Raw genomic sequence first — 56,108 nt, 5'->3', positions numbered from 1 at the left:
GTGTCTCTACGGCCAACTCATCAAGTAACTTGTCGGGCAGGTAATTTAATAACTTCTTTACCCGGATACCTTTTGTGTCCATAGCAGTAACTAATTGATAACTATAGAATATACGGCAGGTTTCGGACAACAATGTTTTTAAAACCTACCGGGTTTACCTGCAAACCTAAACTCCACTTTGCAAATCCAACGGCTCCTGCAAATCCCTTTGCTGATTCGGATTTGCAATCCGGATCCTTTGAGTTGCGGATTTGTAATCCGCCTGCGAAGGCAGAACGCAAAGCAGCAGAAGTTTCCAAAAGTCGGATTACAAATCCGACGGCTCCTGTAATCCGGATTGTAAATCCGGATTAGCTAAAAACTTTTCCACAAGATCCTTTCAGGATGACAACATGGTGTTTTTACTGTATCAAACCTAAACTCCATCCCCATGCGTGACAAAATAAAAGGCAGGCGGTTGTTTTTTATCAGTTTCCTGTTCTTCATGTTACTGAACTTTCCGGTGGTTTCCATCTTCAACAAAGGTGGCTACATGGGAGGTGTGCCTGTGCTGTATGTGTATATCATGCTGGTTTGGCTGACAGGCATCGGGGTTATAGGGGTTTTTGTGGAGCGGCAACAACCGGATAAACTAAACAAAGACTGAAGCTATGCACTACGGGCTGATCATTGGTTTATGCTTTTTGTACCTGGCCTTGCTGTTTGCCCTGGCATCGTGGGCAGAACGGCGTTCCGCTGCCGGAAGAAGCCTGGTGAGTAACCCCTATGTGTATGCCTTGTCGATGGCAGTGTACTGCACCGCCTGGACCTACTATGGCAGCGTGGGCAGAGCTGCTACGAGTGGACTAGAATACCTGGCTATTTACATCGGCCCTACGCTGGTGGCGCCGCTTTGGTGGGTGGTGCTGCGAAAGATAATCCGCATCTGTAAGGTGCAGCGCATCACAACTATTGCCGATTTTATTTCTTCGCGCTACGGCAAAAGCATCAGCCTGGGCAGTGTAGTCACGCTGATCTGTGTGCTGGGCATCGTGCCCTATATTTCCATCCAGCTCAAAGCCATCACCGATAGCCTCTCCATCCTGACAGCTGACAGCAGCAGTGCATGGGCCGGTGCTGCACCTGGTTTCCCGGACCTGGCTTTCTTTATTGCCCTTGGCCTGGCCGCTTTCACGATTGTATATGGTACCCGGCATGTTGAAGCAACCGAACGGCACGAAGGAATGGTGACCGCCATTGCCTTTGAGGCGGTCCTGAAACTGGTCATCTTCCTGACGGCGGGGGTGTTTGTGACTTACTTTGTTTTTAACGGTTTTGGCGACATTATGCAGCAGGCGCAACAGTTACCGGATTACCAGCAGCTGATGACCTTCGATACCGGAAACAGCTTTTCGCAGTGGTTCTGGCTGGTGCTGCTCTCGATGCTGGCCATCCTGTTCCTGCCGCGCCAGTTCCAGGTGGCCGTGGTCGAGAACGTAAACGAGCAGCACCTGAACAAGGCCATGTGGCTCTTCCCGCTGTACCTGTTCGTGATCAATATTTTTGTGCTGCCTGTTGCGCTTGGCGGTAACCTGCTGTTCGGCGGCCAGGCCGTAGACGCGGATATGTTTGTGCTGGCCATCCCGCTGAGCCAGGGACAGGAGCTGCTTTCGCTGCTGGTGTTCCTGGGGGGCTATGCGGCTGCTACGAGTATGGTTATTGTTTCTACCATCGCCCTGAGTGTGATGATCAGCAACAACCTGATGATGCCGGTTTTAGTTAACAGCAGCTCCCTCCAGAGCCACTTCCACCGCTACAGCACGGGCATCCTGTTGTACAGCAGGCGACTGAGTATCCTGATGGTACTGTTGCTGGCTTACCTGTATTACCACTTTGTGGGAGAACATTACTCGCTGGTAGAGGTGGGGCTGGTGTCGTTTGTGGCGGTGGCGCAGTTTGCTCCGGCTATCATCGGCGGCATTTTCTGGAAAGAAGGCACCCGGAACGGAGCGCTGGCCGGTATTGTGGTTGGTTTCCTGCTCTGGTTCTACACGCTGGTGGTGCCCTCCATGGTCGGCGCAGATCTGCTTCCTGCTACCATCCTGACGGAGGGGCCGTGGGGCGTGGCGCTGCTGAAGCCGTTTGAATTGTTGGGCCTTACCGGAATGGACTACATCTCCCACGCCATGTTCTGGACCATGTTCCTGAATACGGGGCTGTATGTGGGCATCTCTTTGCTGGGCAGGCAATCGGTGCGGGAACACCGGCAGGCCGAGGTATTTGTCGATATCTTTAAACACTCCACTGTTTTTGAATCGTCTGTTGAATGGAAAGGCACTGCCTGGGTGCCCGACATCCGGTCGTTGCTGGTTACCTTTTTAGGTGAAAAAAGGACCGCAGATGCCCTGGCAGCTTACTACAAGCAGTACCCGGAGCAGACGGATGAGTGGGGAAGCGCCGACCCGAAACTGGTGATCTATGCCGAAAATTTGCTGGCTGGGGTTATCGGGGCATCCGCTGCGCACCTGGTGGTGGCGTCTGTTGCAAAAGAAGAAGAAATACGGATGGAGGAGGTGCTGGGTATCCTGAAAGAGTCGCAGCAGTTGATTTCTTCCAATCATGAACTCTACCGCACGTCCCTGGAGCTGAAGCAGACTACAGCAGAACTGCAACAGGCCAACCAGCGGTTGCAGCAACTGGATAAGCTGAAAGACGAGTTTCTGTCTACGGTGACCCATGAACTGCGCACGCCCCTTACTTCGATCCGGGCCTTGTCGGAGATCCTGTACGATAACCCTGACCTGGCGCGGGAAGACCAGGAGCAATTCCTGCATACGATCGTGAAGGAATCGGAGCGGCTGACGCGCCTGATCACACAGGTGCTGGACCTGGAACGTTTCGAGTCGGGCAGAATTGAACTGAACCTGGAGGAAGTACAGCTGCAGGAGGTGATTGCCGAAGCCTGTGAAAACCTGAAGCCGCTCGTCCGTGAGAAGCAGGTAGAACTGTTGCTGGAACTGGAGCCAAGTCTGCCCCCGCTGCTCGCCGACCGCGACCGGCTGATGCAGGTGATGGTAAACCTGGTCTCGAATGCCATCAAGTTCTGCCAACCGGGAAGCGGGAAAATCACCGTCTCCTGTTTCAATTTTGAATACGATATCAAAGTTTCAGTATCCGATAACGGCAGTGGCATTGCGCCGGAGCACCAGGAACAGATTTTCGATAAATTTTACCAGGCCCGCCACCAGGCACTCCGAAAACCGGAGGGCAGCGGACTGGGACTGGCTATTAGCCGCAAAATTGTGGAGTCGCACCAGGGGCATATCTGGGTAGAAAGCGAGCCGGGCAAAGGCGCACGCTTCTCCTTCATTCTCCCGGTACAGGTAAGTGCGCCAACGGTAGACGCTACAGTTAATGTTTAAAAGATGGAAAAGCAGGGAAAACTGAAAATACTGGTAGTAGACGACGAACCCAACATCCTGATGCCGCTCGAGTTCCTGATGCGCAAGCAGGGCTATAACGTCCTGATAGCGCGTAACGGCAACGAAGCCATCGAGAGTGTGGATAAAGAGCTGCCCCAGGTGGTAGTGCTGGACGTCATGATGCCCGACGTAGACGGCTACGAAGTTTGCCGCCACCTGCGCCGCAAACAAGAAATGGCGGACACAAAGGTCATTTTCATCAGTGCCAAAGCCCAGGATGCCGACATAAAAGCGGGCTACGCCGCAGGCGCCGATCTCTATATTCCGAAGCCCTTTTCAACGCGGTTTTTGATGGAGAAGATTAAAGCCCTGGCGGTGGGGGAGAAGGTAGTAACTAATAATTAGTCAGTGTTTTAGGTAAGTATGGAATATGTTGAGATAAGAAAGAAACTGGTCGATAAATGGGGAGCAGAAGGTCTTTGGATACCTTTAAATGGAGAAAAGGCATCGGAGACAGTTGATTATTTTGAATATGATAATTTTCAATCTGTATTTGGAATTACAAAACTCAGCAAAATGGTAGAAGAACTTCAACCTGATGTTATTTATGAAATTAGTGAAGTAGGTGAAGATAGAATAATTGCAGCTTCTGAAATTGATGAATATGGTGGAATTGAAATGTTTTATACTGACTCTGAAGCAAATTGGTTGATTTATCTATCACATGAAAATACTATAACGATTGCAGGAGCAAGCCTTCTGAATGCTATAAAAAGCAATAGGAGTAACTGGAGTGATTATAACAAACCGTGGGAAAGATAAAGTTGTTTGTCACCTTCGCTGAATTGAATTTGAAAAAAATATACTCGGTGTAATCGACTGAATATAAGGTTTCTGATACCTTTCTCCTGTCATCCTGAAAGGATCTTGTGGGCGAGTACAAGAAACAATAGCTATGAAAACCAAATTTTTGAAAATTTTGAATCACAACTAATATAGATGCCTGAACTTACGTTTGTGCAGCTCGCCCACAAGATCCTTTCAGGATGACAGGAGAAAGGAGATTGTCCTGTGTTTGTCACCTGTAATCAACCCCTGAGGTGGTTCTTGCCCTTGTTGGTGTTCTCTCCAACAAGCGAGGCTATAGGAGGCGATGTAAAGCTTGCGGTGAGAACACACAGCAAGGGCAAGCGGAGGTAGTTTATAGCAGATTACAAACTATCCGATATTGTAACTAAAACCAAACCGAAACATAACCTAAAACAGCAATAATACAGATCATGTCAACCACGCAGATTAAAACTTTTGAAGAGTACCAGGAAGCATACAAACGCAGTGTAGAAGACCCGGAAGGTTTCTGGGCCGATATAGCCGAAACTTTTACCTGGCGCAAGAAATGGGACAAGGTGCTGGAATGGAATTTTGAGGAGCCGGATGTAAAGTGGTTCAAAGGCGGAAAGATGAACATCACCGAAAACTGCCTGGACCGCCACCTGAAAACCCGCGGCAACAAACTCGCCCTGATCTGGGAATCGAACGACCCGAAAGAGCGGTTTGTGCGCTTCACCTATAAGGAACTGCACGAGCGCGTGTGTCAGTTTGCGAACGTGCTTAAAAACAACGGCGCCAAAAAAGGCGACCGTATCTGTATCTACATGCCCATGATTCCGGAACTGGCCATTGCCGTGCTGGCGTGTGCCCGTATTGGCGCGGTGCACTCAGTGGTGTTTGGTGGTTTCTCTGCCGCTGCCATGGCCGATCGCATCAACGATGCCCAGTGCAGCATGGTACTCACAGCAGATGGCCTGAACCGCGGTGCTAAGCAGATTCCGGTAAAACGGGTGGTAAACGAGGCGCTGCAAACCTGTCCGTCTGTAGAACGGGTAATTGTGGTGGAGCGTCTGGGTTGGGCCGTGCAGATGGTAGAAGGCCGCGACGTGTGGTACCACGACGAGGTGAAGAAGGTCGGCAAAGACTGTCCTGCAGAGGAGATGGACGCAGAAGACATGCTGTTCATTCTCTATACCTCCGGCTCCACCGGTAAACCGAAAGGGGTGGTGCACACCTGCGGCGGCTACATGGTGTATGCCCAGTACAGCTTCTGCAATGTGTTCCAGATAGAAGAAAGCGATATTTACTGGTGTACCGCCGACATCGGCTGGATTACCGGGCATACCTACCTGCTCTACGGACCGCTGCTCTCGGGCACGACAACCGTTATGTTCGAAGGTATTCCAACCTACCCCGATCCGGGCCGCTTCTGGCAGGTAGTGGATAAGTTTGGCGTATCGGTATTTTACACCGCGCCTACCGCTATTCGGTCGCTCATGGCTGCCGGCGAGGACCACGTGCTCTCGTACAGCCTCGACTCGGTGCGGGTGCTGGGGTCGGTAGGGGAGCCTATTAACGAGGAAGCCTGGTACTGGTACCACCTGCACGTCGGCAAAGACCGCTGCCCGGTAGTAGATACCTGGTGGCAAACTGAAACAGGCGGTATTATGATTTCGACCATGGCCAACGTCACGCCCATGAAGCCAAGCCACGCCGGCCTGCCGCTGCCAGGGGTGCAACCCATCCTTATCGACAGCGATGGCAACGAGCTAACCGAAAATGAAGTGGAAGGTTACCTGTGTATGAAGTTCCCGTGGCCCGGCATGATCCGTACCACCTACGGCGACCACGAACGCTGCCGCCTGAGCTACTTCTCTACTTATAAAGGCCTCTACTTTACCGGCGACGGCGCCAAGCGCGATAAAGATGGCCTGTACCGCATCATTGGCCGTGTGGATGATGTTATCAACGTGTCCGGTCACCGTTTTGGAACAGCCGAAATTGAGGAAGCCATCAACCACAACAAAGATGTGATAGAATCGGCGGTAGTAGGCTACCCGCACGATGTGAAAGGGCAGGGTATTTACGCCTTCGTTATCTGCAACGAAATACCTGAAAATGCCGACCACCTGCGTGCCGAAATCGTGGAAACCGTGGTAAGCAAAATCGGTAAAATCGCCAAGCCCGACAAAATCCAGGTGGTATCAGGGCTGCCGAAGACGCGCTCCGGCAAAATCATGCGCCGCATCCTGCGCAAGGTAGCAGAAGGCGACACCTCCAACCTCGGCGACACCAGCACGCTACTCGATCCGGATGTTGTGACAGAGATTGTAGAAGGAGCTTTATAAGCAGACGTACTATAACAGAAGGTCCTGCAGCAGTTGTTGCAGGACTTTTTTATGGCTCCTCTATCTTTTCAGGCGGTTTCGACTGCCATGGAAACTTCCCTTCCAGTTCCACCTGCAGCGAGAGGCTCAGGAAAGTACGTATCAGCACAATAAGTCCGAGCGTAACCACCCGGTCCATGGTAGGCTCTGTCACTACGGTGGCGATGATGTCGGCTGCGACCAGGATCTCGAGGCCCAGCAGGATCGCTTTTCCCAGTTCCAGCCGCAGGAGCTTGTAGGCCTGCCGCTTATCTTTTCGGACTAAATAGAGAAATCTTATTAAACTGATGCCGGCACCCAGCGCTATGATCATGACACCAACGCCTTCTATGATGCGGGCTACATATTCAATATAGTACGTGATGTCCTCCATGTGCTGTGCCTGTATTTTCTACTGCGTAAAACGGGCTTCGTCCGGTTGCAGTTGCAGAAGTTTATACAACTGTTCATTCAGCCAGGAGCGTTGACTTCCTCCTGTTTTCTCTGTTTTCTGATCAATAGGGGAATATTTGAGGCAAATTCAGCTTTGTAACGCTACAAACTGGTCAGTTCCTGCAGCAGCTTTTGCAAAGCCAGATTCAAACCTGTAACTTCAACGTTCAAACAGGACGACATGCAAGCTTCCAACACCATACAGGAACGTGTTCACGAGTTTTTACAGCAGTACCCGCCCTTCAACCTGGTAAAAGAGGACGAGCTCAGGACCATTGCCCGGCAGGTGCGGGTGATGTACCTGGAGCCGGAACAGGTGCTCTTTAAACAGGACGAGGCAGCGCATGACTATTTTTATGTCGTGCGGCAGGGGTCGGTGCGGATGGAGATCGTGGATGAGAAAGGAATGCAGCTGCTGGATGTTTGCGACGAAGGAGACGTGTTTGGCGTGCGGGCGCTTATAACCCGGAAAAATTATTCGTCTACGGCCATTGCCAGCGAAGAGACGCTGCTGTATGCCATCCCGAGCAGTTCGTTTGCGCCTGTGCTGCAGGACAACCAGGAAGTGTCGCTGTACTTTGCCGCCGGGTTTGCGGCTGGTGCTTCTGCCCTGCGGCGCACCATGAGCCACACCCACAAAGCCCGGGTCTGGCTGCGGCGGGAGCGGAACAAAGCGCCGCTGCGCCTGGAGGAACTGGTGAAAATTGCGGCCGGAAACAACCTGCTGGCCTGCCAGCCCGACACGCCCATCCGCCTGGCGGCCAAATTAATGACCGAGCACGATTCCAGCTTTATCCTGGTGTGGGATGGGCAGGAGCGGCCTGTGGGCATTGTAACCGACACCGATATGCGCAAGAAAGTGGTGGCCGGAACAGTCACGCCGCAGGATGTGGTGTCGGAGATCATGTCGGCGCCGGTGATCACCATTGCCCCGGAACCTGCCATGGCCGATACCCTGATCAAGATGATCCGGAACCGGGTGAAGCATATTTGCGTGACCGACGATGGAAGCCTGCATTCCAAAGCCCTGGCCGTGCTCACAGAACACGACCTGCTGCTGGCCCAGGGAAACAGTCCGGCCATTATGGTGTCGGAGATACGGCAGACAAAGCATATCGGGATTTTGCCCCAGATACGGCAGCGTGCCGAGGAGCTGCTGCTGAAGTACCTCGAACAGGAAGTGAAAATTTCGTTTATAGCAGGGGTTATTACTGAAATAAACGATGCCATTATCGTGCGGGCCATCCAACATGCCGAAGAGCAGCTGGGCAAGCCGCCTTTGCGCTACTGCTGGCTCTCGATGGGGAGCGAAGGCCGGGAGGAACAGCTGCTCCGCACCGACCAGGACAGCATGCTCGTGTTCGAAGATGCAGCAGCGGGTGTGGTGACAGCAGCAAAGAACTATTTTCTGCAGCTGGCCGCCCTGGTGCACGAGGTGCTGGAAAGCTGCGGCTTCAGCAAGTGCCCCGCCAACATGATGGCCGGTAACCCGGAGTGGTGCCAGCCGCTGTCCGTCTGGAAGCAGTACTACCACAGCTGGATTTATGCGCCTACCGATCAGTCGCTGCTCAATGCCTCCATCTTTTTCGATTACCGGCCCGTGTACGGCGACTTCGGGCTGAGCAGCCAGCTAACCGATAACATTTACGAAAGCATCTCGAAAGAACGGATTTTCCTGCCTTTCCTGGCCAAAAACGCCCTGCGCAACCCGACGCCGCTGAGTTTTTTCCGGAATTTTATCCTGGAGCGAGGCGGCGAACACAAAGACCAGTTCGATATAAAACTGCGCGCCATGACCCCGCTGGTGGATGCCGCCCGGGTACTCACCCTGCAAAATAAAGTGGTGGGCGAGAACAACACGATCAAACGTTTCCTGAAACTGGCAGAGCTGGAGCCGCAGAATGAGTCCATCTACAAAGAAGCCGCCGTGGCTTACGAAATCATGATGCGCATACGGGCACTGAATGGTCTCCGCAACCACGATTCGGGGCGCTACATTAAACCGGAGCAGCTCAGCAAACTGGAGCGGCAAACGTTGCGCAATACATTTGTTACGATAACCGATATCCAGGAATTGTTGGAGGTTCGGTTTCAGTTAAGCTATATCCGATGATCAGGTGGTTAAAGAAATTAAGGGAAAAGCAGGAGACGGGGCCTTTTCCGGAGTTCTGGCAACGCTACCAGCAGGCCGGAAAGCTTTCTGTACCTGCCACCACTCCCTTGGCTGCTGCAGATTTTGTGGTGTTCGATACCGAAACTACCGGCTTCGATAAAAAGAACGACCGGGTCATTTCCATCGGGGCTGTGCGGGTGCACCAGGGGCAGGTGCTGGTGTCGGAGAGTTTTGAGTGCCTGCTGCGGCAGGAGGTAGCCCCCGGAAACAAGAGCGCCGAAATTCACGGCATCCTGCCTTCGCAGATACGCCTGGGCATGAAAGAAGAGGATGCGTTAGCCTATTTCCTGGATTTTATAGGCAATGCTGTGTTGGTTGGCCACTACATTGGTTTTGATATCGGTATGCTGAAGCAGATGCTCAAACGGAACCATTTGCCCCCCAAACTGCACAACCAGATGATTGACACGGCCCAGCTGGCTATCCGCCTGGAGCACCCCCTCAAATCACCGGATTCGTACCGCCGCAGCGACTTCAGCCTCGATGCCCTCTCCAAACGCTATCGCTTGCCCCGCGAAGACCGCCACACTGCCTCCGGCGATGCCTTTGCCACCGCTTTGCTGCTGCTCAAGTTGCTCGCACAGGCAAAACAGCGCAACATGACCACGCTGGGCGATCTGCTGTAGCAGCCACCATAGCCTCTGCTGCTAGAAACACCGGTAAACTTTGGCCTGCACCATGCCTTTGTAAAAAGAGTTGCTGAAAACCTCCTGCAAACAAAGTTGTTCAAACTGTCGCCGGTAATCGGGCAAGGCACGGGCCTGCACACCGCTGAGGGTTCCGAAGAACAGGTACATGCTTTTGATAAGAAGGCGCTGCCAGAAGGGTGGGGCAGGGGCAACAGGCCAGAAGTCGGCGAAGAGCCAGCAGCCGTTGGGCTGCAGGCTGGCGAGCAGTTTTGCCATCAGTTGCTGCAGGCGGAGGGGCGGAAACAGGTCCAGCAGGAAAGGCGTGATGATCACGTCGAAACGTTCGGCAGGCAGCAAGGCCGCTTCGGTGCCTGTTCTGAAGGTAGCGGTGACCTGGTGCGGGAAGGGGAGATGATTGAACCGCTGCTTTGCTTTGTAAATCATGTTAGGCGCGGCATCCAGGTAGAGCACCTGTAGCTTCTTGCCCGACCGGCACAACTGTTCCAGCAGCCAGCCGCTGCCGCCCCCGATCAGCAGCACCTTGCTGTGCTCCTGCACAAACGGCAGCAGCGCCAGTTGCGCCTCCTGCAACGAATTGCCATACACGAGGGTGGCGAGCCAGTCATAAAAGGAAGAAACACGGTCGAAGCCGCTGTCGGGGAGCTTGTTCAAAACAGAGTTGGCCAGTTAAGCCGGCAAGGTAACAGGAGTTTGGGCAAAAGAAAATAGTAGCAGGCCAGATAGGTTGCCGGTCAATGCCATCAGTTAAAGATTGATTGTCATTTCGACCGCAGGGAGAAATCTGAAATATTGTTACAGCCACGAGATAACCCAGATTTCTCCCTGCGGTCGAAATGACAATTCACTATAATTTTTCTTAAGTTGACAGTATTGGATTACCGGTCGTAGTGGTTGTCCATGATGCCGTTCAGCTTTTCATAAATATAATCGGTGAGTTGTTTCCGGATGCTCAGGCTGTTGCCTTTAAAAACTTCGCGGAACTCCTCTGCTTTGCCGTCATACAGGATAGAGACGAACATTGTACCCACCGGCTTTTCTTCGTGCTCCGACCCTCCGGAACCGGCCAAACCGGTCGAAGCGACACAGATATCCGCATTCAACGCTTTTTTCAGGCCCATCACCATCTCGTTCGTCACCTGCTGCGATTCGGCTGTGTACAGGTCCAGCGTTTCCTGCTTCACCCCCAGCAGTTTCTTTTTTGCCTCAGGATGGTACACCACCAGGCTTCCGAGCAGCACATCGCTGCTGCCCGTGGCTTTTACTAACTCCGATGCCAGCATGCCGGCAGTACAACTCTCAGCAAAGGCCAGGGTCAGGCCCTTGTCTTTCATCTTCATCAACAATTCGGTCAGCTCAGACTGGTTCATACACAATACATAATTAATATCAGTGCTACTCATACTGGAGAAAGGGACTATAGGTTTTGCCCCAGCGGGAAGTCGCGCAGCACGCTGTAGACCGGGTGCGGTGCCACCAGTTCCGACTTCCACAACCCGACCGTAGCTACCGTAAACGTAATTTCTTCGGGCGGTTGGATGGTGGGCAGGGAAGCCGGTACGGGTTTGCCTTTCCTGAAACGGGCCACAGTTATATGCGGAATGGCTTTTTTTTGCTGCTGTGGCTGTGGTGACAGGTGCAGTGTAAGATCCCGGACCAGCTGCTCAAACGGGTGGCTTTCTTGAAACCGGGCCCACACCAGCCGGGGCTTCCGTGGCCTTGGCCCCGGCTCCAGGCACTGCAGGGTGAGCTGGAAAGGCGCGTGCGGCAGAACGGCCTGTTGTATTTTTTCTTCCAGTTCCGGCAGCGCTTCCAGCGGGGTGCCTCCGATAAAGAAAAGCGTGAGGTGCAGGTTCTGCGCTGGCACCAGCCGGACCGACGTATCCTGGTACTGTGCGGATTCCCGGGCCAGGTATTCGGTAAGGGCAGGTGGCAACGCGGCGGCAACAAACAGGCGTAATGTGTCTTTCATTTTTTTAATTTCGTAATGCTTTTTATCCGATCTTTAGTACGAATTTGTATCCTAAAAGAAGAACATGAAACGGATTCACCTGGTTGAGTTTGAAGATCTGGACTGGTTCCCGGACTGGTTACGCCAGTGCATGACCCGTTTGCTCGTGGTCATGCACAAAATTCTAGGAACCAGCAACGAACTGGCCGAACTGCTGGTTAAAGTACTGCCGCATGCAGAGCGCCCGGCCATTATCGATCTGTGCTCGGGGAGCGGGGGACCAATGTTCGAGGTGTTCCGGATTTTAAAAGACAAGTACCAATTTACCAACCTGACTTTAATGCTTACCGACCTGTATCCGGACAAGGAAACAGCGAAACGCGTAAACAGTGGTCTAAATCCAGGCATCACTTATTTAGCCAAGCCCGTAGATGCGACTAACATTGATCCGGGCTTAACGGGCGTCCGGACCATGGTGTGCAGTATGCATCATATGAAGCCGGAGGTAGCCCGCGCGATATTAAAAGATGCCCTGGTTAACCGGCAACCCATCTGTGTGTTCGAAATCAGTGATAACAGCTACCCGGTGTGGCTGTGGTGGGTGGCGCTGCCATTTAATTTTGTCACGGCTTTGTTTCTGACGCCCCTGGCCCGTCCGCTCACCTGGCGGCAACTCGTGTTTACGTACCTGGTACCGGTAATTCCGTTGTTTTTTGCCTGGGATGGAGCCGTGTCGAACGCCCGCACCTACACCCTGGACGATATGGATGAGTTATTGAAAGGATTAACTGCCGAAGATTACCACTGGGAAAAAGGAAGAATAGAAGGAAGATCAAAAAAACTTTATTTGCTTGGGCTTCCACTGCGTAAAGATGAATACCGGCAGGCGCAGGATTCGTAGTAGGAACGGAAACAGAACAACAAAACCGTTTGAGTACCTGTAAAAACTACGGCTGCTTTTACACAAGCCTGCAGGCTGCCGTATAAGTTAGAAACCGGTTAAAACGCAACACCTGCATATGATTCAACGCATTTATAAAAAAATGGCCGCAGAAGCAGCGCTGTTTACGGTAGAGCTGCTGTTTGTATGGACTTTGTTTTTAGGCTGCATCATAATATTTCTGTATTTGAGCAGCGAAGTACGTGCAGGCGCTCCCCTTAGTGTAGATTCCGATGCCTTTGCCTTTGCTTCCAGTGTTTCTGCCGACTGGGTTACATCGCTGATAGAAGCCATTACGTTCCTGGGGTCCCGCTATTTTCTTACAACCGCCGGAATTGCGCTTATTGTCTATTTCCTATTTATTAAAAGGCACCGCTGGTATTCCCTTAAAGTGCCGGTAGTTGCGCTTGGTAGTATCAGCCTGAACCTGGTGCTCAAAAACTTTTTTGACCGGCCCCGTCCGGGCTTGCAGCACCTGGTAGAGGCCTCCGGGCTGAGCTTCCCGAGCGGGCATTCTATGGTGGCGGCATCGTTTTACGGGCTTCTTATTTTCCTGGCATGGAAGCATGTGCGGCCCAAAGGCTTGCGTTATTCGCTGGTCGTACTTCTGAGTATTACCATTATTCTGATCGGGTTTAGCCGGATTTACCTGCACGTACATTATTTTACCGATGTGCTGGCAGGCTTCGCTGCGGGCTTTTTATGGGTAATTATCGGGATATGGAGCCTGCAGAAGCTGGAACGTTTCACGCGGAAAGAAATAAATCCGGTCGTGATGGAAGAACCGCCAAAATCTTCCTGAAAATTTTTTTCAGGAGGTGTTGCAAATAAAAATATCGTTAGTATATTTGCACTCCCAATCACAAGAACGGGGCAACACTTTAAGACTGTGTTTTCGCGCACGTGGCGAAACTGGTAGACGTGCAGGTCTCAGAAGCCTGTGCCGCAAGGTGTGGGAGTTCGAATCTCCCCGTGCGCACTCTTAAATGTTTAAAAGGCCGGCTACATGCCGGCCTTTTTTGTTTCCGGCCCCTGTTTAACTTCTCCAGCCAACCGCTTTGCATGCCAACTTCCGGGTAAACTGCTTTTTCGGCACCGCGTAAAACTTTTTATCCCGAAACCGGATTTGCCGCCATGAAGAAGCAGTTTACCAAAACCTTGTTGCGTTTGCTTGCGCTCCTTTCGCTGGAGGTGGTCGTGGTGGGGCTCTTGTTGCTGGGCTGTATGGTTTTGTTTGCCTACATGGCGCGCGAAGTTTTTCTGCAGCAGGACAACAGGCTCGATGCGGCTGTATTTCGTTTTGCGCAGCGGCACACCTCGCCGCCCATGACGAGCCTGATGCGTTTCTTTTCCTTTTTTGCTTCTGCCAACTACCTGGTGGTGGTGCCTACCTTGCTCGTGCTGGTGTTCGCCTGGTTTAAGCACCTGCGCTGGTACAGCATCAAAGTCATGATTATTGCCTTTACAAGCACCATGCTGAACCAGTTGATGAAAAATACCTTCGAAAGGCCCCGCCCCGAAACAGCCATGCTGGAACTGACCGGGTTAAGTTTCCCGAGCGGGCACGCCATGATTGGCGGTTCGTTCTACGGGCTGCTTATTTATATGATATGGCAAACCGTGCCGCACCCCATCCGGCGATGGGTGTACTCTATCCTGTTGAGCCTGCTGTTGCTGCTGATCGGGTACAGCCGCATTTACCTGAACGTGCATTACACAACCGACGTGCTGGCGGGGTATGCCATGGGCATTATCTGGCTGATCGTTTCCCTTTTCCTGCTTCATAAACTGGAGGTGGCCTACAATAACAGGTTCGGCCAAAAAGACATTGGAGTAATTGAAAAACCGTCCTGAACTGTTCCTGGTGCCGGGCTCAGGGGGTAAGGCTATGGTGGCAGTGGCTGCAATGTAAAATAACAGAAATCACCTCGCCCCCGGTTTAAAAAATCTGCTGCAGCAGCCACCACAGCCTCTGCTCCTGGTGCAGGAGCTATAACACAACTCTTCTGTCTGTTTTTTTTGATTTTGCCAGAAAAATAAGGGTGATAAAATAGAAATACAGATGTTGGCAGGGGAGAGGTGTGTTTTGTGGGAGGGCTATTGAATAAAAACTGCTTTTATGGGTATGTTGCCCCTGCTGCTGTTAGTTGGGAGACGCGTATCGGGCAGTTCCGGTACAGGAGGTTGGCGGCAGAAAAAATTGCGTTTGAGTATATAACATTTTACGAATGCTGCAGGAAAGCCCGAAGAGGAGCAGGGGCGAAGTTGAGGAAAAAGGTGGTTAAAAAGCGGGAAGATGAAGGCGGAAATTTATTCAAGCTGATTATTAATATTTGTTATTCCCGGGGCAGGAAAACAGGTAGCAGGCAGGCGGTGATAATTTAGAATAATTTTAAATAAAATGGCCTTAAATCAATTTAATTGACATTTTATCAAAATGGTGGCTTATGTACGGGTTTTAATATGATGTTAGCCAAAAATAAAGTATTTAAATTTGATTAATGGAATTCTCATAGTAGTTTTGTGCCCATTAATGATTTTCATCATATTCTAAACATACAAGTGACATTGGCTATGATTAGCTGTATACTTAAAGCAACTCAAAAATCTCTTATTGCCTTTCTTTTTGCTGTTACTGCTTCGTTCGGAGCATGGGCTCAGGCGAGCGATCAGGAAACCCCTGATGCGCATGGTGTAACACCTGGCGCAACCCAGGGTGCCACAGCTTCCAGTAAAAGCGGTCTTCCGGTAGATGATCCAGCTATTGTAAGTGCGGGTGAAACATTATTTAAGAACAACTGCGCCAGCTGCCACTCTGCCGGTTCAAACAAACTGGTTGGTCCAGGTTTGGAAGGCGTAACGCAGCGCAGAAGTCAGCCATGGTTACTTAAGTGGATTAAAAACTCCCAGGCCCTTATCCAGGCCGGTGATCCGGAAGCAGTTGCGATTTATGAGGAGTTTAAAAAACAGGCCATGCCTTCTTTTGCTTTCTCAGACGATGAAATTGTTTCCATTCTGGCATTCATCGAGTCCGGTCAGGGGGTTGCGCAGGCACCGGTTGGCCCGACAGATGGAGGCGAGCGTGGTGAGGGTGAAATCGGCACAGATGCTGTTGGTGCTATAGGTCCGTACTTGGATATTATCCTTGTGGTGCTGATCGTGGTGCTGATTGTGCTGGTGGTGACGATGTTGCTGATCACGTCGCTTCTGAAGAACTACCTGAACAAGAACAAGGAGCTGGATGAGTACGATTACGAAGTAGTAAACCAACGCTTCGATTTCTCTAAAATCTACAGATCCAAAGCAGTACGTACGCTGGTAACGCTCATTTTTGTGGTGGTGTTACTTGACCTAAGCCTGGATTATGCGATGGGGGTAGGTATTCAGGAGGGATACCAGCCAAAGCAGCCGATTGCTTTCTCGCACAAACTGCACGCCGGCGATCACCAGATCAACTGTAACTACTGCCACACAACCGTTTATAAAAGCAGAAGCGCCAGCATTCCTTCGGCCAACATCTGTATGAACTGCCACAGCCAGATCAAGACAGAATCTGCTGAAATCCAGAAAATCTATAAAGCTGTTGAGCGTAACAGGCCAATTGAGTGGGTTCGTATCCATAACCTGCCTGATCTTGCTTATTTCAACCACTCGCAGCACACCCAGGTGGGCGGCATAGAGTGCCAGACATGCCATGGTCCTATTCAGGAAATGGAAGTTGTTGCCCAGTATGCTCCTCTAACCATGGGCTGGTGTATCGATTGTCACCGCGAAACTCCTCTGAACACAAAAGGCAACGGTTACTATGATAACCTGGTGAAGCTGCACGAAGCATCTTCTGATGGTGCCTTTACTGTGACGTCTAACGGTGGTGCCGAGTGTTCCAAGTGCCACTACTAATCAGGTTCATTATATTACAAATTAGCATTCGAGTTTTCTAGATATATTTATGCAAGACAGAATTAAGTACTGGAAAGGAATTGAGGAGTTAGAAAACACTCCGGAGTTCGCAAAGCATGCTCATAATGAGTTTCCAGAATTCCTGCCAATCAATGAGGCAAAGGGCGAAAGTCCTTCTTCTACAGTAACCGCTCCACGAAGAGATTTCTTAAAGCTTCTTGGTTTCGGTTTGGCAGCTGCCACATTGGCTTCCTGCGAAGCGCCTGTAAGAAAGGCAATCCCATACCTGAACAAGCCTGTTGATGTTGAGCCGGGTGTTGCCAATTGGTATGCTTCTACCTACTTCTCGCATGGCGATTACAACAGTATTTTGGTTAAGACGCGCGAAGGCCGTCCGATCAAAATCGAGCCAAATCCTACTTCTTCTGTTACCCCGCTAGGAACCAGCCCAAGAGCACAGGCTTCCGTACTGAACCTGTACGACAACAACAGGCTGCGTGCGCCTTTTATCAAAGGGAAAGAATCTGACTGGGCCAAGCTGGACCGCGAAGTAATGTCAAAGCTGAGCAGTGTGAATGGCAAGGTGGTACTTGTGTCTTCTACCGTTATCAGCCCGTCTACCAAGCAATTGATTGATGAGTTTGGTGTTAAAACCGGAAATTTCGAGCACGTAGTTTACGATGCGAATTCCGTATCGGCACTGCTTGGTGCTAACGGCGGTGTAATCCCGGGCTACGACTTCAGCAAAGCTAACATAATTGTCAGCATTGGCGCCGACTTCCTGGGTTCCTGGATTGCTCCGACACCATTTTCAAAACAATATATCCAGAACAGAAAAGTTTCTGCCGATAAAAAAGACATGTCTCGTCACTACCAGTTCGAGACAATCCTTTCCCTGACAGGAGCTAACGCGGATGTGCGCGTGCCAATTAAGCCGTCGCAGGAACTGGCGCTGGTACAGGCGCTGAGCAACAGCCTGGGCGGAGGCGGTAGCGCCCCTGCCGGCATCGACAGCAAAGCCTTTGCAGCTGCCGTAAAAGATCTGAACGCCAACAGAGGCAAAGCCCTGGTTGTTTCCGGTTCTAACGATCCGGCTGTTCAGACACTGGTTGCTTCTATCAACCGTACCCTTGGTGCTGAAGGTACTACCATCGATACTGCTGCTCCTTATTTTGTGAAGCAGGGGAACGATGCACAGATGCTGCGTTTTATCGACGAAATGAATGCCGGATCTATCGGTGCTGTATTCTTCTACAAAGCAAACCCTGCCTACGATCATCCACTGGCCGACAAAGTAGTAAGTGGCCTTAAAAAAGTTGGTCTGACAGTTTCGTTCGCTGAAATAATGGACGAAACAGCATCATTGGTAGAATATGTAGCTCCGGATAACAACTACCTGGAATCCTGGAACGACTTCGAGCCGAAGAAAGGCTTCCTGAGCATCGCACAGCCTGCGATCTCCCCGATCTTTACTACCCGCCAGATGCAGGACAGCCTGCTGACCTGGAATGGTAGCTCCGATACCTTCTACGATTATATCAGAAACAACTGGCGTAAAGTTGCCACCGGCGATTTCAATACCTTCTGGGAGAAATCAGTACACGATGGCGTGCTTGAGTCGGGCGCTACCATGCTGCGCCTGAATCCGGCCGCTGCAACCGCCGCAGCTGCTACAACTTCTGCCAGACCTGCTGCTAGCGGTATCGAAGCAGTAGTGTATGAGAAAATACAGATGGGACCCGGCTATGATGCCAACAATCCATGGCTGCAGGAAATGGGTGACCCGATCACGAAAGCGACCTGGGGAAATTATATTACCATTTCCCGTTCCGATGCAGAAGCAGGCAGCATTGTGCAGGGTGACGTGCTCCGACTGACAACTACAGGTGGCAAGACCATCGAAGCTCCTGCGCTTATCCAGCCTGGCCAGGCTGTTGGTACTGTTGGTATTGCCATGGGTTATGGCCGTACCTTAGACACAATGCCTGTTGCGAAGGGTCTGGGCGCCAATGCCTTCCCGGTAGCAACGGTTGCCAACAACAGCGTTTTCTTCAACGGCCCGGTTAAGCAGCTGGAGAAAACAGGCGCTACATCAGAAATTGCCCAGATGCAGACGCACCACACGATCATGGATCGTCTGGTTGTACAGGAAAATACACTGGCAAAATATGTTGAGAACCCGAAAGAGGTAACGGAATACATTCGTCTGACAACACATGCCGGAAAAGTAAAACCATCGACTATCTCTCTTTGGGATGATTATGAGTACAAGAACCACCATTGGGGTATGGTTGTCGACCTTAACTCCTGTATTGGTTGCGGTGCCTGTACCCTTAGCTGCCATATCGAAAATAACGTACCTGTAGTGGGTAAAGCTGAAGTACTGAACCGTCGTGAAATGCACTGGATGCGCATCGACAGGTACTACAGCGCAAGAGAGCACAAAGAAGGAGAGTACGATGTGATGGAGCACCCGGCAGATAACCCGACGGTTATTTTCCAGCCGATGATGTGCCAGCACTGTAACCATGCGCCATGCGAAACAGTGTGCCCGGTTGCCGCTACCATGCACAGCTCGGAAGGTATCAACCAGATGGCTTATAACCGTTGCGTTGGTACGCGCTACTGTGCAAACAATTGCCCTTATAAAGTACGCCGCTTCAACTGGTTTGCATATGCAAACAACGACAAGTTCGACTATAACATGAACAACGACCTGGGCAAAATGGTATTGAACCCGGATGTAGTAGTTCGTGCAAGAGGTGTGATGGAAAAATGCTCCTTCTGCGTGCAGCGGGTGCAGTTAGGTAAACTGGAGGCAAAACGCGAAAACAGAAGACCAAAAGATGGTGAGATTGTTTCTGCCTGCGCCCAGTCTTGCCCGACCGATGCCATCATCTTTGGTGATATGCTGGATCCGGAGAGCCGTATTTCAAAAGTACTGGCTCGTGAGCAGGGCGAGCGTGCCTTCCATGTACTGGAAGAAATCAATACGCAGCCTAACGTTACCTACCTGACAAAAATTAGAAACTTAGCTTAATTTATAATTTCGATAGCATTATGCAGCATGTATCTCCGATAAGAGAGCCTCTTGTTACAGGGGGTAAAACATACCACGACATCACCGAAGATGTCTGCAGGCAGGTGGAAGCGAAGCCCAACATGCGTTGGGCGGCAGCTCTGGCTGTGGCGCTGGTAGGTTTTGCGATTTTTTGTTACTCGGTATATCGCACCCTGTGGTTCGGTATTGGCGAGTGGGGCTTAAATAAAACAGTTGGCTGGGCATGGGATATCACTAACTTCGTATGGTGGGTAGGTATCGGTCACGCCGGAACACTTATTTCAGCGATTCTCTTGCTTTTCCGTCAGAAGTGGAGAACCTCGATTAACCGGGCCGCTGAAGCGATGACCATTTTTGCGGTAATATGTGCGGCTATGTTCCCTGTACTGCACATGGGCCGTCCGTGGTTAGCTTACTGGGTACTCCCGCTGCCAAACACGTTCGGTTCACTCTGGGTTAACTTTAACTCACCGCTTCTCTGGGACGTATTCGCGATTTCAACTTATTTCTCGGTGTCGCTGGTTTTCTGGTACATCGGCCTTATTCCAGACTTTGCAACCATCCGCGACCGTGCTACCGGTCCGATAGCCAGAAGAGCCTATGCCATTCTTTCTTTCGGCTGGACAGGTTCAGCAAAAGCCTGGTCACGTTACGAAACAGTTTCCCTTATCCTGGCAGGTCTGGCTACGCCTCTGGTACTTTCGGTACACACCATCGTATCCATGGACTTTGCAACTTCGGTAATTCCAGGATGGCACACCACTATTTTCCCTCCTTACTTTGTGGCTGGTGCGATTTTCTCCGGGTTTGCGATGGTATTGACCCTGATGATCATTACCCGCAAAGTATTTAAACTCGAAGATTACATTACACTGGAGCACATCGAGTCGATGAACAAGGTAATTATCCTGACAGGTTCTATCGTGGGTGTTGCTTATATTACCGAATTCTTCATTGCCTGGTACTCGCAGGTAGAATATGAGCAGTATGCTTTCATCAACCGTGCTACCGGTCCTTACTGGTGGGCTTACTGGTCCATGATGACATGTAACGTAATCACGCCACAGCTTTTCTGGGTACGAGCAATCAGAAGAAGCTTAGTGGCCACATTCATCATCACCATCTTTGTAAACATTGGTATGTGGTTCGAGCGATTTGTAATTATTGTTACATCGCTGCACAGAGATTACCTTCCTTCGTCATGGGCTATGTTCTCGCCAACAAGTATTGATATAGGGGTATATGTAGGTACGATAGGTTTATTCTTTACATTATTCCTGTTGTTTGCCAAATACTTCCCGGTAGTGAACATGGCTGAGGTTAAAGCAATTCTGAAATCTTCTTCTGAAAGAAAGCAGCCTCACCACCATGAACCGCATGCAAAAGCCATGCATGGATCTGCAAAGCATACGATTACTAACATATCACATAGCAATGAATAAAAAGTTTGTTCTGGGTATCTACGATGATGAAGATGTCCTGTTACAGGCCATCGAGAATGTACGGGCAGCCGGTACCAAAATATACGATGTTTTTTCGCCATATCCTGTACATGGTATAGACGATGTATTAGGAATAAAGCGCTCACGACTGCCTATCGCAGCCTTCTTTCTGGGCCTGACAGGAATGGCCTTTGCACTTTGGATGCAGATCTGGATGCTAGGCTTCGACTGGCCAATGATCATTGGTGGTAAACCCCACATTTCTTTGCCAGCCTTTATTCCGGTTACATTCGAGCTTACGGTGCTTTTTGCAGCGCATGGAATGGTAATTACTTTTCTTATCGTCCAGAAGCTGAAGCCTTCTACCCGGGTGCCGGTATTCGATAAGCGATCTACAGATGATAAGTTTGTAATGGCAATAGAAGTAAAAGATGGCGTAACAGATCTTTCCGCGCTGAATAATCTGCTTCGTACTAATGGTGCAATCGAGGTTAATCAGAAGGAGGTGTTGAAATAATGAAACGAATAGCTACACTTGGCCTGAAAGCCTCGGCCGTATTGCTGACAACAGCCGTGTTGGTTGCATGTAACAATGAACAGAACCCGGGTACGGAATATGCCCCGGATATGTATCATTCTGTTCCATTAGATCCTTATTCACAGATTAAGACAAATCTGTATAACCCTGGTGGTATGAACATGCGTGAGCCTGCGCGTGGAACAGTAGCCAGAGGAAAACAGGGATATAACCTGTATTTATCAGTAGACACTGCTGAAGTGGCAGGTGTTGAGCTGAAAAATCCGCTTGCCTATACAGAAGAAAACCTATCGGAAGGAAAAGTGCTTTATACCCGTTTCTGCTCTCCTTGCCATGGTGCACAGGGCGACGGACAGGGACTGGTTGGTCAGAAATTCCTGGGAGTACCTTCTTATTCATCCGGCAGAGTGGCCACTTTGCCAGCCGGACATATTTTTCATGTTATCACGAACGGCAGGGGCCGCATGAGACCTCATGGTTCCCTGGTTAATCCGACTGAGCGCTGGAAAATTGTAATGTATGTACAACAGCTTCAGAAAGGTGAAACAGGAACAACAGTTGCTGCTGGTGCAGCCGAAAACGAAGCTGGAGGTGAAGCGATAACTGATAATCCGGTGACTGGTTCATCAGAAAACACTTCAGTTGAGAAGGCTTCTAAAAACTAACGTCTAAGGCAAAATTTTAAAAGGATAATGACAGAAGAAAGACTCATCATTTCAAGAAAAACGAATAACAAGTTTTTCTTAATGATAGCTATAGGTGTTATTTTACTTATAGTTGGTATTATTGCCATGGCTGCCGGTTGGGGAGGTGAACATCATGCTGAAGAAGCACATGGTGAAGCTGCAGCAGTTGCACACGAAGCAGTAACATGGTCCAAAAGATTATTTGTTAACCTGTGGCTCAATAACGTTTATTTTACTGGTATTGCACTCATTGGAGTGTTCTTTATTGCGGTACAATATGTAGCCTATGCAGGTTGGTCTGTATTAATTAAGCGTATTCCAGAAGCACTTAGCTATTACCTTCCAATTGGTGGTGCTGTTATGTTGCTTGTTTTCCTGTTCGGAGGGCATGATATCTTTCACTGGACGCATGAGTACCTGTATGATGTAAATGATCCCCGTTATGATCCGATCATTGAAGGGAAAGCACCTTACCTGAATTTCTGGTTCTACCTGATCAGGATGGTTGCCTACTTTGTATTGTGGATCGTGTTCTTTAACTGGTTAAGAAGAAACTCCATCAACGAAGATCTGTATGGCGGTACAGACTACTACCACAGAAGCATCCGGATTTCCGCTACCTTCCTCGTAGTATTTGGTGTGACTTCTTCGCTTTCTGCCTGGGACTGGGTATTATCCATTGACACGCACTGGTTCAGTACCATGTTTGCCTGGTATGTGTTTGCCAGCTGGTGGGTATCAGGTCTTGCAGCTACCACCCTCACCGTTATCATTCTGAAGCAGAACGGTTACCTGAAAATGGTAAACGCCAACCACCTGCACGACTTAGGTAAGTTTGTATTTGGTTTCTCTATCTTCTGGACCTATGTTTGGTTCTCGCAGTTTATGCTGATCTGGTATGCCAACATCCCGGAAGAATCAATCTACTTCCTGGAGAGGTTAGGCGGCCATGATGGCAAATACACCTGGATCTTCTTCTTTAACCTGATTATCAACTTCGCATTCCCATTCCTGGTGCTGATGACAAGAGATGCAAAGCGCCAGATGATCATGTTGAAACTGGTGACAATTGCTATCCTTATCGGTCACTGGTTTGACTTCTACCTGATGATGATGCCTGCTACAATGGGTGCAAGCGGTGGCATTGGCTTTATTGAAATTGGTACAGCACTGGTATTTTTAGGAGTGTTCCTGATAACATTTACAAAAGGACTTACAAAAGCCTCTCTTGTACCTGTTAACCACCCATTCCTGGAGGAAAGTGTTCACCATCATGTTTAGAGATTATACTAAAAACGTTATATAATGATTACGTTCGCCATAGGGTTATCCATCGTTCTTTTAATAGTAATCCTGTTCTTGCTATTCAGAATAGGTACGCTGGCATCGATTTTCAGGGGTTCTTCGCAACGTGCGGTAGGAACAACTAAAGTTAGTAACAAAGTAAACAGTGTGCTGCTGTTGCTCTTCCTGCTCATTGGAGGTGCAGCTTTCTTCTGGTCCTTCGCTGACTCATGGGATACCATGAACCAGCCACTTGCCTCCGTACACGGCGAGTGGACAGACGAGCTGTTCTGGATTACAATGGTAGTGATTGGTATCGTGTTCGTCCTGACGCAAATTCTGCTTTTCTGGTATTCTTACAAATACCAGCACCAGGATAACAAGCGGGCTTACTACTACCCGCACAACAACAAAATTGAAATTATCTGGACCATGATTCCAGCTATTGTAATGGCACTTTTAGTGTTTTATGGCTGGAAAACCTGGACAAACATTACCAGTGCTGCTCCCGAAGATTCAGTAGTGATCGAAGTGATGGGTAAGCAGTTCAACTGGATGGTGCGCTATCCAGGAGCTGATGGTAAGTTAGGTGAAGCTCATGTTTCTTATGTGGATGCCGTAAATGAAATGGGTGTTAACTTCAGCGATCCAAATTCCATGGACGACTTTATGCCCCGCGAAATTCACGTGCCTAAAGGCAAGCCTGTGCTGCTGAAAATCAGATCCAGAGATGTTATCCACAGTGTGTTCATGCCGCACTTCCGTCTGAAAATGGATGCTGTACCAGGTATGCCGACTAAATTCTGGTTTGTGCCAACCAAGACTACAGCTGAAATGCAAAACGAAACAGGTAATTCAAGTTTCAACTATGAGTTAGCCTGTACCGAAATCTGTGGGCAGGGCCACTTTGCCATGCGTTTTCTGGTGGTGGTTGACGAAGAAGATGAGTTTGAAGAGTGGGTGGCTTCTCAGAAGCCTTTTTCAGAAGAACATCCTGACCTGTTAGCCAAATTCACCCTTGATTCTCAGAAGCAACTTGTTTTAGAGAATAAATCTGAAAAGGCTGAAGAAGTAAAAAAAGAGTTGTAGCAATTAAAGACTGTTGAGTATGTCAAGTACAAATATCTCCACTCACGAAGTACATCATGATGTGCATGAAGAGCATGAGCATCATCATGAACAAAATTTTATAGAGAAATATATTTTCAGCCAGGACCATAAAGTAATTGCGAAGCAATTCCTTTTTACCGGTATCTTCTGGGCTTTTGTAGGAGGATTTTTATCTATTCTTTTCCGTCTTCAGTTAGGCTGGCCTCAGGCTACCTTTACTTTCCTGGAGCCAATCCTGGGAGGATGGGTTGAAAACGGAAAACTGAGTACTGAATTTTACCTGGCCATGGTAACCATGCACGGAACCATCATGGTGTTCTTTGTACTTACTGCAGGTTTGAGCGGTACTTTCGCAAACTTCCTTATTCCGCTGCAAATCGGTGCGCGTGACATGGCGTCCGGTTTCATGAACATGCTTTCCTTCTGGATTTTCTTCCTGTCAAGCATTATCCTCCTTACCTCCCTGTTTATTGAAACAGGTCCTGCTTCCGGTGGCTGGACAGTATATCCGCCGCTGAGCGCACTTCCCCAAGCAATGCCGGGATCTGGTTTAGGTATGACGCTTTGGTTGGTAAGTATGGCCTTGTTTATTGTATCTCAGTTATTAGGTGGTGTGAACTATATCACTACCATTATTAACCTGAGAACAAAAGGAATGTCCATGACAAAGTTACCATTGACAATCTGGGCTTTGTTTTTAACGGCAGTTCTTGGTCTGCTTGCTTTCCCGGTTCTTTTCTCTGCTGCCTTATTGCTTATCTTCGACAGAAGCTTTGGTACCAGTTTCTATCTTTCTGATATTTTTATTGCCGGCGAAGCACTTGCGAATACTGGCGGTAGCCCTGTTCTTTTCCAGCACTTGTTCTGGTTCCTGGGTCACCCGGAGGTATACATCGTAATTATGCCGGCGATGGGGCTTGTATCGGAAGTTATTACTACAAACTCACGTAAGCCTATTTTTGGTTATCGTGCGATGATTGGTTCCCTGATGGGTATTTCGGTTCTGTCGTTTGTGGTATGGGCGCACCATATGTTCGTGTCGGGTATGAATCCTTTCCTCGGATCTGTTTTCATGTTCCTGACGCTTATCATTGCGGTACCTTCTGCTGTAAAAGTATTTAACTGGCTGGCTACCTTGTGGCGTGGTAACATCAGGTTTTCAACTGCCATGTTGTTTGCCATTGGGTTTGTATCGCTGTTTATTTCAGGTGGTTTAACAGGTATTATTCTTGGTAACTCTGCACTTGATATTCATTTGCACGATACCTACTTTGTTATTGCTCACTTCCACCTTGTAATGGGTGCTGCTGCTTTCTTTGGTATGTTTACCGGAGTTTATCACTGGTTCCCTAAAATGTTCGGAAGAATGATGGATGAAAAACTTGGCTTTATCCATTTCTGGTTGACATTTATTGCCGTTTACCTGGTGTTTATGCCAATGCACTACCTGGGTATTGCGGGCTTCCCTAGAAGATACTACTCCTGGACAGGCTTTGAAGCTTTCAACATGTTTGCTGATATGAATACCTTTATTTCAATTTCAGCGATTATTGGATTCTCTGCTCAGTTTATTTTCCTGTTCAACTTTATCTACAGCATTTTCAAAGGTCGTCGATCTACTCCGAATCCTTGGCATTCAAACACGCTTGAGTGGACAACACCTGTACTGCCTGGACACGGCAACTGGCCTGGCCCACTGCCGGTAGTATACAGATGGCCTTATGACTATAGCAAACCGGGTGCTGTAGAGGATTATATTCCTCAGACGGTACCATTCTCAGAAACACAGTCATCTAACTTCCCTCACGAGAAGGATCTTGAGTAAAATAAATGAATAAATCTTTTTATCATAAAAGGTTTAGAACTATTGGAGTACTAACAGTTATTGCTGTTTACTTTCTGATATTAGTCGGAGGAATCGTACGAAGTACTGGTTCAGGAATGGGATGCCCTGACTGGCCAAAATGTTTCGGCAGCTGGGTTCCTCCGACTGATATCAGCCAATTACCAGATGATTATCTGGAAGTTTACAAGCAGAAGCGGATAGAGAAGAACCAGAAGCTAGCGGGTTACCTTGACAGGCTTGGTTTTGAGAACCTTTCTGCTTCCATCTTTAATCATCCAAGTCAGTTTATCGAAACAGATTTTAATGTTACTAAAACCTGGATCGAATATGTAAACAGGCTGGTTGGCGTGCTTATCGGAATTCTGATTTTTCTAACAGTAGTTTATGCTGTTCCATACCTGAAATCGGATAAGACGGTTTTCTTTTTAGCCCTGTTGAGCTTTATTATTGTCGGGATACAGGGGTGGCTGGGATCGATAGTTGTTTCTACAAATCTCTTACCGGTAACTGTCACCATTCACATGGCCCTGGCATTGGTGCTGATTGCTTTGTTAGAGTATGCACTTGTTCGGTCACAGAATTTTGCTTTTTCCGGAACAATCAGTTTTTCAGGAAGGCTGCAGGCGCTACTGGTGATAATTGCCGTAGTTACTTTTGCCCAAATAATCTTAGGCACGCAGGTACGTGAAGAAGTAGATACGATAGCATATAGTATGGGAGGTGCAAACAGAGCGTTGTGGGTAGATAATCTGGGACTTGAGTTTTACATTCATCGTTCTGTTTCCATTGCCATTCTTGCTTTGAATATCTTTGTTGTTTATCAACTGTATAAATTGAAGAACAGGAACTTGTCGTTAATGGCAAACTCGATGTTGGTTATTCTGGGGCTGGAAATCGTGTTTGGTGTTATAATGGCTTATTTTGCTATTCCTGCTTTTCTGCAACCGCTGCATCTCACTCTCGCGACGCTTTTATTCGGGCTTCAGTTTTTTATGTTTATTTATTACAGGTTTGCCTCACGCGAGGCAGCGTTAAAGGCGAAAGTAGCAGTAAGATAATGTACACACACAAATCGAACCTACTCTTGTCAGGTGTTATCATGGCAAATAAAGCAACAGCATACTTTAAACTCTTAAAGTTCAGATTAAGCTTTGTAGTTGCTTTTTCAAGTGCTATTGGTTTTATCCTGGGCCGGTTTAACAGTACGGTTGTAGAGGTGGCGCTGGTGTTAACGGGAGGTTTCCTGGTTACGGGTGCTGCTAACATAATCAACCAGATCCTGGAAAAGGACCTGGATAAGCTAATGAAGCGAACAGCCAAGCGTCCTTTGCCAACGGGTCAGGTTAGTGTTCAGGAAGCAGGTTTGTTCGGGACAGTTATAGGTATTATTGGCTTAGCAATTTTGTGGGTTAATTTTAATCCCCTGGCTGCTGTTTTGTCTTTTGTTTCACTGGTGCTGTATGGCTTTGTTTATACACCCATGAAGCGGGTTAATCCTATTTGTGTTTTTATTGGAGCTATTCCGGGTGGCCTTCCGCCCCTGATCGGTTGGGTTGCTGCAACGGGCACGCTGGGTGTAGAAGCCTGGATTTTGTTTGGTATACAGTTCATCTGGCAGTTTCCTCATTTCTGGGCGATTGCCTGGGTTTTGGACGACGACTATAAAAAGGCTGGGTTTAAGATGCTGCCGATGGCAGGAGGGAAGAATCTGAAAACAGCTATACAGATTATGATTTATACGCTCCTGCTTATTCCGCTGAGTCTATTACCACTTCAGTTTGGAATGACGGGCTCAACCTCTGCGCTTATTGCAGTAGTATGCGGCGTATTATTTTTAGCCCAGACATTTTACCTGATGAGGACCTGTTCTAAAAAGGCAGCCATGAGTATCATGTTTGGTTCTTTTTTATATTTGCCTATTGTGCAGATTGCTTTTGTTTTGGATAAAGTTTGAGTTATGGATTTAGCAATGGTTCCCGGAACATTTAATGAGGAAACTAAATCAGCGGGAGTACATCCGTTAAAGTTCGCGCTGATCTTGATAATAGTGAGCATCGTCATGATGTTTGCTGCTTTTACCAGTGCCTACATAGTTAGGAGAGCAGAGGGTAACTGGCTGGAGTTCGAGTTACCGAACATTTTGTTTATTGATACTGTAATTATTTTACTAAGCAGTGTCAGCATGCAGTGGGCCTATTTTGCAGCCAGAAATAATAAATTGGGCGTACTGAAGACCATGTTGCTGCTTACCTTCGGACTTGGCGTTGCTTTTCTGGCAGGGCAGTTTGATGGATGGGCTGAGCTTGTACGTAACAATGTTTTTTTTGGTGGTACAGAAAGTAATCCGGCAGGATCTTTTTTATATGTCCTGACAGGTGTGCATGGATTTCACCTCATCTCCGGGTTAATATTTATTCTGGCTGTTTTAATAGCCAGTTTCAGGTATAAAGTACACTCAAAGAATATGCTTCGTATACAGTTATGCACTATATACTGGCATTTTTTAGGAGCACTTTGGCTATATTTGTACATATTTTTAAGGATAAATCACTAAACACGTTTTTCACTATATTATTATGTCTACTTCAACTACGCTGGAAGCACCAAAGGCTGGTACATGGGATGGTGGTAACGAGCCATTAAAAGCTAGCTATGGAAAACTCATGATGTGGTTTTTCCTGCTATCAGATGCCTTTACTTTTGGAGCACTGCTGATTGTTTATGGTTTGTCGCGTCATAAGCACCTGCCTTATGTCGGCGATCCGGAAGCTTTTACCTTTTCTACTCAGTGGTGGCCAATACCTGAAAAAGTATTTAATGCATTCCCTGGGCTGCATGGTGTGGATCTGCCGCTGGCCTTTGTGGCGCTCATGACCATGATCCTCATTCTTAGTTCTGTTACGATGGTGCTAGCTGTGGAAGCCGGTCATCGTATGGATAAAAATGATGTTCAGAAATGGTTGTTGTGGACGATCCTTTTTGGTAGTATCTTCCTGGGTTGCCAGGCATGGGAGTGGACGCACTTTATAGTTGGTGACGACACCGGTATGGTGCTGGGCGATGGTACCCGCGTGTTTGGCGCTAGCCTGACTGTTAACCAATACGGACCTCCCTTGTTTGCAGATTTATTCTTCTTCATCACTGGTTTCCACGGTACACACGTATTTTCAGGAGTAGTGTTACTTATCATGGCCTTCATCAATACCGTTAATGGCGTATACCATAAACGTGGACATTATGAGATGGTGGAGAAAGTTGGTCTTTACTGGCACTTTGTAGACCTGGTGTGGGTATTTGTATTTACCTTCTTCTACCTGATATAATTTTTGAAACTGATTGGCCACCTTTACCGGTGGCATAAACAAATAGATTTTAATTATGGCAATGCATACTGATCATTCGCACGATTACGAAAATACTGGCGAACTTCCGAAGCCGCAGACAAAAGCTATCTGGAAAACATTTATCATTCTGGTTGTTCTGACTGCTATTGAGTTCGTGTTTGCCTTTATGATGGACGCCGGAACGTTGCGTAACTCTATCTTTATTATTCTCACCGTTTTCAAGGCATTTTTCATTGTGTCAGAATTCATGCACTTAAAGCATGAAGCAAAAGCACTTATCTGGTCCATTTTGTTGCCTACCGCACTTATTGCCTGGCTCATGGTTGCTTTAATTTCAGAAGGGAGTTATTACTTTGATTCTGTAGTCAATTATTTTAATTAGTAAATCATTTATATGAGTAATGTAAAGGCACTAATACTAGTTCTACTATTATTAGTGCCTCTTCTTGTTTTTATATTTATCGGTACCTTCGGGGAACACCATTTTGCACTCAAGACCTATTTTCCTCAATCGGATGATGCCGGGAATGTAATGCTTGATGCCAAAGGGGATACCGTTTGGCATCAGGTGCCGCCTTTCTCCTTAACTTCCCAGCAAGGTAAGACCATATCGCAGACCGACCTTGCGGGCGATATTTATGTTGCTAATTTCTTCTTTGCTTCCTGCCCCGGAATTTGTCCTAAAATGACTTCGCAGTTGACGCGGGTGCAGGAAAAGTTCAGGGAGGAGCCTAACGTAAAGCTTGTTTCTTTTACCGTTGACCCGGAAAGGGATTCCGTATCGGTGCTGCAGGAATATGCTTCCATGTATAATGCTGATCCGGCGAAATGGTATTTCTTAACCGGCGACCGGGATGAAATTTACACTTTAGCGCAAAAAGGTTTTTATTTGCCGGTACAGCAGGTAGCCGGGCAGCAGGATTTTATTCACAGTGAAAAGTTTATGCTGGTAGACCGGGAACACCACGTGAGAGGAATTTATAACGGGCTGGATCCGGAGGATGTGGACAGGCTGATAGTTGAAATTAATGTTCTTTTAGATGAATACAGTAAAAGTGAATAGTTCTGTCAGCAGCAAGGATAAGCGCTACATGACGGTGATAGCTGTACTGTCTGTTGCTATACCTGTTGTGGTGGCATTGCTGTTCTTTATGCCGAAGGCAAATGCCAGTAACGTTGACGTATCTTACCTGCCCGGTTTTCATGCCATCCTGAATTCTTTAACTGCTGTTGCACTGGTTATCGGCTACTACAATATCAAAAAAGGTAAGGTGCGAAACCACCGGGCCGCAATGCTTACCGCTTTTGGTTTATCGGCTATTTTCTTGGTATCGTATGTTACCTATCATTTTCTGGGGGAGCGCACGGTATTCGGGGGTGAGGGTGCTTTAAAATACATTTATTATTTTATTTTACTGACCCACATTGTACTGGCTGTCGTTATTGTGCCGCTTGTGTTGCTATCGGTGTATTTTGGAATAACGGAGCAGAACGCCCGGCACCGGCGCATTTCCCGCTGGACATTTCCGATCTGGTTATACGTGGCTGTTACGGGAGTGCTGGTGTTTATACTTATTTCACCTTATTACGTTTAGTTAACAGAAAACAAATAGAACTGAGGGATGAAGAGAAAGATGTTGACAAGGCTATTGGGAGTAGGCCTGGTGTTGATGCTGAGTTTTACAGCAACGGATGCGTTCAGCCAATGTGCGATGTGCCGTGCTACGGTAGAATCGAATGTCGGTACTGGAAGTAAAGAACCTGAATCGGATGTGGGAGCAGGGTTGAATAAAGGAATTTTGTACCTGATGGCAATTCCGTATATCCTGATAGGTACTGTGGGCTTCTTCTGGTACAGGAATAGCCGGAAATCCCATGCCTGACATAGCGGGGCTGAGAGCTTTGATTGGCTGTCGGTGTCCGCGTTGCAGGAAAGTAGCGGTTTATACGCATGCGGCATGGCATCTGGCTAAGTTTGACCGGATGCACAAAAATTGCCCTGCCTGCAATTTTTATTACGAAATTGAGGTAGGATTCTTCTGGGGAGCCATGTACATCAGCTATGGTTTTTCCGTACTGATTGTTTTGCTGGTGGGCGTGTCGCTTTTTTACCTGGCGGATGATCCGCCGGCGTGGGTATACCTTGTTGCAGTAGCAAGCATTATTACCATTTTAACTCCCGTTTTGTTCAGGTATGCCCGCATGCTGATGCTTTATTTTTTTTCTGGCACAAAATTCGATCCCACCTGCATTACCAGGTCCTGATGATCCTTACTGAACAGAAAAGCTGAATTGCCGTTCCGATTAAGCTGGGCATATCACCTCTCACCTTATTTTTGCCATTGTTGCTACAGAGCAGAGGCTGTGGTGGCAGGTGCAGCAGATTTTTTCCGGCCTGTGCTGTTGCCGGCGGGGCAGTTGTATAGCGGTGGCAGTGGAAGGAGGTGCAGCTAACTTGGTATAAACATAAAGCTTTGACTAGGAAGGGAATACCATTTATATTGTTACTGATTGCGCTGTTGTGCTTTTTGGCTACAGCTGCGGTACATTATCATTTACCGGCCTTTCAGGCTCGTTCGCGACCTGATGCTGCGGTTAAAGACATCAGTAAACAGATAAACGCTTCTGTTGCTGCCGCGCAGTCAGAAGCGGTTGCGATCGGGAAAAAACTTGGTTCCGATTCGGTTTCCTTTTCTAAACTCCTCAGGCTGGCCCATTGCCCTACTTTTATTTACAGGCACAACGAGCTTATTTTCTGGTCTGACCATACCATTATTCCAGATCTGGATTATCCCCCCGATGTAACCCATCCGGTTGCCGTCAGCAATACCTATGGCACCTTTATAGTTGTTCCACATATTGCCAGTGGCTACAATATTTTTCTCTACATCCCGCTACAGAACGAGTACAGGATCAGGAACTCCTTTCTTTCTCCGGGGCTCGAGCAACGGATTTTCGGAAAAACAAATGCCAGGCTGGTACTGACGAAGCGGAAGGGCCTACCCCAGGTGCGGACCAGCGATAACAAGTTCCTGTTTGCGCTCGATTTCGGAGAAAACAAAACGGATGCTGGCCAGGCTGCGCTGGAACTGATCCTTTTCAGCGGAGGAGTAATCTTTTATATCCTGTTCTGTATTCTTTGGAGCAGGAGGCTGCTGAAGCAGGGCAAATACAACGAGGGCATCATTTTACTGCTGGCGTTACTGGCGGCGCTCCGGCTGGCCATGCTGCAGTTAAACCTTCCGTTTGCACTGAAAGAAGTAGAGCTTTTTGATCCGAAAGTATATGCCGCCTCTTACTGGTCCCCGTCCGTAGGTGATCTGGCGCTGAACATGTTGTTACTGACAACCGTAGCGTGGGCTTCTTTTTATCTTTTCCAGAAAAACAAGGTAATGGGGCAGCTAAAGGTGCTGCCCAGGCAAAAGATCCGTTATATTCTGGCAGGTTGTTTTCTTTCCTTTTTTATGCTGTTGGTGGTGCTCTTTAAGTTTTACCACGGCATTTATCATAACTCTCCCCTTGTTTTAGACATAAGCCAGTCGCTGGACCTGACCAGGTATAAGTTAGTTATCTATGGCATTATGTTCCTGCACACTGCTGCGCTGGGCGTCTTTACATTTATCCTGGCAACGGTTGTCAGGGTGTTGCTGCAGCAGGAGGAGCTGTTATGGCCGTATAAAGTAGTGGGGGCCATAGCGCTTGCCTTGCTTGTACTGGCAGGTGTACTGGATTTGGAATACATCAGCGTCGTGTTGATCGGTTCTTTTTTCTGGTTGCTTATCATAATTTCGGCCCAGCATCCGGGAGCCATTAATTTCCCCTATCGTACGTACCTGTTCATTTTCCTGATAATTTCGGTAAGTGCGGCGACGGGGGCAAGTGCCATTTATACCCATTACCAAAGCGAACTGAAAGCCTATAAGCAGAAGTTTGGCTACACCATTATGCAGGACAGTGATGTGCTGGGGGAGTTCCTGCTGGATTCTGTGGCCATGAAAATCGCTTCTGATGCTTTGATCCGTTCTAAAATGAAGGGACCCTATGTGGATGCTTCCTTTATCAAGCGTAAAATTTCGAAACAGTACCTGCGCCATTATTTTGATAAGTATGAAACCAGCGTCTACCTGTTCGATAGCAAAGGCATGGCACTGGAAAGCGCAGATACCTCAAGGGCAAGCCTGCATGAGTTAATGGCGCAGTACGACAAGCCCGTAAACAGGACGGAACACAAAGATCTTTTTCTGATAAATGACCCGATGCGCTATAATACGCGCATGTACCTGAAGGTAATTGAGGTGCCGCTGGATACGTGGCAGAAAGGTACCATCATCCTGCAGTTGCGCCTAAAGAAACTGCTCCCGAACAGCCTGGTGCCCGAACTGCTGGTAGATCAGGGTAGTAACCAGCCATTCCGGACGGATAGGATGAGCTATGCTTTTTTTGAAAACGGGCAGCTGAAGTATAGTGAAGGGGAATATGATTATGCGACAAATTTCAGCCGCTCCTTGCTGAACAGGTGGGAACTTGAACGGGATGGCATCCGGCACGAAGGCTATCACCACCTGGGCATTGTAGATGATAACGGACAGGTGCTGATTATTACGACGGAGAACTACGGCAGTAAAGAACTGCTCTCTAATTTTTCGTTCCTGTTTCTGGTGTTTACGGCTGGTGCTATTCTGTGTACGTTGCTGTTGCTGTTACTACAGCGCAGGTATATTCAGAATAACAGTCTTAACTTCAGTACCAAAATTCAGCTTTTCCTAAACTTCGGTATACTGCTTCCGCTTGTTCTGGTCAGTATTATTACAGCCGGACTTGTAACGGCCTCTTACCGGAAAGACCTGATGCGCTCCTACGAAAACCGGGGTGAGGCCATCCAACAGAATCTGAGCACTTTACTTACACGGAACGTGATGCAGCGTAAGAACCTGTTGCTAAAGTATGTAACTGATATTGCTTCTGTAGCAGAGGCTGATATCAATGTATACGACCAGGATGGGCGCCTGCTGGTCACAAGTCAGCCCCTTATTTTTGAGGCGGGCCTGTTGTCGAAACTGGTGAACCCGCAAGCTTTTGCCGCCATTTCGGAGCGGCAGGCCCTGCGTGTGCTGCTGAACGAGCATGCCGGCAGCCTCACATTTAATTCCATTTACCTGCCCCTGCGTGATTCTGAAAGCTCGGGACAGATTGCGGGCTTTATTGGTATCCCTTTTTTTGATTCGGAAAAGCAGCTGGAAATAAAACTTATTGAGCTGATTACCACCACTATGAACATTTTTACCGTAATGTTTATCATGTTTATGGTGCTTACTTTTTTTGCGTCGAGGGCACTAACCGTGCCGCTGCGCATGTTAGCCAATAAACTGAAGCGCACCTCCCTGACAGGCAAAAACGAGATGCTGGCCTACGAAGGAGCAGATGAAATTGGGATGCTGGTAAACGAATATAACCGTATGTTACTGACGCTGGAGCAAAATAAAGTGGACCTGGCGACACGCGAAAAAGAAGCGGCGTGGCGCGAAATGGCCCGCCAGGTAGCGCACGAAATCAAGAATCCGCTTACTCCTATGAAGCTCTCGCTGCAGTACCTGCAGAAAGCTATTTCCGAAAAAAGACCGAATACCGAGCAGCTGATTGATAAGATTTCGCATACCCTGATCACGCAGATAAACATACTAAGCGACATTGCCACGTCGTTTTCTAACTTTACCGCCATGCCGGAGCCAAAGGCGGAACTGATGGATGTGGCAGCGGCCCTGCGCAAGTCGGTGGACCTGCACAACGATCCGGCTTCCGTGTCGGTTAAAGCTGACTTTGAGCGGGAGGAGGTATTTATAACAGCAGACGAAGGCCTCATGGTCCGGACATTCAACAATTTGCTTCTGAATGCCATACAGGCAGTTCCGGCCAACCGGAAACCAAAGATACACGTTACCCTGCATGTTCAGCCGGACGAAACGGTGCTGATTTCCATCCGGGATAACGGAGTAGGGATTCCGGATGAAATACAAAGCAAAGTTTTCATTCCGAACTTCAGTACAAAGTACACCGGCTCCGGGATCGGGCTGGCTGTAGCCAAACGAGGCATAGAGAATGCCGGTGGCCGCATCTGGTTCGAAACCGAGGAAGGAAAAGGTACCACCTTCTTTATCGCATTACCCCTGTCTAAACCATGACCAGGCTGTTGTACCTGGCCGTTGCTTTTTTCTTTTTTAGTCTGCCGGTATTGGCGCAATCGTCGGTCAGTAACAAGCGCTGCAGGAAGATTCCTGTTACGGCAGAACCATTTGTGCTCGACACCCTGACCATTGCGCCTGCTTCGGTAGAATTTCTGAGCATGAAACGGGAGGAGTTCGAGTTTGACTACAACTATACCACAAACGAATTCCGGCTTACCCGCTTTCCTGCGCCTGACTCCATTCCCATTGATCCGCAGGGAACCAAGGTGGCGCTGTTATCCGATTCGGTGGTGGTTTGTTACCGGGTGCTGCCGCTCAACCTTACCCGTCCGGCTTTCCGGCGCGACATCACCAAGCTCGACCTGACTTCTTTTCAGAAAGGTTATTACCAGGAAGAATTTACCACCCGCGAGGAAATTTTTAAAACGCCTGGCCTGAACAAGACCGGGAGCATTTCCAGGGGTATCTCTTTTGGTAATACCCAGAATGTATTTGTAAACTCCGCCCTGAACCTGCAGCTGGACGGGAAGCTGACGGAGGATATCAGCATTACGGCCGCTATTACCGATCAAAACATCCCGTTTCAGCCGGAGGGCAACACACAGCAGTTGCAGGAGTTCGACCGGGTGTACATTACCCTCAAACACAAGGTATGGCAGCTGACCGCAGGGGATGTGGTGCTGCGCAACAGGCCTTCTTACTTTCTGCAGTTTTATAAAAACGTACAGGGAGCCGCCTTCGAGGCGGTAACAGGTAAAACACCCGAACGGCAGGGATTAACTTCCGTGGCTGCATCTGTATCGAAAGGTAAGTTTACCTCGCAGGTGATACCGGCCCTGGAAGGGGTGCAGGGGCCTTACCGCTTGCGTGGTCCGAACAACGAGCGGTTTATTATTGTGCTGGCCAATTCGGAACGGGTGTTCCTGGACGGGAAGCTGCTGACCCGCGGGTTTGAATATGACTATGTGATTGACTACAATCAGGCAGAGATTACGTTCACCACACGCCATGTGATCACAAAGAACTCGCGCATCAAGGTTGATTATGAGTATTCCGACCTGAATTACAGCCGCAGCATTTACCACGCAAGCCATTACCAGAACTTAAACAAGTTCAAAGTTTTTACTAATTACTACAACGAGTCCGACAACCCCAACAACCTCCTGAACCTGGACCTGCGCGACGAGGACAAACGGCTGCTCGCCGGCATAGGCGACAGCCTGAACCAGGCCATTATTCCGGGTGCACTGGAGGTGCCCTTCGACCCGACACAGGTGCTTTATGCCCTGCGCGATACCATCTTCAATGACAGCCTGAATACTGCTACCATTTACGTGTACTCCACCGACCCGGAAGAGGCGATTTACAATGTCCGGTTTTCAGAAGTGGGGCCGAACCAGGGCGATTATGTACAGGCAAACACTACGGTAAACGGGCGGGTGTTCCGGTGGGTGGCGCCGGTAAACGGGGTGCCGCAAGGAAGCTTTGCACCCGTACGTATACTGCCCACACCGCGCAAAAGGCAGCTGGTAAACCTGGGGGCGAGCTACACTTTGCAGAAAGGCATAGAGGTGTTTTTAGAAGGAGCCGCTTCGCAGAACGATATCAACCGCTTCTCAAAACTCGATGCGCAGGACGATAACGGGAAGGCGCTACGGGCAGGTTACGTGGTGCAGGAGAAAGAAGTGCCGTTTCTGGGCAAATACAAAGTAAACAGTACGCTGAACTACGAATACACCGATCAGCATTTTGTGCCGATAGACCGGTACCGCCCCATCGAGTTCGACCGCGACTGGAGTTTGTCGGGCAACGAGCGGGGGGCCGAAGACCACATCCTCAACTTTTCGGTGGGGGCGGCAAAAGATGCGCTCAACCTGTTTAACTACCGCGTAAGCTATCGTAACCGCGATGAGCAGCTGAACGGGGTGCAGCATTACCTGGACCTGGTAAAGCGGCTGGGGAAGCTGGAGCTGCAAAATCATTTTTTCATGCTCAACAGCGAGCAGAACAACCGCGAATCGGACTGGTACCGGGGCGATGTGGGCGTGAAGTACGGGTTTAAGTGGCTTAAACCGGGCTATGTGTACCGGTTTGATAAAAACCGCATCAAAGCCATAGGTACTGACTCAGTGGTGGGCTCTGCCATGTACTTCGACGAGCATTTGTTTTTTATAGAAAGCGGCGACTCTGCCAGTACCCGGTTCCGGGTAGACTACAGCCACCGCACCGACCTCCGGCCAACTACGGAAGGCACTCTGGGGCTGCCGGAGGTAGGGCAGACCTACAACGGTACTATGCAAACTAAGATCGGGCTGGAGCACGACGTGGCTGTGCAGGTAACGTATCGCAAGCTGACGCAGGAAACGGCACAGGACGAAGAAACAGTGCAGTCGCGCATCGACTGGAACGGCAGTTTCCTGGAAGGCAGTTTCCGGTCTGAACTGAGTTACACCGTGGGGACGGGCCGGGAGCTGAAGCGGATTTTTATTTTCAGGGAAACACTGCCTGGCCAGGGAACGCACTACCTCCGCGAGGGCGGCAACCCCAACGACCTGAACGACTACCTGGAGGCGCAGACGGTAGACCAGCGGCGCTATATTAAAGTGTTCCTGCCTACCGACGAGTATGTAAATGCCTACACCAACCGCTTTACCTACCGCCTCAACAGCAGCACGCCCCGCAGCTGGCGCACCCAAAACGGCCTGAAAGGCTTTGCCTCCCGCTTCTCCGTCCTCACCTTTACCAGCATCGATAAGAAAACAACCGATAATGACCTGGTGAAACGTTTCAACCCGTTCAGCGTGGATTTTGAAGATGCGTTCCTGCTTTCGCTCGTGAAGACGCTGCGCAATACCCTGTATTTCAACCGCACCAACCCGCTGTATGGTTTGGAGTACACCTACCAGCAGAACCAGCAGAAGTCGCTGCTCACCAACGGTACCGAAACCCGCGGGCTGGGTAGCCATTTGCTCATCGGGCGGCTAAACCTGAACGAGGTGCTGAGCTCCAAAATAAGCCTGGGCCGCAACGTGCGCGATAACCGCTCCAATTTCCTGAGCTCGAAAAACTTTAAGATCGTATCGCGGGAGCTGTCGCCGGAGCTGGCCTATCAGCCCAATACCAAATTCCGGTTTACAGGTACATACCAGTTTGCCATTCGCGAGGATGTGCTGCCGCCTGTACAAGAGGTGCCAGGGGAGGAGCAGGCCACGCAGCAGCAGGGAATTTTTAACGAGCTGGGCCTGGAGGCAAAGCTGAGCCAGGTAAGCAAACGCACCCTCTCGGGTAACGTCCGCTACGTGAACATCAACTTCACAGGCGATATGAATTCCTATGTTGGCTACGAAATTCTGAATGCCCTGCGCCCCGGAAACAACATCACCTGGTCGCTGAACGTGCAGCAGCGCCTGAGCAATGGCCTCAATATCTCGCTGAACTACGATGGCCGCAAAGCCAACGGGGTAGGAGCGGTGCATACAGGGCGGACGCAGGTGTCGGTGTTGTTTTAGCAGGAGCAGTGGGTGTGGTGGCAGGTGCAGCAGATTTTTTGCAGAGTCCATGTAGCTTTTTTGGGCTGATTCAGGTAGCTTTAGTTATGATGAAAAAGACAAAACTCAGCCTGGCGATCCTATTCATCTTTTCCATTGCCATAGGCTGCAAAACCACTCCACGAACAACTACTGACAGTTTCATCAGCATCTTCAACGGAAAGAACCTGGAGGGCTGGGATGGCGATCCGGCGTACTGGCGTGTGGAGGATGGCGTGCTGGTAGGGGAGGTGACGCCGCAGACGATCCTAAAGCAGAATACTTTCCTGATCTGGCAGGGCGGCGAACCTGCAGATTTTGAGCTGAAGCTGGAATACCGCATCTCTCCCAAAGGAAACAGCGGCGTGAACTACCGCAGCAAGCAAATCGACACGCTGGCTTTCGCCCTCAAAGGCTACCAGGCCGACATCGACGGGAAAGACAAATACAACCTGGGCTACCCCCGCCACACCGGCCAGAACTACGAAGAGCGGGGGCGGCAGTTCCTGGCCGTACGAGGGCAGAAGGTAATTCTTGAAAACGGGCAGCCTCCTCTTGTGACCGATACCTTAGACCGGGCTACGCTTCTGAACAGCATCAACTACGACGGCTGGAATGAACTGCACATCGTGGCGAAAGGAAATAACCTGAAGCACTTCATCAACGGCACCCTCATGGCCGAGGTAACAGACAACGATGCTGAAAACCGGAGCATGCGCGGCAAAATAGGCGTGCAGGTACACGTAGGCCCGCCCATGAAGGTGGAGTTCCGGAATATCCGGTTGAAGCAGCTGTAGGGGCAGGTCTTGCACCTGCCCAATCGTCTGCGTATCATCCTTCAGAACAAATCATTCCAGAACATGAAAAATCTTTGAACAATTAGTTTTGGTTTAGCAAGATTGCCGGTGCACGATTAGGGCAGGTGCAAGACCTGCCCGTACAGAGGCAATGGTGGCAGGTGGTGATAAACAAAAAATCCCCATTCCGGCACTTTTTACTGCCAAAATGGGGATTTTCTACTGCATTCGTTGTCAATTAATAATACCGCCCCTCCATCAAATACTGCTGCACATAATCTTTCACCCCTTCCTCCAGGGTATAGAAAGGCTTGTCGTAGCCGATAGAGCGAAGTTTTTGCATGTTAGCTTCGGTGAAATACTGGTACGTATCCCGGATAGTCAGGGGAGTATCCATAAAGTCGATTTCGGGCACCACATTCATGGCGGCGAAAGTGCTAAGTGCCAGGGCCATAAACGTGCGGGCTTCGCCGGAGCCGAGGTTGTAGATGCCGGAGTTGCGGCGGTGGTTCATCAGGAAGAAGCATACTTCCACCACGTCCTTCACATAAATAAAGTCGCGCATCTGCTCGCCGTCGGCGTAGTCGGGGTTGTGGGATCGGAAGAGGGTGAGGCTGCCTTTTTCTTTTATTTGGTTGTAGGCATGGAACACCACCGAAGCCATGCGGCCTTTGTGGTACTCGTTGGGCCCGTACACGTTGAAGAACTTCAGGCCTGCCCAGAAGAAAGGTTTTGCCGTCTGCTCCAGCGCCCACTTGTCGAAATCGTTTTTAGACTCGCCGTAGGGGTTGAGTGGCTGCAGCAAAGGGGTAAGGGCCTCGTTATCGTCGTAGCCCAGGGTGCCGGAGCCGTAGGTGGCGGCGGAGGAGGCGTAGACCAGCGGGATCTGGTATTCGCAGCAGGCATTCCAGACTTTCTTGGAGTAGTTCAGGTTGAGCAGGTCGAATACATCTTTGTTAAATTCGGTGGTATCGGTGCGGGCGCCCAGGTGGAAGATAAATTCCACTTCCTCGTGGCGCTCGTCCAGCCAGTCAAAGAACTTGTCGCGGTCGACGTATTCTTTGATTCTTTTGCCTTTGAGGTTATTTTCTTTTTTAGCGACGGAGAAGTTATCAACCACCACAATATCATAAAAAGTAGCAGCATTCAGTCTGCTAACGAGGCAGCTTCCGATAAAGCCGGCGGCACCAGTTACTACAATCATAGTTCAGTTTTATAGCCTTAATGTAAATTGCGTTAAATTTACAAAAAATTACCCGGAGCTGCCGCTTAAATCAGCAGAATCGGGGAAAGCAAAGCATTGAGACAAATCCGGAATAGTTATTTTAGAAAATACCCGCTGCTGTACAGCTGCCTGTTGCTGCTGCTCTTTTCGTGTGGGGGCGAACGTAAACCCGCCGAAACAGAACGGGTGCTGCAAGACGGGCTGGGACGTGAGGTGCACCTGAAAAAGCAGCAGCCAGCCCGCGTGATGGCCCTGGCCGCCTCCATGACCGAAATGCTTTTTGCCGTTTGCGATACTGCCAGCATTGTGGCCCGCACCCCCCACTGCGACTACCCCGCGGCCGCGCTTACCAAACCTGTCGTGAACAATTACCCCGTCGATTACGAGCAGGTGCTGCTCCTGAAGCCCGACCTGGTGTTTACGGTAGAAGGCATCACGCCGCTGGAAGTGGCGGACCGGCTGCAGGAGCTGGGCGTGCCGGTGTATTATTTTAAATTCCGGAAGGTAGAGGATATTTTCTCGGGACTGGATGAAATTGGCAGGATTACCGGCCGGGAGCAACAGGCCAAACAACTCACCGATTCGCTCAGGCAGCATGTTGCCCAGATTGAAGCGCGCCATCAGCAGCAGCAACCGCCACTCAAGGTGCTGGCCATTGCAGGCTACGACCCGATTTATGTGTACGGCCACAGTACCGTTATCACCGATAAACTGCGCATACTTGGCGCTGTAAACGCGGTAGAAGAAACCTTCAGTCCGCTGTCGCGGGAGCAGATTCTGAAGGCGAACCCGGATGTGCTGCTGGGCGGGACGCCGGAGGAGATGGAGAAAAGCTTTTTCAGCATTTACCCGGAGTTGCGTAAGATAAAAGCTTACCAGCATAACCGCATCTATGCCCCCACATCAGACCTGATGGGGCGCGCCTCGCCACGGGTGGTCGAATCGATTCGTGAACTTGAACAGTTTCTTTACCCATGAGCAAAGCTGCATATTTTATACTAGCGGTGCTGCTTATCCTGCTCGTGATGGTGCTGGGACTGCTGGTCGGTTCTTTCGAAACCGATGCAGGCTTGCTGGCAGATGCATTCTTTCAGTACAACCCCGATAACCTGACACACTTCTCTATAATTCATCTGCGCCTGCCACGTTTGCTGCTGGCGCTGGTGGTGGGCGCTTCGCTGGCGTTTTGCGGTTACCTGATGCAGGCCATGGTGAACAACGGCCTGGCGGAGCCGTACCTGTTGGGTACCGCCTCGGGGGCCTCGCTGGGGGCCGTGCTGGTTTTCTTTGGTATAGTGGAAATTACGATCGCAGGTATTTACATGCCGTCGCTGTTTGCCTTGCTCGGAGCTCTGGGCATTACGCTGCTGGTGGTGCTGCTCGGGTACCGGAGAGGGCACATTATTCCAACGCAGCTGATACTGGCCGGAGTTGCTTTAAGTTCATTATGTACAGCCTTTGTGTGGCTGTTAACGTATCTGTCGGATACGGAGGGGAAACTGAAGTCGGTTATCTTCTGGTCGATGGGGAGCTTTGAGCGGGCAAGCTGGCAACTGCTGCCTTACCCGACGGTGGCGCTGGGGCTGGCCCTGTTGCTTTTCCTGTTTATGCAGAAGCAGCTCAACATTCTGCTGCTGGGAGCGGGCAGGGCAGAGGCGCTGGGGGTGCAGGTAGCACGTACGCGCTGGATCATCCTGATTACCGTGTCTGCCGTTACAGGCTTTGCCGTGGCTACGTCGGGTACCGTAGGATTTGTAGGTTTGATCGTGCCGCACGTAACACGGGCACTGATGGGCGCAACCGGAAAGTACAACCTGCTTTTCTGCGCTTTCGTGGGTGGATTTTTTATGTTACTCTGCGATTTGCTGTCGCGGGTGGTGTATCCGCCGGCAGGTTTGCCAATTGGCATCATAACTTCGTTCTTTGGTGTTCCTTTCTTCGTATATTTGTTATCCAGAAAAAACTACAACTTTAGCAGTTAGATGATTTACGTAAGCAGATTAGAACATTTTAATGCAGCCCACAAACTGCACAACCCGAATTGGTCGTTGGCGAAGAATAAGGAAGTATTCGGGCCGTGTGCCAATGCCAACTGGCATGGCCACAATTATGAACTGATCGTGACTGTAAAAGGAACGCCAGATCCGGATACCGGCTTCGTCATCGACCTGAAAAAGCTGAGCACGCTTATCCGCAAGCACATCATCGAGAAGGTAGATCACAAAAACCTGAACCTGGATGTAGCTTTTATGGAGGACAAGCTGGCCAGTACCGAAAACCTGATCATCGAATTCTGGCGCATACTCGAGCCCCGCATTTCAGAAATATCGCAGGCCAGGTTGCATAGCCTGAAGTTGTACGAAACGCCACGAAACTACGTAGAGTATTTCGGCGAATAACAACCTCCAGGTGGGCTGCCTTTTTTCATTTACCATCTAAAGCCAGGCCCTACAAGGTAGCCTTTAGCTGTACATTTACCACATGAGATATTACATAATAGCTGGCGAGCGTTCAGGCGATTTACATGCTTCGAACCTGATCAAGCAGCTCCGGAAGCAGGACCCGGAGGCGGAGATCAGGGGCTGGGGCGGCGACATGATGCAGGAAGCAGGCATGGACCTGGTGAAGCATTACCGCGACATGGCCTTCATGGGGTTTGCCGAAGCCATTGCCAATATCTTTAAAATCCTGGGCTTCCTGAAGGAATGTAAAGCCGATATCAACACCTTTCAGCCCGATGTAATTATCCTGGTAGATTATGCCGGGTTTAACATGCGGATTGCCCGTTTTGCTAAGGCGAACGGCTTTAAAGTTTTTTACTACATCTCCCCAAAGATCTGGGCCTGGAACCAGGGACGCGTGCATACCATCAAAAAACTGGTAGACCGCATGTTTGTGATCATGCCCTTTGAAGAAGATTTCTACGCCCGTTTCGATTATAAAGTCGACTACATTGGCAATCCGGTATCGGATTCGGTGACTGACCATGTGGCCGACACAAACTTCAGAGCAAAAAACAGGCTTACCAATAACAAACCCATCATTGCCATCCTGCCGGGCAGCCGTCGGCAGGAAATCGAGAGCATGCTGCACGTGATGCTGAGCATTATCCCGTATTTCCGCGATTTCCAGTTTATTGTGGCAGGTGTTTCAAATCTGCCGAAATCGCACTACGAGCAGTACAACAAAGACCCCAACATCAAGATCATTTACGACCAGGCCTACGATTTGCTGGCGCATGCCAAAGCGGCCCTGGTAACTTCGGGTACTGCCACGCTCGAAACCGCTTTGTTTAATGTGCCGCAGGTGGTGTGCTACAAGACCAGCGCCATCTCCTATGCCATTGCCAAACGGCTGATTAAAGTGCCCTACATTTCGCTGGTGAACCTGATCGCTGATAAGCCGGTGGTGACGGAGCTGATCCAGGATGATTTTACGCCTAAAAAGATTGTGGCAGAGCTGAAGAAAATTCTTTTCGATTCCTTTTTTATCAAAGAGCAGAAGGCGGATTATGCGCGGGTGCGTGAGAAGATCGGGAACTTCCGTACAGCTGAGCGAGCGGCGGAACTGATGGTGAATTACCTGAAAGCGGAGCAGGTGTAGACGCTCAGACAGTTCTGTTGTTGCTTTTATAACAGAACTTTCAGCTGGATTTTCTGTAAGAAGTAGTAGTGTGTCTGAAAACAGATACGGTTGTACTTTTTACAAAACCAAAAGCTATGAAATCAATCCTGATTGCCTTAACCCTCACCGGCGTTGCCATTGCCGTTCTGCTTCTCAATGCTTTCCCGGAGAAAGATGAAGGCTTTGATGTGCTGGAGGCGGACTGAACCATAATTTAAGCAAAAACAAAAAAGAGTATCCCTGCTTCAGGAATACTCTTTTTGTTTTATGACCAGGCTTGGGGCCTGATTTATATTAAAAAACGCTTCTGCAGCTGCCACCATAGCCTCTGCTCCTGAAGGGAGCGAAAGGTTAGGCTACTTTTAATTGCTTCAGCGGAGATTTGTCAAATTTTTCGCGGGCGTAGTCGCCGGTAATTACCAGCTCTTTTTCGCCTTCTATGGAAGGCAGCTCAAACATAGCGTCTGTCATGATGCCTTCGCAGATAGAGCGCAGGCCACGGGCGCCTAGTTTGAATTCGGCAGCTTTTTCCACAATATAATCAAGCGCATCATCGTCGAAGGTGAGGGCAATGTTTTCCATCTCGAACAGGCGCTTGTACTGCTTCACGATCGAGTTCTTTGGCTCCAGCAGGATGCGGCGCAGGGTGTCTTTGTTGAGCGGGTTGAGGTGCGTAACCACCGGCAAACGGCCGATCAGTTCCGGTATCAGGCCAAAAGACTTTAGGTCCTGGGCCGACAGGTATTTCAGGAAACCTTCCTGCTCTTCGAGTTCGCCATCCATTTTAGATTTGGAGAAACCGATAGGGCGTGTGTTCAGACGCGTTTTAATCAGCCGGTCTATTCCAACAAAAGCGCCACCGCAAATGAAGAGAATGTTTTCGGTGTTAACGGTGATCATTTTCTGCTCCGGGTGCTTACGTCCTCCCTGCGGCGGCACGTTTACTACCGTACCTTCCAGCAGCTTCAGGAGCGCCTGCTGCACACCTTCGCCGCTTACATCGCGGGTAATGGATGGGTTATCGCTTTTTCGGGCAATCTTATCAATCTCATCAATATACACAATGCCGCGCTCCGCAGACTCTACATTATAATCAGCGGCCTGTAACAGGCGTGTCAGAATACTTTCTACGTCTTCGCCTACATAACCGGCTTCTGTGAGAACGGTGGCATCGGCGATGCAGAAAGGCACCTGCAGGATGCCGGCCATCATGCGGGCCAGGTAGGTTTTTCCGGTACCGGTTTCGCCCACCATAATGATGTTCGACTTTTCGATGATCACATCCTCTTCGTTCGAACGCTGCATCAGTCGCTTGTAGTGGTTATACACCGCCACCGACATCACCTTCTTCGCTTCATCCTGCCCCACCACAAACTGGTCGAGGTACTCCTTCATTTCCTTCGGTTTCATCAGGTTGAATTTCGGAGTACGGCTGTTGGCCCGTATTTTATTTTCTTCGTTAAGTATTTGTTGCGCCTGTCCGATACAACGATCACAGATGTGCGCGTTGATACCAGATATCATCACTGATACGTCTTTTTTGTTTTTGCCGCAAAATGAGCAAGTGATTTCAGCCATATAAAGTTTGATCCAGGTTTAGTATGCTAAGTTACGCAAAGCAGACCGCAAATGTACAAAAAGGTTATGTTTATAGAACATAAAAATTATTACACTAACAGTTGTTAGTGTTGAAAATGGCTCTATGAATATTAAAATTTATATTTTTAAATTTTTGCATAAAACACTGACAGGCAAGAGGTTGTGTTTTGCAGGTTTCCACAGGTGTTTGTGGAAAATTTTTCGGGAATTACCGCTTTTTTGAAATAACCACACGATAGATCAGGGGTAACTGTCGCTATAGCCAAAAAAATACCCGTCCTGGTGGACCAGAACGGGTATTTTTGGGCTTGTCTGTAGGCTGTTCAATAGCCGGTTGCGTTAGTCCCGCTTACGAACAAGTACTTCATCAATTAATCCGAACTCTTTTGCTTCTTCGGCACGCATCCAGTAGTCACGTTCCGAGTTATCGTAGATGTCCTGGTACGACTTACCGGAGTGCTCGGCCAGAATTTCGTAAAGCTCTTTCTTGAGCTTCAGGATTTCGCGGGCCGTAATTTCGATATCGGTTGCCTGGCCCTGTGCACCACCCATCGGCTGGTGGATCATGATGCGGGAGTGTGGCAACGAACTACGCTTGTTTTTGGCGCCGCCTGCCAGCAGCACCGCTCCCATAGAAGCAGCCAGACCGGTACAGATCGTGGCCACATCGGGTGCTACATACTGCATGGTGTCGTAAATACCTAAACCGGCATATACAGAGCCACCCGGGCTGTTAATATAAAGCAGGATATCTTTTTTGGCATCGGCCGACTCCAGGAACAGGAGCTGCGCAGTAATAATGTTGGCAATAAAATCATCTACCTGTGTGCCCAGGAAGATAATCCGGTCCATGATCAGGCGTGAGAATACATCAATCTCACGGAAGTTGGTGGGGCGTTCCTCAATTACAGAGCGGGTCATGCTTTCGATGGTGTGCATGGCTTTGCCCTCGATATGATGAATATATTGGTCTACGCCCAGGCCGCTTAGCCCTTGGCCTTTTACGGCAAATTTCCGGAACTCGTCTTTGTTAAACATAGGATTTGTTTAGTTTACGGTTTTGTCAAAAATAAAAAAGTCCTTCGAAAATGGAAGGACTTTTTTAGAAAAATGTTTATATGGTTCTTTAGAACTCCAGGTTCTTAAAGTCCTCTGCTGTGATTTGTTTCTCTACCACAGGCACCTGCTCCTTAAGTTTAGCGAGCACTTTCTCTGCCAGAATCTGCTCGTACTCCTGAATATAATTGCGGCCGTTGTCCTGCTTCAGGTATTCGTTTGCGTAGTTGTTCATGCTTTCTACCAGGGCTTCCGGTATCTCGGGCATGTTAAACTGGGCAAGCATTTTCATTTTAGTGGCTTCCACAACTTCATCGTTTGTTACTTTGATGTCGTTTTCTTCTACCACTTTATTTTTGATCATCGACCACTTCAGCTCACGCACATATTTGTCGAAATTTTCTTCTACCTGCTCGGCCGTTAAACGGTCCTGGTTGGTAATAAGTAACCAGCGCTTAAAGAAATCAGCCGGAATTTCAACTTCCACGTTGTCGATAACCGAATCCATGATACGGCGGCTCAGCAGGTTGTCTGCTTCACGGTTGAAGTTTTCTTCAATCGTTTCACGAACTTTTGTATTGAAATCCTCTTCGGTAGTAACCTCGTCTTTACCGAACAGTTTGTCGAAAAGCTCCTGGTTCAGCTCGGCTGGTGCTGTACGGCTGATCTCGTTTACGGTAAATTCAAATTCACCATTGAGTTCTGCTGCTTCGTCTTTGCTCTTGCCGGTTACGTGGGCCAGGGCAGCATTGTCGTCGCCAAAGGCTTTACGGATGTCGAAACGGATTACGTCGCCCGCTTTAACGCCGATAAACTGCTCTTTGCCATCTACTACGCGGTTTAAAGGAATTAGGGTAGAGGAGGAGAAGTCGCCTTCAACTGCCTTCAGTTCGCCGGACAGGAAATCGCCGTCTTCGGAAGTTTCCGGTTTCTCGGTTTTGCCGAACTGTCTTTTGATGTTCTCGAAAGCCTCGTCCAGCGTTTCCTGCGTCACCTCTACAGTGTACCCCTCTACGCTTTTATCGAGCGGAAGGTTAAAGTCCTGCAGCAAGCCTACTTCGTAATCGAACTCGAAATCTTTCTGGTTATCCCAGTCAATAGCCGACTGCGATTCGGCAGGAAGCGGCTCGCCCAGGATTTTCACATCGTTTTCACGGATATATTTTGAAATCTCGTCTTGCAGGAGTTTATTGATTTGCTCTACCAGAATGCTCTTACCATACATTTTCTTGATAAGTCCTGCAGGCACCTTGCCAGGTCTGAAGCCTTTGATCTGGGCTTTTTTGCTGTATTCCTTCACCTGCTGGTCTACTTTCGGGGCATAATCGGCCTCTTCGAGTACTACCTTCAGTTGTGCATTGGTGCTGTCTGTTTGATTTAATGTAATGTTCAAGGCTGTGAATTTAAGTATGATACATCTTGTAAAAACAAACCCCCAACAGGGCTGTTGAGGGTTCGTTTATCTTGTGCGGATGGAGGGACTCGAACCCCCATGCCTCGCGGCGCTAGATCCTAAGTCTAGTGCGTCTACCAATTTCGCCACATCCGCGTAGCGTTGTTTTGTAATGATGGTGCAAATTTAGGGACACAAATTTTAAATACAATAGCAGCCTCTAATTTTTTGTAAAATATTTTTGAACAGCCCTTTCCCGGCGGTAAACCCAGCGCCTTGAAGTGGAGCAGTGGTTATGGTGGCAGCAGCAGTAAGGTTGCAGAACAGGCGGCAGGAGCAGTGGCTGTGGTGGCGGGTGCTGTAAAGCAGTTTCCGGGAAAAAGAAGCCTGCTGCCCGAAAAGCTGACCCGGCTTAAACTATATGGCAGCAGCTGCTGTTTTAGTACAAAGGCAGCAACTGTGGCAAAACCTGCCTTATGGTTAGTAATGGGTATTGGTTGCAGCGTAATAAAGGTTATATTTGAACCTTATATTACGAGTGTATTAAACATGTAAGTGACAAATGACTGGTGGCAGGCAGTAGCCGGCCTGCTAGCATTAAATTTTTTTAGCATCTATGATTGATCCGGAAGCAGAACGCAAAGAAATCTTACGCCATTACCGGAGACTGCTGCGTTACGCGAAGCCTTTCCTGAAAGATAACGACGCCAAGATTATTAAAAAGGCGTTTAACACGTCGGTTGAAGCGCACAAAGACATGCGCCGCAAATCGGGTGAGCCTTATATTCTGCATCCGCTGGCGGTGGCCCAGATTGCCGTGGAAGAAATCGGGCTGGGCACAACTTCTATTGTGTCGGCGCTGCTGCACGATGTGGTGGAAGATACCGAAATGGAAATTGCCGATGTGGAGCGCGAGTTCGGCCCCAGCGTGGCCCGCATCATCGAGGGGCTTACCAAAATCTCCGGCTCTTTCGACTACGGCACCTCGCAGCAGGCCGAAAACTTCCGGAAAATGCTGCTCACGCTCTCCGACGATGTGCGCGTTATCCTGATAAAGATAGCAGACCGCCTGCACAACATGCGTACCCTCGACAGCATGCCGCGCCACAAGCAGCTCAAAATTGCTTCGGAAACCATGTACCTGTACGCGCCGCTGGCGCACCGGCTGGGCTTGTATGCTATCAAATCGGAGCTGGAAGACCTGTATTTAAAGTACACCGATACCGAGACCTATAAAGACATCTCGAACAAGATCCGGCAGACCCGCAGTGCCCGCAACAAGTTTATAAAAGACTTTATTGCGCCAATCGAGCGGGAGCTGCGGCGCTATGGCTTCAAATTCAACATCAAGGGCAGGCCGAAATCCATCTTCTCTATCCTGAAAAAGATAAAGAAGCAGAACATCACCTTCGATGAAATTTACGACCTGTTTGCCATCCGGATTATACTGGATGTGCCCCTGGAAAACGAAAAGGCGGCCTGCTGGCAGGTGTACTCTATTATTACGGACTTTTACCAGCCCAACCCCGACCGCCTGCGCGACTGGGTAAACACGCCCAAAGCCAACGGATACGAGTCGCTGCACACCACGGTGATGAGTAAGTCGGGGCAGTGGGTGGAGGTGCAGATCCGTACCCGCCGTATGGATGAAATTGCCGAACGGGGCTATGCCGCCCACTGGAAGTATAAGGCAGAAGGCGCCGCAGGCGAGTCGAACCTGGAGGTCTGGATTAACCGGGTGCGCGATATGCTGGAGAACAACACAGCCAACGCGCTGGAGTTCATGGACGAGTTCCGCCAGAACCTGTTCGTGGACGAGGTGATCGTGTTTACGCCCAAAGGCGAACTGATCACGCTGCCCGACCAGGCTACTGCCCTCGATTTTGCGTTCAACATACACACCCAGATCGGGTTGCAATGCCTTGGCGCCAAGGTAAACCAGAAACTGGTGCCCCTGAGCCACCGGCTGCACAACGGCGACCAGGTGGAGATACTTACCTCGCATAAGCAGCACCCAACGGAGGAGTGGCTGAATTTTGTGGTTACCTCCAGGGCACGTGCCAGCATTAAGGATTATCTGCGGGACGAGCGCCGGAATAAAGCGGAAGAAGGAAAAGGCATGCTGAAGAATCGGCTGGAAGAGCTGAATATTGCCGATTCACAGGCCAATATTAACAAGCTGCTGGCGTTTTTTAATGTGCCTACGGTGCAGGACCTGCATTTCCGGATCGCGTCAGGGTTTTTAAGCCCGAATGATATCAAGGAGGTAATTTTTACGGAGGCAGCAGATAAATCAGCTTCGCGGCTGGAACCACAGTCGTTCGACAAGAAAGTGCAGAAAATAAGGGGCGTGACTTCGGATATGCTCGTGATCGGCGAAAACACTTCCAAAATGCAGTACCGGATGGCCACCTGCTGCAACCCCATTCCCGGCGATGATGTGTTTGGTTTCGAGACGGACGATAACGTGATTGAGATTCACAGGACCAACTGCAAACGCGGTGTGGAATTAATGTCCAATTATGGGAATCGCATTATCAAGGCCAAGTGGACCGACCAGAAGGAACTGGCGTTTCTGGCAGGTATCCGGATAAAAGGAACCGACCGGGTGGGGCTTGTAAACGATTTAACACGAGTAATTTCCAATAACTTAAAAGTAAACATGCGCTCTATTACCATCGACTCCCACGACGGGATTTTCGAAGGTAATATCATGGTGTTTGTAAACGACACAAATCACCTGGATACGCTTATCCAGAGCATGAGTAAAGTAAATGGCATTCTGTCGGTAGAGCGTTTCGATTAGAGTGCCTGTATTTCCTTAAATTAAGCATTATGTCAGCAATAGATAAAACAAAGTTAGAAGAGGTAAAGAAAATTTTTACAGCTTACCTGGAAAGCAAAGGCCTGCGCAAAACACCCGAGCGCTATGCCATTCTGGAAGAAATCTACTCCCGGTCGGGGCATTTTGATGTGGAGTCGCTCTACATCAGCATGAAAAACAAGAACTACCAGGTGAGCCGGGCCACGGTGTATAATACCCTGGACCTGCTGGTGGAAAATGATCTTGTCAGTAAGCACCAGTTTGGCAAGAACCTTGCTCAGTATGAAAAGTCATATGGGTACCGGCAGCACGATCACGTAATATGTACCGAGTGCCACAAGGTAGTGGAGTTCTGTGATCCGCGCATCCATAATATCCAAACCATGGTGGGCGAGCTTTTGAATTTTCATATCTTGCATCATTCGCTAAACCTATATGGCATCTGCGGCGATTGCCGCGCCAAAAAAGCAACGGAGCAGCAACATGAAGTACCAAACCGAGTTGAAAGATGAAATCCTCTTTGTGCGCTTGCACGAAGACTTGATTGCCGGGCCCGATACCCAGCGCCTTATCGCTACCATTGATGAGCAGGTAGATGGCGATGTATTGCTATGCGCCATCGACTTGTCGGATGTCCGTTTTATGGACAGCAGTGGCATGGGCGTGCTGGTGTCGTTGCTCACGAAGTTTCGGAACAGAGGCGGCGAGCTTGTCCTGATCAGGCCGTCCGGTCATATTCGCAAACTGCTGATCGTGACCAAACTGAACGCCATCTTCACGATTGCCGAAAACGACAGCTTTGCAACCCAGTTTCTGAAAGAATCGACTTATTTAAGCTAAAGGCAAGGCTTTGGCAGCGGCATTGGCCGGAAAATGCTTTTTACAGGCTTTTCCGGCCATTGTTGTTTTAAGTGCTTGTTAGATCTGCCTGAGGTGCAGAGGCAGTGGTGATTGTGGCAGAAGCTGAAAAACATGCCAGAATATGCTGCAGCTGCAGTCACCACAGCTTTAGCTGCTCCTGCAAGCTCATTTTATTCTGCAGCACCTTCCACCACACCTTCTGCTGCAGGTTCCAAAAATAAGTTTACTCCCGGTAATCAATGATGAGATTTCCTTTGCCAATACGGGCCAGCTCCAGGATAACAGTATAGGATTTGTTGTACAGGTTCGTAACCCGAAGCACTGTTTCCGAATTTGCTGCCTCTGTTACAATCCGGATGAGTTCCTCCGGTCTGTAAAGGTCACTGTTTACTACGATTTCTTTCACCCCTAAACTGATCAGAGTTTTTAAAAGCGCTTCCTGTGTCATATAGATAACATGTTTTGTATTTCGGAGATTGTAATTGTTGTAAGCAGAATCAATCAATATCTTGTTATTTCTGGTTGGGAGCATCAAAATAAAGTAAGGTGATCAGGCATCGGCACCAGCAAAATCCGGGACTTGTAGTGCACCGAAAGCCGTTTTGAGAGTTCAATCAGTAAATTTCTTTCCGGTATTGATAGAAAAGTGTTAACTAAGTTTGTTACATTTGGGGAAGAATAAGGTTGTGTCCTGACTGTATTTTGTTTGCACGGATGTATAACTCATTAGCTGTCAAAGTAATAGAGGTTTCCGTAAACAAAATGAAGTCAGGCTTCATTCATTTAATGTAATCAATTTACTAAAGTAAAATGGCAGTTGACATATTGATAGGTTTGCAATGGGGCGACGAAGGCAAAGGCAAGATCGTTGATGTTCTGGCGCCAACCTATGACATTGTTGCCCGTTTCCAGGGCGGTCCTAATGCAGGTCACACACTTGAGTTTGAAGGCACCAAGCACGTGCTTCACCAGATACCATCCGGTATTTTTCATCCCCATATCAAAAATATTATCGGCAATGGCGTAGTACTCGACCCTATTGTATTCCGCACCGAAATGCTGAAACTGCAGGAGCGCGGGGTGGATGCTGCTAAAAACCTCTACCTCTCTAAAAAGACACAGCTCATCATTCCGTCGCACCGGGTGATAGACCGGGTATCGGAAGAAGCGCTGGGGAAAGAGAAAATCGGCTCTACCTTAAAAGGCATCGGGCCAACCTATCAGGATAAAATGGGCAGGGTAGGGCTACGGGTAGGAGATATTATTGCTCCTGATTTTAAGGACCGCTATAACAAACTGCGCGACCGCCATCGTAAAATCGTGGAATTCTACGGCCAGGAGCTGGACCTTGGGGAGCAGGAAGCGCTGTTCTTCGAAGCCATTGATTTCCTGCGCACCCTGAAACTGGTCGATAGTGAGTATATGATAAACACCGCCATCAAAAATGGCGAGCGCATTTTGGCCGAAGGTGCACAAGGCTCCCTGCTCGATATCGATTTTGGAACCTATCCGTTTGTAACATCCTCTACCACGCTGGTAGCCGGAGCCTGTACAGGTCTGGGCGTAGCGCCACGGCATATCGGGGAAGTGTACGGTATCTTTAAAGCCTACTGCACCCGTGTCGGCAGCGGTCCTTTCCCGACCGAGTTGCACGATGAAGTAGGAGAGCAGATACGCAAAGCTGGAAACGAGTTTGGCTCCACCACAGGCCGTGCCCGCCGTTGCGGCTGGATAGACCTGCCCGTGCTGAAGTATTCCATCATGCTGAATGGTGTAACGCAGCTGAACATGATGAAAGCCGATGTGCTGACAGAGTTTGATACCATACGCGTGTGCACACACTACAAACTGGCTTCGGGCGAAATTACAGACCAGCTGCCGCACTCGCTGGAGGAGCAGTTTGAGCCTGTGTATGTAGACCTTCCCGGCTGGAAAGTAGATCTGAATAAAGTTGAAACGGTAGAAGACCTGCCGGAAGCTTTTGTGAATTACGTTACCTACCTGGAAGAGCAGTTGCAGGTGCCTGTTACCATCGTATCGGTAGGTCCGGACAGGAAGAGTACGCTCAAAAGAGAACAAGAAAAAGTGGCCTAAGCTCCATCAGTATTGTATTTACCAGCAAAGCCTCGCACACAGTAGCGGGGCTTTGTTGTTTTGGGGACTACTGCGCCTGTCACCACGCTCACAGCTGCTTTGTCTGAACCGGGATTTCCGCTGATTTTCCTGATGCACCTGATTTAGCTTGATGACACAACTTCCTGCCCGGCAGCGGCAATAGTTGGCAGGAGCAGTCTAAGGAGCAGGAAAAGAAATCAATGAAATCATAAATCAGTGGAAATCCCGGTTCAGACAAAATAATGTTGCTGCTGCTGAGGGGCTTACATGAAAATCGGGAAAATGTTAGTACCAGCTCTTGGAAAGCGAAAAACAATTTCTACCTTTGCACTCCCAACGCAAACGAGCGGCGGGGAAAGCGGCAGGCCAGGCAGTGGTAGCTGAAGATTTTAGTGAAACGGAAAGCTTAAAAATATTTTTTTTGCCTTTTGCTTGCAGCTTGAAAAAAGCTGCTTACCTTTGCAACCCCATTCAGCAGGAAGGGGGGAGAAAGCAGAGAAGCTAACAGCTGTAAGTCGCTAAAGCAGAAGCAGAAAGAGGTAAAAAAAGAAATTAAATTTCTTTTGGCAGGTCGGAAAAAGGTGCTTACCTTTGCCTCTGCTTCCTGAAAAAAAAGCACAGCAGCCGGCAGGGTAGCTGAAGCAGAAAAGAAAAAAAGTTTTTCAAAAGCATTGCAAAGTTAAAAAGTTTGCTTACCTTTGCAACCCCAATCAGAACAACAGGTTCTGAAACGGAAAAAATAACACGAGCTACAGCAGTAGCACAAGAGAAGAAAGATGTTCTTCTGCAGGTTCTTTGAGAGATTGAAAGAGACGAAATTAAAATCCGCGCGGGTAAATTACCTGCGTCAATTCTAAGGAAAAGGAAAACGGGTCGGGACAGACAGACACATTGGCTGCTTTCGGGTAGCTTAAAGAGTATTCTTACAATGG

48 protein-coding genes and 2 tRNA genes are annotated in these 56,108 nt (G+C 49.0%); 40 read left to right on the top strand and 10 right to left on the bottom strand.

Annotated features, from left to right (window positions below):
* The first annotated feature begins 430 nt into the window (after positions 1 to 430).
* From DCW36_RS09595 to acs, 5 genes are all read left to right on the top strand, one after another.
* Positions 431 to 646, top strand: coding sequence for a hypothetical protein (locus DCW36_RS09595; protein ID WP_114783399.1), 216 nt, complete (start codon positions 431 to 433; stop codon positions 644 to 646).
* Positions 647 to 650: 4 nt separating this feature from the next.
* Positions 651 to 3,401, top strand: coding sequence for a sensor histidine kinase (locus DCW36_RS09590; RefSeq protein ID WP_114783398.1), 2,751 nt, complete (start codon positions 651 to 653; stop codon positions 3,399 to 3,401).
* A gap of 3 nt (positions 3,402 to 3,404) precedes the next feature.
* Positions 3,405 to 3,806 (top strand): response regulator transcription factor, encoded by a 402-nt coding sequence (locus DCW36_RS09585; RefSeq protein ID WP_114783397.1) that lies wholly within the window; start codon positions 3,405 to 3,407, stop codon positions 3,804 to 3,806.
* An 18-nt stretch (positions 3,807 to 3,824) separates the two neighbouring features.
* Positions 3,825 to 4,223 carry a hypothetical protein gene (locus DCW36_RS09580; protein WP_125185482.1) on the top strand — a complete coding sequence of 133 codons (399 nt, stop codon included), beginning with the start codon at positions 3,825 to 3,827 and terminating at the stop codon, positions 4,221 to 4,223.
* A 458-nt stretch (positions 4,224 to 4,681) separates the two neighbouring features.
* On the top strand, positions 4,682 to 6,580 hold the full coding sequence (gene acs / locus DCW36_RS09575; RefSeq protein WP_114783396.1) for an acetate--CoA ligase: 1,899 nt from the start codon (positions 4,682 to 4,684) through the stop codon (positions 6,578 to 6,580).
* A 49-nt stretch (positions 6,581 to 6,629) separates the two neighbouring features.
* Here the strand turns inward: acs and DCW36_RS09570 are convergent, their stop codons facing one another.
* Positions 6,630 to 6,992 (bottom strand): DUF1622 domain-containing protein, encoded by a 363-nt coding sequence (locus tag DCW36_RS09570; protein WP_114783395.1) that lies wholly within the window; start codon positions 6,990 to 6,992, stop codon positions 6,630 to 6,632.
* A 240-nt stretch (positions 6,993 to 7,232) separates the two neighbouring features.
* Here DCW36_RS09570 and DCW36_RS09565 point away from each other — a divergent pair, with 240 nt between their 5' ends.
* Both DCW36_RS09565 and DCW36_RS09560 read left to right on the top strand, forming a co-directional pair.
* The gene (locus tag DCW36_RS09565) at positions 7,233 to 9,164 is read left to right on the top strand and encodes a DUF294 nucleotidyltransferase-like domain-containing protein (RefSeq protein WP_114783394.1); all 1,932 of its coding nucleotides are present in this window, start codon (positions 7,233 to 7,235) and stop codon (positions 9,162 to 9,164) included.
* The gene (locus tag DCW36_RS09560; RefSeq protein ID WP_114783393.1) at positions 9,161 to 9,850 is read left to right on the top strand and encodes a 3'-5' exonuclease; all 690 of its coding nucleotides are present in this window, start codon (positions 9,161 to 9,163) and stop codon (positions 9,848 to 9,850) included. The genes DCW36_RS09565 and DCW36_RS09560 overlap by 4 nt, the downstream gene beginning before the upstream one ends.
* 21 nt (positions 9,851 to 9,871) lie before the next feature.
* Here the strand turns inward: DCW36_RS09560 and DCW36_RS09555 are convergent, their stop codons facing one another.
* The 3 genes from DCW36_RS09555 to thpR form a co-directional block, all read right to left on the bottom strand.
* A complete protein-coding gene (locus tag DCW36_RS09555; RefSeq protein ID WP_114783392.1) occupies positions 9,872 to 10,525 on the bottom strand; it encodes a class I SAM-dependent methyltransferase in 654 nt (217 codons plus the stop codon).
* A 224-nt stretch (positions 10,526 to 10,749) separates the two neighbouring features.
* Positions 10,750 to 11,241 (bottom strand): CinA family protein, encoded by a 492-nt coding sequence (locus tag DCW36_RS09550; RefSeq protein WP_114783391.1) that lies wholly within the window; start codon positions 11,239 to 11,241, stop codon positions 10,750 to 10,752.
* A gap of 47 nt (positions 11,242 to 11,288) precedes the next feature.
* Complete coding sequence (gene thpR / locus DCW36_RS09545) at positions 11,289 to 11,843, bottom strand: RNA 2',3'-cyclic phosphodiesterase (RefSeq protein WP_114783390.1); 555 nt, start codon at positions 11,841 to 11,843, stop codon at positions 11,289 to 11,291.
* Positions 11,844 to 11,907: 64 nt separating this feature from the next.
* On the opposite strand from thpR, the gene DCW36_RS09540 reads away from it, so the two are divergent.
* The 24 genes from DCW36_RS09540 to DCW36_RS09425 all read left to right on the top strand — a co-directional run bounded on the left by DCW36_RS09540 (position 11,908) and on the right by DCW36_RS09425 (position 40,479).
* Positions 11,908 to 12,723, top strand: a complete 816-nt coding sequence (locus DCW36_RS09540; RefSeq protein WP_114783389.1) for a hypothetical protein — start codon at positions 11,908 to 11,910, stop codon at positions 12,721 to 12,723.
* A gap of 118 nt (positions 12,724 to 12,841) precedes the next feature.
* Positions 12,842 to 13,564, top strand: coding sequence for a phosphatase PAP2 family protein (locus DCW36_RS09535; RefSeq protein ID WP_114783388.1), 723 nt, complete (start codon positions 12,842 to 12,844; stop codon positions 13,562 to 13,564).
* Positions 13,565 to 13,659: 95 nt separating this feature from the next.
* Positions 13,660 to 13,741: transfer RNA gene (locus DCW36_RS09530), tRNA-Leu, on the top strand.
* 155 nt (positions 13,742 to 13,896) lie between these two features.
* Positions 13,897 to 14,616 carry a phosphatase PAP2 family protein gene (locus DCW36_RS09525; RefSeq protein WP_114783387.1) on the top strand — a complete coding sequence of 240 codons (720 nt, stop codon included), beginning with the start codon at positions 13,897 to 13,899 and terminating at the stop codon, positions 14,614 to 14,616.
* 720 nt (positions 14,617 to 15,336) lie between these two features.
* Positions 15,337 to 16,662, top strand: coding sequence for a c-type cytochrome (locus DCW36_RS09520; RefSeq protein WP_114783402.1), 1,326 nt, complete (start codon positions 15,337 to 15,339; stop codon positions 16,660 to 16,662).
* 49 nt (positions 16,663 to 16,711) lie between these two features.
* Complete coding sequence (locus DCW36_RS09515) at positions 16,712 to 19,702, top strand: TAT-variant-translocated molybdopterin oxidoreductase (RefSeq protein ID WP_114783385.1); 2,991 nt, start codon at positions 16,712 to 16,714, stop codon at positions 19,700 to 19,702.
* A gap of 20 nt (positions 19,703 to 19,722) precedes the next feature.
* The gene (gene nrfD / locus DCW36_RS09510; RefSeq protein WP_114783384.1) at positions 19,723 to 21,165 is read left to right on the top strand and encodes an NrfD/PsrC family molybdoenzyme membrane anchor subunit; all 1,443 of its coding nucleotides are present in this window, start codon (positions 19,723 to 19,725) and stop codon (positions 21,163 to 21,165) included.
* Complete coding sequence (locus DCW36_RS09505) at positions 21,158 to 21,682, top strand: DUF3341 domain-containing protein (protein WP_114783383.1); 525 nt, start codon at positions 21,158 to 21,160, stop codon at positions 21,680 to 21,682. The genes nrfD and DCW36_RS09505 overlap by 8 nt, the downstream gene beginning before the upstream one ends.
* Entirely contained in the window at positions 21,682 to 22,368 is a 687-nt protein-coding gene (locus DCW36_RS09500; protein ID WP_114783382.1) for a c-type cytochrome, read from the top strand. The genes DCW36_RS09505 and DCW36_RS09500 overlap by 1 nt, the downstream gene beginning before the upstream one ends.
* A 27-nt stretch (positions 22,369 to 22,395) precedes the next feature.
* Positions 22,396 to 23,670, top strand: coding sequence for a quinol:cytochrome C oxidoreductase (locus DCW36_RS09495; protein ID WP_114783381.1), 1,275 nt, complete (start codon positions 22,396 to 22,398; stop codon positions 23,668 to 23,670).
* 24 nt (positions 23,671 to 23,694) lie between these two features.
* The gene (locus tag DCW36_RS09490; protein WP_114783380.1) at positions 23,695 to 24,762 is read left to right on the top strand and encodes a cytochrome c oxidase subunit II; all 1,068 of its coding nucleotides are present in this window, start codon (positions 23,695 to 23,697) and stop codon (positions 24,760 to 24,762) included.
* A 19-nt stretch (positions 24,763 to 24,781) separates the two neighbouring features.
* Entirely contained in the window at positions 24,782 to 26,608 is a 1,827-nt protein-coding gene (locus DCW36_RS09485; RefSeq protein WP_114783379.1) for a cytochrome c oxidase subunit I, read from the top strand.
* A 5-nt stretch (positions 26,609 to 26,613) separates the two neighbouring features.
* Entirely contained in the window at positions 26,614 to 27,687 is a 1,074-nt protein-coding gene (locus tag DCW36_RS09480; RefSeq protein WP_114783378.1) for a COX15/CtaA family protein, read from the top strand.
* 41 nt (positions 27,688 to 27,728) lie between these two features.
* Positions 27,729 to 28,583, top strand: coding sequence for a heme o synthase (cyoE, locus tag DCW36_RS09475; protein ID WP_240676112.1), 855 nt, complete (start codon positions 27,729 to 27,731; stop codon positions 28,581 to 28,583).
* Positions 28,584 to 28,586: 3 nt separating this feature from the next.
* Positions 28,587 to 29,183, top strand: a complete 597-nt coding sequence (locus DCW36_RS09470; protein WP_240676111.1) for a cytochrome c oxidase subunit 3 — start codon at positions 28,587 to 28,589, stop codon at positions 29,181 to 29,183.
* Between the two features lie 22 nt (positions 29,184 to 29,205).
* Positions 29,206 to 29,952, top strand: coding sequence for a cytochrome c oxidase subunit 3 (locus tag DCW36_RS09465; protein WP_114783376.1), 747 nt, complete (start codon positions 29,206 to 29,208; stop codon positions 29,950 to 29,952).
* Between the two features lie 55 nt (positions 29,953 to 30,007).
* Positions 30,008 to 30,355: a cytochrome C oxidase subunit IV family protein gene (locus DCW36_RS09460; protein ID WP_114783375.1), complete on the top strand. Its 348-nt coding sequence runs from the start codon at positions 30,008 to 30,010 to the stop codon at positions 30,353 to 30,355.
* Positions 30,356 to 30,367: 12 nt separating this feature from the next.
* Positions 30,368 to 31,036, top strand: coding sequence for an SCO family protein (locus tag DCW36_RS09455; protein ID WP_114783374.1), 669 nt, complete (start codon positions 30,368 to 30,370; stop codon positions 31,034 to 31,036).
* Positions 31,014 to 31,568, top strand: a complete 555-nt coding sequence (locus tag DCW36_RS09450; protein WP_114783373.1) for a DUF420 domain-containing protein — start codon at positions 31,014 to 31,016, stop codon at positions 31,566 to 31,568. Before DCW36_RS09455 ends, DCW36_RS09450 begins: the two co-directional genes overlap by 23 nt.
* A gap of 27 nt (positions 31,569 to 31,595) precedes the next feature.
* Positions 31,596 to 31,856 (top strand): hypothetical protein, encoded by a 261-nt coding sequence (locus DCW36_RS09445; protein WP_114783372.1) that lies wholly within the window; start codon positions 31,596 to 31,598, stop codon positions 31,854 to 31,856.
* A 100-nt stretch (positions 31,857 to 31,956) separates the two neighbouring features.
* Positions 31,957 to 32,238 carry a DUF983 domain-containing protein gene (locus DCW36_RS09440; RefSeq protein ID WP_114783371.1) on the top strand — a complete coding sequence of 94 codons (282 nt, stop codon included), beginning with the start codon at positions 31,957 to 31,959 and terminating at the stop codon, positions 32,236 to 32,238.
* Between the two features lie 263 nt (positions 32,239 to 32,501).
* A complete protein-coding gene (locus DCW36_RS09435; RefSeq protein WP_114783370.1) occupies positions 32,502 to 36,152 on the top strand; it encodes a sensor histidine kinase in 3,651 nt (1,216 codons plus the stop codon).
* Positions 36,149 to 39,664 (top strand): hypothetical protein, encoded by a 3,516-nt coding sequence (locus DCW36_RS09430; RefSeq protein ID WP_125185481.1) that lies wholly within the window; start codon positions 36,149 to 36,151, stop codon positions 39,662 to 39,664. Before DCW36_RS09435 ends, DCW36_RS09430 begins: the two co-directional genes overlap by 4 nt.
* 86 nt (positions 39,665 to 39,750) lie before the next feature.
* On the top strand, positions 39,751 to 40,479 hold the full coding sequence (locus DCW36_RS09425; RefSeq protein ID WP_114783368.1) for a 3-keto-disaccharide hydrolase: 729 nt from the start codon (positions 39,751 to 39,753) through the stop codon (positions 40,477 to 40,479).
* A 238-nt stretch (positions 40,480 to 40,717) separates the two neighbouring features.
* Here the strand turns inward: DCW36_RS09425 and rfaD are convergent, their stop codons facing one another.
* Entirely contained in the window at positions 40,718 to 41,683 is a 966-nt protein-coding gene (gene rfaD / locus DCW36_RS09420) for an ADP-glyceromanno-heptose 6-epimerase (protein WP_114783367.1), read from the bottom strand.
* Between the two features lie 96 nt (positions 41,684 to 41,779).
* Here rfaD and DCW36_RS09415 point away from each other — a divergent pair, with 96 nt between their 5' ends.
* The 4 genes from DCW36_RS09415 (at position 41,780) to lpxB (ending at position 45,307) form a co-directional block, all read left to right on the top strand.
* Positions 41,780 to 42,682: an ABC transporter substrate-binding protein gene (locus DCW36_RS09415; RefSeq protein WP_240676110.1), complete on the top strand. Its 903-nt coding sequence runs from the start codon at positions 41,780 to 41,782 to the stop codon at positions 42,680 to 42,682.
* Positions 42,679 to 43,686, top strand: a complete 1,008-nt coding sequence (locus tag DCW36_RS09410) for a FecCD family ABC transporter permease (protein ID WP_114783366.1) — start codon at positions 42,679 to 42,681, stop codon at positions 43,684 to 43,686. Before DCW36_RS09415 ends, DCW36_RS09410 begins: the two co-directional genes overlap by 4 nt.
* Positions 43,687 to 44,103, top strand: a complete 417-nt coding sequence (locus DCW36_RS09405) for a 6-pyruvoyl trahydropterin synthase family protein (RefSeq protein WP_114783365.1) — start codon at positions 43,687 to 43,689, stop codon at positions 44,101 to 44,103.
* Positions 44,104 to 44,185: 82 nt separating this feature from the next.
* Positions 44,186 to 45,307: a lipid-A-disaccharide synthase gene (lpxB, locus tag DCW36_RS09400; RefSeq protein WP_114783364.1), complete on the top strand. Its 1,122-nt coding sequence runs from the start codon at positions 44,186 to 44,188 to the stop codon at positions 45,305 to 45,307.
* Positions 45,308 to 45,679: 372 nt separating this feature from the next.
* On the opposite strand, the gene clpX is transcribed toward lpxB, so the two are convergent.
* From clpX to DCW36_RS09380, 4 genes are all read right to left on the bottom strand, one after another.
* Positions 45,680 to 46,906, bottom strand: a complete 1,227-nt coding sequence (gene clpX, locus DCW36_RS09395) for an ATP-dependent Clp protease ATP-binding subunit ClpX (RefSeq protein WP_114783363.1) — start codon at positions 46,904 to 46,906, stop codon at positions 45,680 to 45,682.
* 360 nt (positions 46,907 to 47,266) lie between these two features.
* Positions 47,267 to 47,965, bottom strand: coding sequence for a ClpP family protease (locus DCW36_RS09390; protein WP_114783362.1), 699 nt, complete (start codon positions 47,963 to 47,965; stop codon positions 47,267 to 47,269).
* A gap of 88 nt (positions 47,966 to 48,053) precedes the next feature.
* A complete protein-coding gene (gene tig, locus DCW36_RS09385; protein ID WP_114783361.1) occupies positions 48,054 to 49,376 on the bottom strand; it encodes a trigger factor in 1,323 nt (440 codons plus the stop codon).
* A gap of 74 nt (positions 49,377 to 49,450) precedes the next feature.
* Positions 49,451 to 49,532, bottom strand: a tRNA-Leu gene (locus DCW36_RS09380).
* Positions 49,533 to 49,992: 460 nt separating this feature from the next.
* Between DCW36_RS09380 and DCW36_RS09375 the strand changes: the two genes are divergently transcribed.
* From DCW36_RS09375 to DCW36_RS09365, 3 genes are read left to right on the top strand one after another with little or no spacing between them, the layout of a single operon-like run.
* On the top strand, positions 49,993 to 52,182 hold the full coding sequence (locus tag DCW36_RS09375) for a RelA/SpoT family protein (RefSeq protein ID WP_114783360.1): 2,190 nt from the start codon (positions 49,993 to 49,995) through the stop codon (positions 52,180 to 52,182).
* 29 nt (positions 52,183 to 52,211) lie between these two features.
* Positions 52,212 to 52,712, top strand: a complete 501-nt coding sequence (locus DCW36_RS09370; RefSeq protein WP_114783359.1) for a Fur family transcriptional regulator — start codon at positions 52,212 to 52,214, stop codon at positions 52,710 to 52,712.
* A complete protein-coding gene (locus DCW36_RS09365; protein ID WP_114783358.1) occupies positions 52,684 to 53,040 on the top strand; it encodes an STAS domain-containing protein in 357 nt (118 codons plus the stop codon). Before DCW36_RS09370 ends, DCW36_RS09365 begins: the two co-directional genes overlap by 29 nt.
* Positions 53,041 to 53,284: 244 nt before the next feature.
* On the opposite strand, the gene DCW36_RS09360 is transcribed toward DCW36_RS09365, so the two are convergent.
* Positions 53,285 to 53,509 carry a hypothetical protein gene (locus DCW36_RS09360; protein ID WP_125185479.1) on the bottom strand — a complete coding sequence of 75 codons (225 nt, stop codon included), beginning with the start codon at positions 53,507 to 53,509 and terminating at the stop codon, positions 53,285 to 53,287.
* A gap of 362 nt (positions 53,510 to 53,871) precedes the next feature.
* Here DCW36_RS09360 and DCW36_RS09355 point away from each other — a divergent pair, with 362 nt between their 5' ends.
* Both DCW36_RS09355 and DCW36_RS09350 read left to right on the top strand, forming a co-directional pair.
* The gene (locus tag DCW36_RS09355) at positions 53,872 to 55,155 is read left to right on the top strand and encodes an adenylosuccinate synthase (protein ID WP_114783356.1); all 1,284 of its coding nucleotides are present in this window, start codon (positions 53,872 to 53,874) and stop codon (positions 55,153 to 55,155) included.
* A gap of 319 nt (positions 55,156 to 55,474) precedes the next feature.
* Positions 55,475 to 55,681: a hypothetical protein gene (locus DCW36_RS09350; protein WP_125185478.1), complete on the top strand. Its 207-nt coding sequence runs from the start codon at positions 55,475 to 55,477 to the stop codon at positions 55,679 to 55,681.
* The last annotated feature ends 427 nt before the right edge of the window (positions 55,682 to 56,108 follow it).

This window comes from Botryobacter ruber (assembly GCF_003347595.2).
Taxonomy (GTDB): Bacteria; Bacteroidota; Bacteroidia; order Cytophagales; family Hymenobacteraceae; genus Pontibacter; species Pontibacter ruber_A.
This window is presented reverse-complemented; position numbering and strand designations above follow the sequence as displayed.

Coding starts and splice junctions, on each gene's coding strand:
- DCW36_RS09490 (WP_114783380.1), top strand. CDS start 23,695: ATGATTACGTTCGCCATAGGGTTATCCATCGTTCTTTTAATAGTAATC.
- DCW36_RS09505 (WP_114783383.1), top strand. CDS start 21,158: ATGAATAAAAAGTTTGTTCTGGGTATCTACGATGATGAAGATGTCCTG.
- DCW36_RS09465 (WP_114783376.1), top strand. CDS start 29,206: ATGTCTACTTCAACTACGCTGGAAGCACCAAAGGCTGGTACATGGGAT.
- DCW36_RS09565 (WP_114783394.1), top strand. CDS start 7,233: ATGCAAGCTTCCAACACCATACAGGAACGTGTTCACGAGTTTTTACAG.
- DCW36_RS09455 (WP_114783374.1), top strand. CDS start 30,368: ATGAGTAATGTAAAGGCACTAATACTAGTTCTACTATTATTAGTGCCT.
- DCW36_RS09520 (WP_114783402.1), top strand. CDS start 15,337: ATGATTAGCTGTATACTTAAAGCAACTCAAAAATCTCTTATTGCCTTT.
- DCW36_RS09375 (WP_114783360.1), top strand. CDS start 49,993: ATGATTGATCCGGAAGCAGAACGCAAAGAAATCTTACGCCATTACCGG.
- DCW36_RS09390 (WP_114783362.1), bottom strand. CDS start 47,965: ATGTTTAACAAAGACGAGTTCCGGAAATTTGCCGTAAAAGGCCAAGGG.
- DCW36_RS09450 (WP_114783373.1), top strand. CDS start 31,014: ATGAATACAGTAAAAGTGAATAGTTCTGTCAGCAGCAAGGATAAGCGC.
- DCW36_RS09480 (WP_114783378.1), top strand. CDS start 26,614: ATGAATAAATCTTTTTATCATAAAAGGTTTAGAACTATTGGAGTACTA.
- DCW36_RS09470 (WP_240676111.1), top strand. CDS start 28,587: ATGGATTTAGCAATGGTTCCCGGAACATTTAATGAGGAAACTAAATCA.
- DCW36_RS09405 (WP_114783365.1), top strand. CDS start 43,687: ATGATTTACGTAAGCAGATTAGAACATTTTAATGCAGCCCACAAACTG.
- DCW36_RS09550 (WP_114783391.1), bottom strand. CDS start 11,241: ATGAACCAGTCTGAGCTGACCGAATTGTTGATGAAGATGAAAGACAAG.
- cyoE (WP_240676112.1), top strand. CDS start 27,729: ATGGCAAATAAAGCAACAGCATACTTTAAACTCTTAAAGTTCAGATTA.
- DCW36_RS09570 (WP_114783395.1), bottom strand. CDS start 6,992: ATGGAGGACATCACGTACTATATTGAATATGTAGCCCGCATCATAGAA.
- DCW36_RS09370 (WP_114783359.1), top strand. CDS start 52,212: ATGTCAGCAATAGATAAAACAAAGTTAGAAGAGGTAAAGAAAATTTTT.
- DCW36_RS09425 (WP_114783368.1), top strand. CDS start 39,751: ATGATGAAAAAGACAAAACTCAGCCTGGCGATCCTATTCATCTTTTCC.
- DCW36_RS09410 (WP_114783366.1), top strand. CDS start 42,679: ATGAGCAAAGCTGCATATTTTATACTAGCGGTGCTGCTTATCCTGCTC.
- DCW36_RS09535 (WP_114783388.1), top strand. CDS start 12,842: ATGATTCAACGCATTTATAAAAAAATGGCCGCAGAAGCAGCGCTGTTT.
- DCW36_RS09360 (WP_125185479.1), bottom strand. CDS start 53,509: ATGACACAGGAAGCGCTTTTAAAAACTCTGATCAGTTTAGGGGTGAAA.
- nrfD (WP_114783384.1), top strand. CDS start 19,723: ATGCAGCATGTATCTCCGATAAGAGAGCCTCTTGTTACAGGGGGTAAA.
- rfaD (WP_114783367.1), bottom strand. CDS start 41,683: ATGATTGTAGTAACTGGTGCCGCCGGCTTTATCGGAAGCTGCCTCGTT.
- DCW36_RS09460 (WP_114783375.1), top strand. CDS start 30,008: ATGGCAATGCATACTGATCATTCGCACGATTACGAAAATACTGGCGAA.
- DCW36_RS09585 (WP_114783397.1), top strand. CDS start 3,405: ATGGAAAAGCAGGGAAAACTGAAAATACTGGTAGTAGACGACGAACCC.
- DCW36_RS09595 (WP_114783399.1), top strand. CDS start 431: ATGCGTGACAAAATAAAAGGCAGGCGGTTGTTTTTTATCAGTTTCCTG.
- DCW36_RS09500 (WP_114783382.1), top strand. CDS start 21,682: ATGAAACGAATAGCTACACTTGGCCTGAAAGCCTCGGCCGTATTGCTG.
- thpR (WP_114783390.1), bottom strand. CDS start 11,843: ATGAAAGACACATTACGCCTGTTTGTTGCCGCCGCGTTGCCACCTGCC.
- DCW36_RS09590 (WP_114783398.1), top strand. CDS start 651: ATGCACTACGGGCTGATCATTGGTTTATGCTTTTTGTACCTGGCCTTG.
- DCW36_RS09445 (WP_114783372.1), top strand. CDS start 31,596: ATGAAGAGAAAGATGTTGACAAGGCTATTGGGAGTAGGCCTGGTGTTG.
- DCW36_RS09485 (WP_114783379.1), top strand. CDS start 24,782: ATGTCAAGTACAAATATCTCCACTCACGAAGTACATCATGATGTGCAT.
- DCW36_RS09365 (WP_114783358.1), top strand. CDS start 52,684: ATGAAGTACCAAACCGAGTTGAAAGATGAAATCCTCTTTGTGCGCTTG.
- lpxB (WP_114783364.1), top strand. CDS start 44,186: ATGAGATATTACATAATAGCTGGCGAGCGTTCAGGCGATTTACATGCT.
- clpX (WP_114783363.1), bottom strand. CDS start 46,906: ATGGCTGAAATCACTTGCTCATTTTGCGGCAAAAACAAAAAAGACGTA.
- DCW36_RS09495 (WP_114783381.1), top strand. CDS start 22,396: ATGACAGAAGAAAGACTCATCATTTCAAGAAAAACGAATAACAAGTTT.
- acs (WP_114783396.1), top strand. CDS start 4,682: ATGTCAACCACGCAGATTAAAACTTTTGAAGAGTACCAGGAAGCATAC.
- DCW36_RS09515 (WP_114783385.1), top strand. CDS start 16,712: ATGCAAGACAGAATTAAGTACTGGAAAGGAATTGAGGAGTTAGAAAAC.
- DCW36_RS09540 (WP_114783389.1), top strand. CDS start 11,908: ATGAAACGGATTCACCTGGTTGAGTTTGAAGATCTGGACTGGTTCCCG.
- DCW36_RS09525 (WP_114783387.1), top strand. CDS start 13,897: ATGAAGAAGCAGTTTACCAAAACCTTGTTGCGTTTGCTTGCGCTCCTT.
- DCW36_RS09560 (WP_114783393.1), top strand. CDS start 9,161: ATGATCAGGTGGTTAAAGAAATTAAGGGAAAAGCAGGAGACGGGGCCT.
- DCW36_RS09430 (WP_125185481.1), top strand. CDS start 36,149: ATGACCAGGCTGTTGTACCTGGCCGTTGCTTTTTTCTTTTTTAGTCTG.
- DCW36_RS09355 (WP_114783356.1), top strand. CDS start 53,872: ATGGCAGTTGACATATTGATAGGTTTGCAATGGGGCGACGAAGGCAAA.
- DCW36_RS09440 (WP_114783371.1), top strand. CDS start 31,957: ATGCACAAAAATTGCCCTGCCTGCAATTTTTATTACGAAATTGAGGTA.
- DCW36_RS09580 (WP_125185482.1), top strand. CDS start 3,825: ATGGAATATGTTGAGATAAGAAAGAAACTGGTCGATAAATGGGGAGCA.